The sequence below is a fragment of the Zestomonas ipomoeae genome, from assembly GCF_057128665.1.
On the sequence record NZ_JBSKHQ010000007.1, the window covers coordinates 110,416 to 167,932 of the forward strand.

General features: G+C 65.6%; 49 protein-coding genes (2 of these 49 running past the window's edge). 27 read left to right on the forward strand and 22 right to left on the reverse strand.

All coding sequences use genetic code 11. The annotated features are described in order from the left end of the window. The 8 genes from lptC to ACWKV7_RS10545 form a co-directional block, all read left to right on the forward strand. On the forward strand, window positions 1–203 hold the 3' end of the coding sequence (gene lptC / locus ACWKV7_RS10510) for an LPS export ABC transporter periplasmic protein LptC (RefSeq protein WP_483857608.1). 367 nt of this gene lie to the left of the window's left edge; 203 of the gene's 570 nt are visible here — the last part of the coding sequence; the start codon falls outside the window, past its left edge; its stop codon occupies window positions 201–203. Further along, window positions 190–726, forward strand: a complete 537-nt coding sequence (gene lptA, locus ACWKV7_RS10515) for a lipopolysaccharide transport periplasmic protein LptA (protein ID WP_483857609.1) — start codon at window positions 190–192, stop codon at window positions 724–726. Before lptC ends, lptA begins: the two co-directional genes overlap by 14 nt. Further along, window positions 726–1,451, forward strand: coding sequence for an LPS export ABC transporter ATP-binding protein (gene lptB, locus ACWKV7_RS10520; protein WP_483857610.1), 726 nt, complete (start codon window positions 726–728; stop codon window positions 1,449–1,451). Before lptA ends, lptB begins: the two co-directional genes overlap by 1 nt. Before the next feature lie 127 nt (window positions 1,452–1,578). Beyond that, window positions 1,579–3,087, forward strand: a complete 1,509-nt coding sequence (locus ACWKV7_RS10525; protein ID WP_483857611.1) for an RNA polymerase factor sigma-54 — start codon at window positions 1,579–1,581, stop codon at window positions 3,085–3,087. An 82-nt stretch (window positions 3,088–3,169) separates the two neighbouring features. Then, a complete protein-coding gene (hpf, locus tag ACWKV7_RS10530) occupies window positions 3,170–3,478 on the forward strand; it encodes a ribosome hibernation-promoting factor, HPF/YfiA family (RefSeq protein WP_483857612.1) in 309 nt (102 codons plus the stop codon). A gap of 12 nt (window positions 3,479–3,490) precedes the next feature. Further along, complete coding sequence (gene ptsN / locus ACWKV7_RS10535) at window positions 3,491–3,955, forward strand: PTS IIA-like nitrogen regulatory protein PtsN (protein ID WP_483857613.1); 465 nt, start codon at window positions 3,491–3,493, stop codon at window positions 3,953–3,955. Between the two features lie 9 nt (window positions 3,956–3,964). Beyond that, on the forward strand, window positions 3,965–4,822 hold the full coding sequence (rapZ, locus tag ACWKV7_RS10540; protein ID WP_483857614.1) for an RNase adapter RapZ: 858 nt from the start codon (window positions 3,965–3,967) through the stop codon (window positions 4,820–4,822). A 15-nt stretch (window positions 4,823–4,837) separates the two neighbouring features. Then, the gene (locus ACWKV7_RS10545; RefSeq protein WP_483857615.1) at window positions 4,838–5,110 is read left to right on the forward strand and encodes an HPr family phosphocarrier protein; all 273 of its coding nucleotides are present in this window, start codon (window positions 4,838–4,840) and stop codon (window positions 5,108–5,110) included. 32 nt (window positions 5,111–5,142) lie between these two features. On the opposite strand, the gene pmbA is transcribed toward ACWKV7_RS10545, so the two are convergent. Then, complete coding sequence (gene pmbA, locus ACWKV7_RS10550) at window positions 5,143–6,492, reverse strand: metalloprotease PmbA (protein WP_483857616.1); 1,350 nt, start codon at window positions 6,490–6,492, stop codon at window positions 5,143–5,145. A 114-nt stretch (window positions 6,493–6,606) separates the two neighbouring features. On the opposite strand from pmbA, the gene yjgA reads away from it, so the two are divergent. Continuing rightward, window positions 6,607–7,128: a ribosome biogenesis factor YjgA gene (gene yjgA / locus ACWKV7_RS10555; protein WP_483857617.1), complete on the forward strand. Its 522-nt coding sequence runs from the start codon at window positions 6,607–6,609 to the stop codon at window positions 7,126–7,128. 80 nt (window positions 7,129–7,208) lie between these two features. Here yjgA and tldD read toward each other — a convergent pair whose 3' ends face one another. The 8 genes from tldD to mreB form a co-directional block, all read right to left on the reverse strand. Further along, on the reverse strand, window positions 7,209–8,648 hold the full coding sequence (gene tldD / locus ACWKV7_RS10560; RefSeq protein WP_483857618.1) for a metalloprotease TldD: 1,440 nt from the start codon (window positions 8,646–8,648) through the stop codon (window positions 7,209–7,211). Between the two features lie 2 nt (window positions 8,649–8,650). Further along, window positions 8,651–9,499, reverse strand: a complete 849-nt coding sequence (locus ACWKV7_RS10565; RefSeq protein WP_483857619.1) for a carbon-nitrogen hydrolase family protein — start codon at window positions 9,497–9,499, stop codon at window positions 8,651–8,653. Between the two features lie 43 nt (window positions 9,500–9,542). Next, a complete protein-coding gene (locus tag ACWKV7_RS10570; RefSeq protein ID WP_483857620.1) occupies window positions 9,543–13,370 on the reverse strand; it encodes a YhdP family protein in 3,828 nt (1,275 codons plus the stop codon). Between the two features lie 31 nt (window positions 13,371–13,401). Next, window positions 13,402–14,859 carry a ribonuclease G gene (rng, locus tag ACWKV7_RS10575; protein WP_483857621.1) on the reverse strand — a complete coding sequence of 486 codons (1,458 nt, stop codon included), beginning with the start codon at window positions 14,857–14,859 and terminating at the stop codon, window positions 13,402–13,404. A 52-nt stretch (window positions 14,860–14,911) separates the two neighbouring features. After that, a complete protein-coding gene (locus ACWKV7_RS10580) occupies window positions 14,912–15,496 on the reverse strand; it encodes a Maf family protein (RefSeq protein WP_483857622.1) in 585 nt (194 codons plus the stop codon). Window positions 15,497–15,548: 52 nt separating this feature from the next. Continuing rightward, on the reverse strand, window positions 15,549–16,037 hold the full coding sequence (mreD, locus tag ACWKV7_RS10585; RefSeq protein ID WP_483857623.1) for a rod shape-determining protein MreD: 489 nt from the start codon (window positions 16,035–16,037) through the stop codon (window positions 15,549–15,551). After that, window positions 16,037–16,990: a rod shape-determining protein MreC gene (mreC, locus tag ACWKV7_RS10590; protein ID WP_483857672.1), complete on the reverse strand. Its 954-nt coding sequence runs from the start codon at window positions 16,988–16,990 to the stop codon at window positions 16,037–16,039. Before mreC ends, mreD begins: the two co-directional genes overlap by 1 nt. Window positions 16,991–17,093: 103 nt before the next feature. Beyond that, a complete protein-coding gene (gene mreB / locus ACWKV7_RS10595; RefSeq protein WP_483857624.1) occupies window positions 17,094–18,131 on the reverse strand; it encodes a rod shape-determining protein MreB in 1,038 nt (345 codons plus the stop codon). Between the two features lie 218 nt (window positions 18,132–18,349). Here mreB and gatC point away from each other — a divergent pair, with 218 nt between their 5' ends. From gatC to pbpC, 8 genes are all read left to right on the forward strand, one after another. Beyond that, a complete protein-coding gene (gatC, locus tag ACWKV7_RS10600; protein WP_483857625.1) occupies window positions 18,350–18,637 on the forward strand; it encodes an Asp-tRNA(Asn)/Glu-tRNA(Gln) amidotransferase subunit GatC in 288 nt (95 codons plus the stop codon). 10 nt (window positions 18,638–18,647) lie between these two features. After that, entirely contained in the window at window positions 18,648–20,099 is a 1,452-nt protein-coding gene (gene gatA, locus ACWKV7_RS10605) for an Asp-tRNA(Asn)/Glu-tRNA(Gln) amidotransferase subunit GatA (protein WP_483857626.1), read from the forward strand. Between the two features lie 11 nt (window positions 20,100–20,110). Further along, a complete protein-coding gene (gene gatB, locus ACWKV7_RS10610; RefSeq protein WP_483857627.1) occupies window positions 20,111–21,559 on the forward strand; it encodes an Asp-tRNA(Asn)/Glu-tRNA(Gln) amidotransferase subunit GatB in 1,449 nt (482 codons plus the stop codon). A 64-nt stretch (window positions 21,560–21,623) separates the two neighbouring features. Further along, a complete protein-coding gene (locus tag ACWKV7_RS10615) occupies window positions 21,624–22,037 on the forward strand; it encodes a septal ring lytic transglycosylase RlpA family protein (RefSeq protein ID WP_483857628.1) in 414 nt (137 codons plus the stop codon). Between the two features lie 20 nt (window positions 22,038–22,057). Further along, entirely contained in the window at window positions 22,058–23,155 is a 1,098-nt protein-coding gene (locus ACWKV7_RS10620) for a calcium/sodium antiporter (protein ID WP_483857629.1), read from the forward strand. A 4-nt stretch (window positions 23,156–23,159) separates the two neighbouring features. Then, the gene (locus tag ACWKV7_RS10625; protein ID WP_483857630.1) at window positions 23,160–23,552 is read left to right on the forward strand and encodes a carboxymuconolactone decarboxylase family protein; all 393 of its coding nucleotides are present in this window, start codon (window positions 23,160–23,162) and stop codon (window positions 23,550–23,552) included. Window positions 23,553–23,688: 136 nt separating this feature from the next. Further along, complete coding sequence (locus ACWKV7_RS10630) at window positions 23,689–29,499, forward strand: alpha-2-macroglobulin family protein (protein ID WP_483857631.1); 5,811 nt, start codon at window positions 23,689–23,691, stop codon at window positions 29,497–29,499. A 48-nt stretch (window positions 29,500–29,547) separates the two neighbouring features. After that, window positions 29,548–31,860, forward strand: coding sequence for a penicillin-binding protein 1C (pbpC, locus tag ACWKV7_RS10635; protein WP_483857632.1), 2,313 nt, complete (start codon window positions 29,548–29,550; stop codon window positions 31,858–31,860). On the opposite strand, the gene ACWKV7_RS10640 is transcribed toward pbpC, so the two are convergent. The 3 genes from ACWKV7_RS10640 to ACWKV7_RS10650 all read right to left on the reverse strand — a co-directional run bounded on the left by ACWKV7_RS10640 (window position 31,861) and on the right by ACWKV7_RS10650 (window position 34,944). Next, window positions 31,861–32,802 (reverse strand): AEC family transporter, encoded by a 942-nt coding sequence (locus ACWKV7_RS10640; RefSeq protein WP_483857633.1) that lies wholly within the window; start codon window positions 32,800–32,802, stop codon window positions 31,861–31,863. It abuts the gene before it with no gap. 326 nt (window positions 32,803–33,128) lie between these two features. Further along, a complete protein-coding gene (locus ACWKV7_RS10645) occupies window positions 33,129–33,689 on the reverse strand; it encodes a response regulator transcription factor (RefSeq protein WP_483857634.1) in 561 nt (186 codons plus the stop codon). Next, window positions 33,682–34,944 carry an ATP-binding protein gene (locus ACWKV7_RS10650; protein ID WP_483857635.1) on the reverse strand — a complete coding sequence of 421 codons (1,263 nt, stop codon included), beginning with the start codon at window positions 34,942–34,944 and terminating at the stop codon, window positions 33,682–33,684. Before ACWKV7_RS10650 ends, ACWKV7_RS10645 begins: the two co-directional genes overlap by 8 nt. 236 nt (window positions 34,945–35,180) lie before the next feature. On the opposite strand from ACWKV7_RS10650, the gene ACWKV7_RS10655 reads away from it, so the two are divergent. Both ACWKV7_RS10655 and ACWKV7_RS10660 read left to right on the forward strand, forming a co-directional pair. Next, window positions 35,181–35,894 (forward strand): SIMPL domain-containing protein, encoded by a 714-nt coding sequence (locus ACWKV7_RS10655; RefSeq protein WP_483857636.1) that lies wholly within the window; start codon window positions 35,181–35,183, stop codon window positions 35,892–35,894. Between the two features lie 204 nt (window positions 35,895–36,098). Next, window positions 36,099–37,700, forward strand: coding sequence for an ABC transporter substrate-binding protein (locus ACWKV7_RS10660; RefSeq protein ID WP_483857637.1), 1,602 nt, complete (start codon window positions 36,099–36,101; stop codon window positions 37,698–37,700). Between the two features lie 59 nt (window positions 37,701–37,759). On the opposite strand, the gene ACWKV7_RS10665 is transcribed toward ACWKV7_RS10660, so the two are convergent. The 3 genes from ACWKV7_RS10665 to ACWKV7_RS10675 form a co-directional block, all read right to left on the reverse strand. Then, window positions 37,760–38,098: a hypothetical protein gene (locus tag ACWKV7_RS10665; protein ID WP_483857638.1), complete on the reverse strand. Its 339-nt coding sequence runs from the start codon at window positions 38,096–38,098 to the stop codon at window positions 37,760–37,762. Window positions 38,099–38,262: 164 nt separating this feature from the next. Then, a complete protein-coding gene (locus tag ACWKV7_RS10670) occupies window positions 38,263–38,481 on the reverse strand; it encodes a DUF6500 family protein (RefSeq protein ID WP_483857639.1) in 219 nt (72 codons plus the stop codon). Between the two features lie 177 nt (window positions 38,482–38,658). Then, window positions 38,659–39,876 carry a M24 family metallopeptidase gene (locus ACWKV7_RS10675; RefSeq protein WP_483857640.1) on the reverse strand — a complete coding sequence of 406 codons (1,218 nt, stop codon included), beginning with the start codon at window positions 39,874–39,876 and terminating at the stop codon, window positions 38,659–38,661. A 166-nt stretch (window positions 39,877–40,042) separates the two neighbouring features. Here ACWKV7_RS10675 and ACWKV7_RS10680 point away from each other — a divergent pair, with 166 nt between their 5' ends. The 8 genes from ACWKV7_RS10680 (at window position 40,043) to ACWKV7_RS10715 (ending at window position 49,905) form a co-directional block, all read left to right on the forward strand. After that, window positions 40,043–40,606: a cupin domain-containing protein gene (locus ACWKV7_RS10680; RefSeq protein ID WP_483857641.1), complete on the forward strand. Its 564-nt coding sequence runs from the start codon at window positions 40,043–40,045 to the stop codon at window positions 40,604–40,606. Between the two features lie 247 nt (window positions 40,607–40,853). Beyond that, complete coding sequence (locus ACWKV7_RS10685; RefSeq protein ID WP_483857642.1) at window positions 40,854–42,458, forward strand: ABC transporter substrate-binding protein; 1,605 nt, start codon at window positions 40,854–40,856, stop codon at window positions 42,456–42,458. 226 nt (window positions 42,459–42,684) lie between these two features. Continuing rightward, on the forward strand, window positions 42,685–44,127 hold the full coding sequence (locus ACWKV7_RS10690; RefSeq protein ID WP_483857643.1) for an OprD family outer membrane porin: 1,443 nt from the start codon (window positions 42,685–42,687) through the stop codon (window positions 44,125–44,127). A gap of 11 nt (window positions 44,128–44,138) precedes the next feature. Continuing rightward, the gene (locus ACWKV7_RS10695; RefSeq protein WP_483857673.1) at window positions 44,139–45,728 is read left to right on the forward strand and encodes an ABC transporter substrate-binding protein; all 1,590 of its coding nucleotides are present in this window, start codon (window positions 44,139–44,141) and stop codon (window positions 45,726–45,728) included. A gap of 111 nt (window positions 45,729–45,839) precedes the next feature. Continuing rightward, complete coding sequence (locus ACWKV7_RS10700) at window positions 45,840–46,850, forward strand: ABC transporter permease subunit (protein ID WP_483857644.1); 1,011 nt, start codon at window positions 45,840–45,842, stop codon at window positions 46,848–46,850. Window positions 46,851–46,860: 10 nt separating this feature from the next. Beyond that, window positions 46,861–47,778, forward strand: coding sequence for an ABC transporter permease subunit (locus ACWKV7_RS10705; protein WP_483857645.1), 918 nt, complete (start codon window positions 46,861–46,863; stop codon window positions 47,776–47,778). Window positions 47,779–47,959: 181 nt separating this feature from the next. Beyond that, window positions 47,960–48,934 carry an ABC transporter ATP-binding protein gene (locus tag ACWKV7_RS10710; protein ID WP_483857646.1) on the forward strand — a complete coding sequence of 325 codons (975 nt, stop codon included), beginning with the start codon at window positions 47,960–47,962 and terminating at the stop codon, window positions 48,932–48,934. Continuing rightward, window positions 48,934–49,905 (forward strand): peptide ABC transporter ATP-binding protein, encoded by a 972-nt coding sequence (locus ACWKV7_RS10715; protein WP_483857647.1) that lies wholly within the window; start codon window positions 48,934–48,936, stop codon window positions 49,903–49,905. The genes ACWKV7_RS10710 and ACWKV7_RS10715 overlap by 1 nt, the downstream gene beginning before the upstream one ends. Window positions 49,906–50,049: 144 nt before the next feature. On the opposite strand, the gene ACWKV7_RS10720 is transcribed toward ACWKV7_RS10715, so the two are convergent. From ACWKV7_RS10720 to ACWKV7_RS10750, 7 genes are all read right to left on the reverse strand, one after another. Next, the gene (locus tag ACWKV7_RS10720) at window positions 50,050–51,720 is read right to left on the reverse strand and encodes an ankyrin repeat domain-containing protein (protein WP_483857648.1); all 1,671 of its coding nucleotides are present in this window, start codon (window positions 51,718–51,720) and stop codon (window positions 50,050–50,052) included. Between the two features lie 120 nt (window positions 51,721–51,840). Then, a complete protein-coding gene (locus ACWKV7_RS10725; protein WP_483857649.1) occupies window positions 51,841–52,761 on the reverse strand; it encodes a 5-oxoprolinase subunit C family protein in 921 nt (306 codons plus the stop codon). Beyond that, window positions 52,758–53,435: a 5-oxoprolinase subunit PxpB gene (gene pxpB, locus ACWKV7_RS10730; protein ID WP_483857650.1), complete on the reverse strand. Its 678-nt coding sequence runs from the start codon at window positions 53,433–53,435 to the stop codon at window positions 52,758–52,760. The genes ACWKV7_RS10725 and pxpB overlap by 4 nt, the downstream gene beginning before the upstream one ends. Before the next feature lie 4 nt (window positions 53,436–53,439). Next, window positions 53,440–54,186, reverse strand: a complete 747-nt coding sequence (locus ACWKV7_RS10735) for a 5-oxoprolinase subunit PxpA (RefSeq protein ID WP_483857651.1) — start codon at window positions 54,184–54,186, stop codon at window positions 53,440–53,442. A gap of 56 nt (window positions 54,187–54,242) precedes the next feature. Continuing rightward, on the reverse strand, window positions 54,243–56,594 hold the full coding sequence (locus ACWKV7_RS10740; RefSeq protein WP_483857652.1) for a PepSY domain-containing protein: 2,352 nt from the start codon (window positions 56,592–56,594) through the stop codon (window positions 54,243–54,245). 98 nt (window positions 56,595–56,692) lie between these two features. Further along, window positions 56,693–57,373, reverse strand: coding sequence for a Fe2+-dependent dioxygenase (locus ACWKV7_RS10745; RefSeq protein WP_483857653.1), 681 nt, complete (start codon window positions 57,371–57,373; stop codon window positions 56,693–56,695). 69 nt (window positions 57,374–57,442) lie between these two features. Then, window positions 57,443–57,517, reverse strand: partial view of a TonB-dependent receptor gene (locus ACWKV7_RS10750; RefSeq protein ID WP_483857654.1) — the 3' end only. 2,121 nt of this gene lie beyond the right edge of the window; 75 of the gene's 2,196 nt are visible here — the last part of the coding sequence; the start codon falls outside the window, past its right edge — the gene reads right to left on this strand; its stop codon occupies window positions 57,443–57,445.

The window sequence follows — 57,517 nt, forward strand, 5'->3', positions numbered from 1 at the left end:
GTACCGACGCCAAGGGCCGCCCCACCGTCATCACCAGCAGCCGCATGACCGTATTCCCCGAGAAGGAATATGCGCAAACCCAGCAAGCCGTTAGAATCGAGGCGGCCAACGGGGTGACCACGGCACAGGGAATGAAAGCGTATTTGAACGACGGCCGGATGCTCCTGCTGTCCAACGTAAGAGGCCAACATGAGGTTCGTTAAAACCCTCCCCCTTCTGCTCAGCCTGAGCGCCGCGCTAGGAAGCGCGACAGCCTGGGCACTGCCTAGCGACCGCGATCAACCGATCCGTGTACAGGCCGACAGCGCGGAACTCGACGACAAGCAAGGCGTGGCGGTCTACCGCGGCGACGTGGTGATCACCCAGGGCACCCTGAAGATCACCGGTAACACCGTCACCATCACCCAGAACCAGCAAGGTGATATCGAAGTCTTCACCGCGGTCGGCAAGCCCGCCTACTACGAGCAACTGCCAGCCGAGGACAAGCAGATCGTCAAGGCCTATGGCCTGACCATCCAGTACTTCGCCGACAAGGAGCGCGTGGTATTGATCGACCAGGCCAAGGTGATCCAGGAAGGCAACACCTTCGAGGGCGAGAAGATCGTCTATGACACCCGCCGTCAGATCGTCAACGCCGGCCGTGCCACCGGTACGCCGCTGACCACGCCGCGCCCGCGCATCGATATGATCATCCAGCCGAAGAAAAAAGAAGGCCAAGCCCAGTAATGGCGACCCTCAAAGCCCAACACCTGGCCAAGAGCTACAAAGGCCGCCAGGTGGTTCGCGACGTCAGCCTGTCCATCGACAGCGGCCAGATCGTCGGCCTGCTCGGCCCCAACGGCGCCGGCAAGACCACCTGCTTCTACATGATCGTCGGCCTGGTCGGCGCCGACCAAGGTCGGGTGCTGATCGACCAGCAGGACGTCACTCACCTGCCAATGCATGGCCGTGCCCGTGCCGGGATCGGTTACCTGCCACAGGAAGCCTCGATCTTTCGCAAGCTCAGCGTGGCCGACAACATCATGGCCATCTTGGAAACCCGCAAGGATCTGGACCGCGCCGGCCGTCGCCAGGCACTGGAAAGCCTGTTGCAGGAATTCCACATCAGCCACATCCGCGACAACCTCGGCATGAGCCTTTCCGGCGGCGAGCGTCGCCGTGCGGAAATCGCCCGCGCCCTGGCCACCGAGCCGAAATTCATTCTGCTCGACGAACCCTTCGCGGGCGTCGACCCGATCTCGGTGGGCGACATCAAGCAGATCATCCACCATCTCAAGGCCAAGGGCATCGGCGTGTTGATCACCGATCACAACGTGCGCGAAACCTTGGACATCTGCGAAACCGCCTATATTGTCAATGACGGCCAACTGATCGCCGAAGGCGACGCCGACACCATCCTGGCCAACCAGTTGGTCAAGGAAGTCTACCTGGGTCACGAGTTCCGCCTGTAATGGCGCAACTTTTCCTCACGAAGTTGTAGGCAAACCCCGAGAGGTCAGGCATATAATTTGCTTCCTGGTGGCGCTTGTCTGGCGCCCTGTTGTGGAAAGGCGCTGAGCGCCGGCAAACAAGGTGCGTATGAAACCTTCGCTAGTCCTTAAAATGGGCCAGCAGCTGACGATGACCCCGCAGCTGCAACAGGCCATCCGCCTCCTCCAACTGTCCACCCTGGATTTGCAGCAGGAAATTCAGGAGGCCCTGGAATCCAACCCGATGCTCGAGCGGCAGGAGGAAGGCGACGACTTCGACAACTCCGACCCGCTGGCCGATAGCGCCGAACAGACCCCACCGAACGGCCAGGACAACAGCAGCAGCCAGGAAACCAGCTTCCAGGAATCCAGCAGCGACGTGGAGAGCCTGGAGGATGGCGAATGGCATGACCGCATTCCCAACGAGCTGCCGGTCGATACCGCCTGGGAAGACATCTACCAGACCAGCGCCAGCAGCCTACCGAGCAGTGACGACGACGAGTGGGACTTCACCACTCGCACCTCCGCCGGCGAAAGCCTGCAAAGCCACCTGCTCTGGCAGCTGAACGTGGCGCCGATGTCCGACAAGGACCGATTGATCGCCGTCACCCTGATCGACTGCATCAATAACCAGGGCTATCTCGAAGAAACCCTCGAGGAGGTCGTCGAAGCCTTCGATCCGGAACTCGACATCGAACTCGACGAGGTCGAAGCCGTCCTGCACCGTATCCAGCAATTCGAGCCGGCCGGCATCGGCGCGCGCGACCTGCGCGAGTGCCTGTTGCTGCAATTGCGCCAGCTGCCGGCCAGCACCCCCTGGCTGAGCGAGGCCCAGCGCCTGGCGGGGGACTTCCTCGAACTGCTCGGCAGCCGCGACTACAGCCAGTTGATGCGCCGTATGAAGCTCAAGGAGGACGAGCTGCGGCAGGTGATCGAGCTGATCCAGAGCCTCAACCCGCGGCCAGGCTCGCAGATCGAAGCCAGCGAACCCGAATACGTAGTACCCGATGTAATCGTGCGCAAGCACAACGAGCGCTGGCTGGTGGAACTCAATCAGGAGGCGGTGCCGCGCCTGCGGGTCAACCCGCACTACGCAGGCTTCGTCAAACGCGCCGACTCCAGTACCGACAACACCTTCATGCGCAATCAGCTGCAGGAGGCCCGCTGGTTCATCAAGAGCCTGCAGAGCCGCAACGAAACCCTGATGAAGGTCGCCACGCAGATCGTCGAGCACCAACGCGGCTTCCTGGAGTACGGGGACGAAGCGATGAAGCCGCTCGTACTGCACGACATCGCCGAGGCCGTGGGCATGCACGAGTCGACCATTTCCCGCGTTACCACACAGAAATTCATGCACACTCCCCGCGGCATATACGAGTTGAAATACTTCTTCTCGAGCCACGTCAGCACCGCCGAGGGCGGCGAATGCTCGTCCACGGCGATCCGCGCCATCCTGAAAAAACTGGTCGCCGCGGAAAATCCGAAAAAGCCGTTGAGCGACAGCAAGATCGCTGGTTTACTGGAAGCACAGGGCATTCAAGTAGCCCGTCGCACAGTCGCCAAATACCGTGAATCCCTCGGTATAGCGCCTTCCAGCGAACGCAAGCGACTAATGTGATGCGAACTTGATCCACGCCAAAGTGTTCCGGTGGCAAGCCCGTTAGCTTGTCTCTACACACACGGCAACAAGGAGAAGCGGTATGCAAGTCAACATCAGTGGACATCAGCTGGATGTGACCGACGCCCTGCGCGACTATGTCGACGAGAAACTCGGCCGACTGGAGCGCCACTTCGACCGGATCACCAACGTGCAGGTGATCATGACGGTCGAAAAACTCAGACAGAAGATCGAAGCCACCCTGCACGTTTCAGGCGCCGAGGTCGTCGCCAATGCCGAGCATGAGGACATGTACGCGGCCATCGACCTGCTCACCGACAAGCTCGACCGACAACTGATCAAGCACAAGGAAAAGCAGCTCGACCGCCAGCAGGGCGCCATGGCCCGCTGACCTCCCCTTCCTATGATCCGACTTGAAAATATCCTGACCCCCGGCCGTTCCCTGGTGAACGTGCCGGGCGGCAGCAAGAAGCGCGTTCTCGAACAGATCGCCAATTTGGTTGCCCGCGAGCTACCGGACCTCGATGCGCAGGACATCTTCGAGAGCCTGATCGCCCGCGAGAAACTCGGCTCGACCGGCTTCGGCAATGGCATCGCCATCCCCCACTGCCGCCTACCCGGCTGTGCCGCACCGATCAGTGCGTTGCTGCGTCTGGATCGACCGGTGGACTTCGACGCCATCGACGGCGCCCCGGTGGACCTGCTGTTCGTTCTGCTGGTTCCGGAGGCCGCCACCGACGCGCACCTGGAACTGCTTCGCCAGATCGCCAGCATGCTCGACCGCAGCGAGGTGCGCGAGCGACTGCGCCAGGCACCGAGCAGTGAAGACCTGTATCAGGTGGTAGTGGACGTGCAGAACAACTCGTAAGGGTCCGACATGCGCTTGATCATCGTCAGCGGCCGCTCCGGCTCGGGCAAGAGCACCGCCCTCGATGTGCTGGAGGATAACGGCTTTTACTGCATCGACAATCTGCCGGCCGGCCTGCTCCCGGAGTTGGCCGAACGGGCCCTGCTGCATACCGAACTATTGCAACCCCAGGTCGCCGTTTCCATCGATGCGCGCAACCTGCCCAGCCACCTGCAGCGCTTTCCCGAGTTGCTCGACGAGGTGCGCGCCCGCCATATCCAGTGCGACGTACTCTATCTGGACGCCGATGACGAAGCCCTGCTCAAGCGCTTCTCGGAAACCCGCCGACGCCATCCGCTGACCGATGAGAACCGCTCGCTGGCCGAAGCCATCCAGGATGAGGCGCAGCTGCTGGGTCCGATTTCGGACCTGGCCGACCTGAAGATCGACACCACCCATCTGAATCTCTATCAGCTGCGCGATAGCATCAAGGTCCGCCTGCTGAACAAGCCGGAACCGGGCACCGCCTTTCTGGTCGAATCGTTCGGCTTCAAGCGCGGCATGCCGATCGATGCCGACCTGGTATTCGATGTCCGCTGTCTACCCAATCCCTACTGGAAACCCGACCTGCGTGATTTCTCGGGGCTGGATCAGCCGGTCATCGATTATCTGGCGGCCCAGCCCGACGTAGAGGAGATGTTCCAGGATATCCAAGCCTACCTGCATAAGTGGCTGCCACGCTTCGCGGCCAGCAACCGTGCGTATGTGACCATTGCCATTGGCTGCACCGGCGGCCACCACCGCTCGGTGTACCTGGCCGAACGTCTCGGCCGCGCGCTCAAACAACCATTGAAGAACGTTCAGGTCCGACACCGCGACCTTAGTTAGAAGGATTCAAGCGCGATGCCCGCCTGCGAGATAACCATCATCAACAAGCTGGGCCTGCATGCGCGAGCGGCCGCCAAATTCGTTGGCGTCGCCGGGCGCTTTCCCTGCCACGTACGGATTGGTCGGAACCCGCAGAGCCTGGTGGACGGCAAGAGCATCATGTCGGTGATGATGCTCGCCGCCGGCAAGGGCACCGACATCTACCTGCACACTGAAGGCGAGCAGGAGGAAGAAGCGCTGAGCGCGCTGATCGAGCTGATCAATAACCGCTTCGAAGAAGAGGAATAGGGCAGCACGCATCGCTGCCGCCCGGCCCGCCGCTAACTGCCTGCCACCGTCATCTTCTCGATCAGCACTGACCCTGTGCGGATGTTGCTGCGCAGCTCCAGGTCGCTGCCCACCGCCAGGATCTGGCGGAACATATCGCGCAGGTTGCCGGCGATGGTCACCTCCTGGACGGGGAACTGGATTTCGCCGTTTTCCACCCAATAACCACCGGCTCCCCGCGAATAGTCGCCGGTGACCATATTCAGCCCCTGCCCCATCAGCTCGGTCACCAGCAGACCCCGACCCATGCGGCGGATCAGCGCGGCCTGGCCCTCGTCGCCGTGGCTGACGAACAGGTTGTGCACGCCGCCGGCATTGGCCGTGCTGGGTAGGTTCAGCTTGCGCCCGGAATAGGTGCCGAGCACGTAGGAAACCAGTTCGCCGTCCTGTACGAAGGGCTTGGCGTAGGTGGCCAGGCCATCGCTATCGAATGCCGCGCTGCCCAGCGCGCGGGGGATGTGCGGACGTTCGTCCAGGCTCAGCCATTCGGGGAACAGCCGCTGCCCCAGCGCGCCTTCGAGGAACGACGATTTGCGATACAGGTTGCCGCCCGAAATAGCGGCGAGAAAATGACCGAACAGACCAGTGGCGGCTTCCGCGGCAAACAGCACCGGAACCTCGCAGGTGGCCACCGGACGGGCACCGAGACGACAGACCGCGCGCTCGGCGGCACGGCGGCCAATCTGGGTAGCATCGGCCAGGGCCTCGCCCTGGCGGCTGACGTCGTACCAGTAGTCGCGCTGCATCTGTCCTTCGCCCTCGGCGATCATCACGCAGCTCAGGCTGTGGCGGGTACTGGCATAACCGCCGATGAACCCATGGCTGTTGCCATAGACCCGGCAGCCACGATGGGTATTGAGGGTGGTGCCGTCGGCATTCTTGATGCGCGAATCGGTATCGAAAGCAGCCGCTTCGCAGGACAACGCCCTTTCGATGGCCTGTTCGGGGGTGATCGACCAGGGATGGAACAGGTCCAGTTCGGGCAGCTCGCGTGCCATCAGGTCCGCGTCCGCCAGCCCCGAGCATTCGTCTTCGGACGCATGCTGGGCGATCGCCAGGGCGGCGGCAACGGTTTCACGAATGGCCTCCTCGCCGGTCGCCGACGTGCTTGCCGAGCCCTTGCGCTTGCCGCTGTAGAGCGTGATGCCGAACCCCTGGTCACGATTGAATTCGACGGTTTCCACTTCGCGCTGGCGCACGGTGGTGGACAGCCCCTGCTCCACCGAGACCGAAACCTCGCAGGCACTGGCGCCCTGGCGCCGGGCCTCGGCGATGATGCGTTCGACCTTGGCCTGCAATTGCGCCAGGTCCTGCGGACCGACTGTTGACTCTGCTGCGCTCATAAAACACTCCTGAAGCGGTAGATCGTAGCGAACGGTACGGCCCTGACCATCGGCCTGGCACCTTGGCTTTACCGCTGCTGTTATCATGGCGGCGTTTCCCACTGGATCGCCCCCATGTCTGAATTTCACGACGACGCCTTCTCCGAGGAGAAGAGCAAATCCCAGGTCAAACGCGAGCTGCATGCCCTGCAGGAACTCGGTGAACGTCTGACCACTCTCAAGCCCGAGCTGCTCGACCGCCTGCCGCTCACCGAGCCGCTGCGCAAGGCGCTGGCCGATGCCTCCAAGCACACTGCGCACATCGCGCGCAAACGCCATATCCAGTACATCGGCAAACTGATGCGCGACCAGGACGTCGAGGCGATCCTCGCCCTGGTCGACCAACTGGATGCCTCGACCCGCCAGTACAACGAGCGCTTCCACGCGCTCGAGCGCTGGCGCGATCGCCTGGTGACCGATGGCGACGCCGCCCTTGAGAGCTTCGTCGCCGACTACCCGGAGGCTGACCGCCAGCACCTGCGCGGCCTGATCCGCCATGCCCAGCATGAAGCGGCGCGGAACAAACCGCCGGCCGCCAGCCGAAAGATTTTCAAATATATCCGCGAGCTGGACGAGACCAAGCGCGGACTGCGCTAGAGCAGCTACAAGCTGCGAGCCTCAGGCTGCAACAGAAACGCCTGCAGCTTGCAACCCATAGCTCGTAGCTTGCCCCTGCCTTACCCCGTACCTCCCACGGTAATGGCATCGAGCTTCAGGGTCGGCTGGCCAACGCCGACGGGCACCGATTGGCCGTCCTTGCCGCAGGTGCCGATGCCGCTATCCAGCGACAGGTCGTTGCCGACCATCGATACCCGCGTCATCACTTCCGGGCCGTTGCCGATCAGGGTGGCGCCCTTCACCGGCGCGCCCAGCTTGCCGTCCTCGATCAGATAAACCTCGCTGGTGGAAAAGACGAACTTGCCGCTGGTGATATCCACCTGGCCGCCACCAAGGTTGGCGCAGTAGATGCCCTTCTTCACCGAGGCGATGATTTCCGCCGGATCGCTCTGCCCGGCCAGCATGTAGGTATTGGTCATGCGCGGCATGGTCAGGTGCGAATAGGACTCGCGGCGCCCGTTGCCGGTCGGCGTCACGCCCATCAGGCGGGCATTCAGCTTGTCCTGCATGTAGCCCTTGAGCACGCCATTCTCGATCAGCGTGGTGCACTGGGTCGGGGTGCCCTCGTCGTCCATGCTCAGGGAGCCGCGTCGCCCCTCCAGGGTGCCGTCGTCGACGATGGTGCACAGGCTCGACGCGACCTTCTCGCCGACCCGGCCGCTGTAGGCGGAGCTGCCCTTGCGATTGAAATCCCCTTCCAGGCCATGACCGACCGCCTCATGCAGCAGCACGCCGGACCAGCCCGGCCCGAGCACCACCGGCAAGGTGCCGGCCGGCGCCGGCACCGCCTCCAGGTTGACCAGCGCCTGGCGCAGCGCTTCGCGCGCATAGCCCATGGCCCGGTCGTCCGCGAGGAAATAGCGATAGTCGGTGCGCCCGCCGCCACCATGGCCACCGCGTTCGCGGCGGCCGTTCTGCTCGACGATGACGCTGACATTGAAGCGCACCAGGGGCCGCACGTCGGCGCCCAGGCTGCCGTCGGCGGCTGCCACCAGCACACGCTCCCAGACGCCGGCAAGGCTCACGGTCACCTGCCTGATGCGCGGGTCGAGCGCACGGGTGGCAAGGTCGACGCGCTGCAGCAGTTCGACCTTCTCCGCTCGGCTGAGCACCTCCAGTGGGTTGTCCGGCCCATAAAGGCGGGCCACCTCGCGACTGGCGAAAGCCTGCACGCGGCCCTCCTGACCGGCGCGGGCGATCGAACGCGCGGCGCGCGCCGCCAGGCTCAGCGCCTCGGGGGTGATCGCGTTGCTGTAGGCGAAGCCGGTCTTCTCGCCGGACAGCGCCCGCACGCCGACACCCTGGTCGAGGTGGAAACTGCCTTCCTTGACGATGCCGTCCTCCAACACCCAGGTTTCCGAGACCTGGCCGTGGAAGTAGAGGTCGGCGGCGTCGATGCCGGGTCCGGACAGCTCGCCGAGGATCGGCTGCAGCCGCTCGATGTCCAGGCCACCGGGGGCCAGCAGGTGGTCACTAACGGATAACAACAACTCGCTCATATTCACTCCGAGGCTATCGGCCGTTGCACGGTCGACACTGAAAAACGTCGGTGCTGCTGCACCGGCATGCGCTGACGGATCGCCGTCTGTTCCTGGACATCGCGACGGGCCAGCAGAAGCGCTTCCCCCTGCTCCCGCTCAGCGAGCACCCGGCCCCAGGGATCGACGATGGTCGAGTGGCCGAAGGTCTCCCGGGGCCCGGGATGCACGCCGCCCTGATTGGCCGCGAGCAGGTAACACTGGGTCTCGATGGCCCTCGCCCGCACCAGCACCTGCCAATGCGCCGCGCCGGTCACCGCGGTGAAGGCCGACGGCGCGCTGATCAACTCCGCTCCCGCCTCACGCAGCGCGCTGTACAGCTCGGGAAAGCGCAGGTCGTAGCAGACCGTCAGCCCCAGGCGCCCGACCGGCGTGTCCGCCACCACCAGGTCGGCGCCATGGGCATAGTCATCGGACTCCCGGTAGCGGCCGCGGCTGTCGGCGATATCGACGTCGAACAGGTGCAGCTTGTCGTAGCGCGCGACCTGCTGGCCCTGGTCGTCGACCAGCAGCGAGCAGGCATGTGACTTGGCGTCCGGTCGCCCTTGGGGCGGCAGCGGCAAGGTCCCGGCGACTATCCATAACCTTAGGTCGCGAGCCGTGCGTTGCAACCATGGCAGGATCGGCCCTTCCCCCAGTGCCTCGGCGCGGCCGAGCGCGGCCAGGTCGCGACGCCCCATGGCGGCAAAGTTTTCCGGCAGCACGGCAAGCCGCGCTCCCGCTTCGGCTGCCTGCTCCAGCAGGCGACGAGCGGTGGCCAGGTTAACTGGTACGTCTTCCTGGCTGACCATCTGGATGACGGCGAAGTTCATGATCTGCAGTCCCTGGCGAGCGCGCCCTCGCGCTCGTCGTCGGCTATTGGGGTTTCTCGAACGGCTTGTCGAAGGTGATCTTCGGGTCCTGCCAGGCGCCCTGGACCTTGTATTGCACGCTGGCGAACCGCGCCACCCGGTCGCCGAGCAGCTTGTCGACCACGAACAGCGCGCCACCGATGGCCGGCGCACCGACGATCAGCGCCGCCAGCGGCAGGTTGTTGGTGACCGGCAGGGTCACCAGCAGCTTGGCATCCACCTGATCGTTGGCCAGATCGAGGGTACCGTCCAGTTCGAGGTTGCTCGAGGGGCCGGTCAGAGTGATCGGCGTGCGCGTCACGTAAACCCCATCGTTGCCCTCCAGCGTACCCTTGACCCGGTCGTAGCTGAGTCCCTTGCCGAGCAGGTCGGAGAAGTCCAGGCGCAGCCGCCGGCCAATCGAGTTGAAATTGAGCAGGCCGAACACGCGCAGGGCCTGGGCGCCGCCCTCGACCTCGACGAACTGTCCTTTACGCAGGCTGGCATCCAGCGTGCCGGTGAAATGTTTGACACCGACCTGCGCTGGCGAGCCCGGCCAGCGGCCATCCGCATCGAGACGAAAGCGCTCGCTGGTGGCGCTCGGCGCGAAATTCCAGGCCCGCAGCACATCGGCCAGGTTCTGTCCCTCCAGACGGCCCTTGAACCAACTGCTGGTATTGCCCGCAGTGCCTTGCCAGCCGGCCGTGCCGCTGATGTCGAGCCCCTTGAGTCCCAGTTGCAGCTCGTCGAAGCGCACGCCGTCGCTCACCGGCCGAGCCTTCAGCGACCAGGCGCCGAGCAGGCTGTCGCCCTGGAACAGCTGGCCGATGCGTACATCCAGCGCCGGAATCTGGCGGGGGTCCACCGCCGCCAGGGGGTCGGCACGCTCCGCGCTTGCCGCTGGCGAGAGGTCGCTGGCCGGCAGGCGCAGGTAGTCGAGGTCGACGTCGATGGGCGCAGCGGCGGCCTCTGGCAAGCCGACCCGTCCCTTGAGCCGCTGACTGTCCAACGCCAGTTGCCAGCCGGCGTCGCCGCGCGACAGGTTGACGTCCAGCCCCTCGAGCGTGGTACCGAAGCCCTGGAAGCGCTGGATATGCAAGTCGGCGCCCCGCAGCAACTGCTTGGCATCGGCATCCGGCTTGGCCACGAACGGCGCCAGCGCCGCCTGCCAGGCCGACCAGTCCAGCTCTTCCAGGCTGCCGCGGATACGCAGACCGGCGTCGGTCGGCAGGCTTGCCGCCGCGCCGAGGCGCAGCTCGCCGCGGGCACCGGCCAGTTGCCCGGGCGCCGCGGCCAGGCTGAGGCTGGCCAAGTCGCCATAGTCGAACCAGTAGCGCCGCTCGGCGCCGGCCAGGGTCATGCGCAGCTGGCTTTCGCGGGAGGCCTGCGCGGGCTTGGCGAACGGCTCCGGCAGATCGACGGCCAGGCCCTGGAGGCTGGACTGCACGCGCAACTGGCTATCGACGCCATCCAGGATCAATTGCAGTCGGTAGGGCAGCTCACCGGCCAGCGGCAGGGGTTGCCGCACGCCCAGCCAGTTGCCCAGCGCGGTCCAGGCCACCCGGCCATCGGCTTCGATGCGAGTGCGGACATGCCCCTCGCTGCCCTCGGCGAAGGCCTTGCCGCGCACCGCGTGGCCCAGCGCCTGGGCACGGATGTCCGACGCGCTGAGCCCGCTGGCGTTGTCGAAGCGGAACGCGCCGGCCAGTTTCGTGAGTTCCAGTGCCGGCTGGCTCAGGCGCAGGGTCGCGCCCTCGGTGGCGAAGTCGACCTGCACGCGGGCCGGTCGTGCCTCTTTGCGCAGAGGAATATCCAGCTTCAACCTGCCGGCCAGGGGCCCCTCTCCGTGCCAGCCGGCAAACGTCTCGGCGGTTCCCAGCGGCGCGTCCTTGAGTATGCGCAGGGCGTCGCCCAGGCTGCTGTCCAGCTCGCCGTCCAGCGCCAGGCGCGGCGCCTGGCCACCACTGGCATGGGGAATGTCCACCGCGACGTCGCGCACCCGGCTGTCCAGCAGGCGGCCCTCGGGTACCCGCACGCGCACACCGCTGTCTTCGATGAACACGTCGCCACGGGCTTCGCGCAGGGCCGGCCAACCGGGCTGGAAGGCCAGTTCGGCATCGCGCACCTTGAAGAACAGGCTGAGGCTGCGCGCTTCGTCGGCCGCGCCTTTGTTCAATGAGCCCTGGTACTGGAAGTAGCCTTCGTCCACGGTGCCGCCGCGAATCGCCTGCTTCAGCCAGTCGGCCAGAGCCGGGCTGAGGCCCGGGGACAGCGTCGGCAGGTATTTCTCCGTATAGCGGGCGTCGCCTTCACGCAGGCCGACCCGCAGGTCCATGTAGTCCTCGGTGTCCGGCGGCAGGGTAATGCGGATCAGGAAATCGCCGGCGATGCGGCCCTCCTCGCCAAGCACTTGCAGGTAGGGGCTGCGCAGGGTGAACGCCTGCTCGTCCAGGTGCCAGGTAAGCAGTGCGTTGGCCTGCTGGTAGCGCCAGGGGGTCGGAAACAGGTGATCCAGATGCAGGGCGAAGTTCTCGGTGGCCAGGCGCAGCTCGCCCTGGGTGAGGTCGCCAGTGATGCTGCCGCTGACGTTTTCCGCCGCTGGCGCGCCGTGGTAGGCGCCAAAGCCGAGCTGGTCGAGGTTGGCGGCGAATCGGACCCGCTCGCCGCGGCTTGCCTGCGGACGATACTGCACATCCAGGTTCTCCGCGGCGCCACGCGGCCGCAGGGCCTCGAGCGCTTGTGCCGCGGTGTCGGGCAGCGGCGCCAGGGCTTGGATCAGCGGCGTCAGCGGCGCCAGGTCGATGCGATCGGCGCGCAGGTGCCACACTTCGTCCACCTGCGCCGAGCCCTCGCGTCGATCCAGGGCCAGCCGCGCCTCGCCCCAGCGGGTATCGCCCATGCTCAGGGCCAGCGAATCGAGCAGCAGGTCGAAGCCATCGCCATCGCGCTGGAAATAGGCGGCCAGCGCCAGATCCTGAACCTGCGCGGCCTTGCGCTTGCCATAGGCGCCCGCTAATTCCGGTGCGTGCAACCGCGCCACTGCGCGCTGCGCGCTGCCCTGCGTCCAGTCGAGCCACAGCTCCCCGCCCGCACGCAGCCGCTCGACCCGCCAGTCGCGGGTCAGCCGCCTGGGCAGCCAGCGCGCCCAGTCGCTCTGCGGCAGGCTGAGGTAGAGCTGCGCAGCGCTGTCCTGCCAGCGCCGGGCGTCGAGACGGGTGCGCAGGCTCCAGCTGAGCGGCTGGCCATCCGGCAGGACCAGGCGCCCATCCAGCCGCTGGGCATCGGCGCCGCCCTGCAGGGTGAAGCCGAAATAAGTCAGGCTGAGCGGTTCCGCCCCCTGTGGTTCGAGTACGACCTGGCTGTCGAGCAGCGTCAGCGAGCCGATCTGTCGCAGTGTCGCGAACAGCGGCGCCGGGTCGAATGGTTGGGTATCCTGGCGCGTCGGCAAGCCTTCCAGGCGCCACCGCCCGTCTTCGTCCTCGCTGAGGTTGAGCTGCAGCCCTTCCAGCTCCAGCGCGGCCAGGCGCGGCTGGCGTGCCAGCACGCTGGCCGGCACGTCGGGCACCAGGCGCAGCTGTTCCAGGCGCACGGCGCCGTCACCGTCGCCGAGTTGCACATCATGGGCGATCAGCAGCGGCGACAGGCGTTGCCAGCGCCCCTCCAGGCGGCCGATGTGCACCGGCATGCCGGCGACAGCCTGCAGCTTGTCCTGCACCTCATCGCGATACTCCGCCACCATCGGCACCAGCTCGCGGCCGAGACTGACATAGAGTGCCGCCAGTACCAGCACCAGCGCGCAGAAGCCGAGCAGGCCACGCAGCAGGGAAACCAACCAGTCGAGCAGTCGCGTCATTGCCTACCGCCCGCCGCCCGGGACGCGCCGTTCAGAGCAGCACCACATCGTACTGTTCCTGGGAATACATGCTCTCGACCTGGAACTTGATGGTACGGCCGATGAAGGCCTCCAGGTCGGCGACGTTGCCCGATTCCTCGTCGAGCAGCCGGTCGACCACCTTCTGGTTGGCCAGCACCAGGTAGCCTTCGGCTTGGTAGGCGCGGGCTTCGCGCAGGATCTCGCGGAAGATTTCGTAGCAGATGGTTTCCGGGGTTTTCAGCTTGCCGCGCCCCTGGCAGCTCTCGCAGGGCTCGCAAAGCACCTGCTCGAGGCTCTCGCGGGTCCGCTTGCGGGTCATCTGCACCAGGCCCAGCTCGGTGATGCCGATGATGTTGGTCTTGGCGTGATCGCGTTCCAGTTGCTTTTCCAGCGTGCGCAGCACCTGGCGCTGGTGCTCTTCGTCTTCCATGTCGATGAAGTCAATGATGATGATGCCGCCGATGTTGCGCAGCCGCAGCTGCCGGGCGATGGCGATGGCCGATTCGAGGTTGGTCTTGAAGATGGTTTCCTCGAGGGTGCGGTGGCCGACGAAGGCGCCGGTATTGACGTCGATGGTGGTCATCGCCTCGGCCGGATCGATGATCAAGTAGCCGCCGGACTTGAGCATCACCTTGCGCTCCAGGGCCTTCTGGATCTCGTCCTCGACCCCGTAGAGATCGAAGATCGGCCGCTCGCCGGGGTAGTGCTCGATGCGGTCGGAGATTTCCGGCATCAGCTCGGCGACGAACTGGTTGACCTTCTGGAAGGTTTCGCGGGAATCGATGCGGATTTTCTCGATCTTCGGGTGCACCAGGTCGCGCAGCGTGCGCAGGGCCAGGGACAGGTCTTCGTAGATCACCGATGGCGCGCTGGCGGTTTGCATCTGCGCGGCGATCTGGTCCCAGAGCCGGCGCAGGTAGCGGATGTCCACCAGGATCTCGTCGGCGCCGGCGCCGTCGGCGGCGGTACGCAGGATGAAGCCGCCGGCCTCCTCGATGCCCTCGGCCGCCACGCAGTCGGCGACCACCTGCTTGAGTCGGTCGCGTTCGCCCTCGTCCTCGATCTTCAGCGAGATGCCGACATGGCTGGTGCGCGGCATGTATACCAGGTAGCGCGAGGGAATCGACAGCTGGGTGGTCAGCCGCGCGCCCTTGGTACCGATGGGGTCCTTGGTCACCTGGACAACCAGGCTCTGGCCGTCATGCACCAGCGCGCTGATGCTCTCCACCGCGCTGCCTTCGCGGCTGGAAATCTCCGAGGCATGGATGAAAGCTGCGCGCTCCAGGCCAATGTCGACGAAGGCCGCCTGCATGCCCGGCAGCACGCGCACCACCTTGCCCTTGTAGATATTGCCGACGATGCCGCGGCGCTGCGTGCGCTCCACGTGCACTTCCTGCAGCACACCGTTTTCCACCACCGCCACGCGCGATTCCATCGGCGTGATATTGATCAGGATCTCTTCGCTCATGCTGATTCTCTGAGGGCCGTTGCATGCCGCTTGAAAGACTCGCCGCGCGCGGCTAGACAGTCCAGCAGGGAATACCGAAGTCGGCGAGCAGCTGCGCGGTTTCGCACAGTGGCAGGCCGACCACGCCCGAATAACTGCCTTCGATTCGGCTGACGAATACCGCCGCCAGCCCCTGGATAGCATAGCCACCCGCCTTGTCCGCCGGCTCGCCGGTAGCCCAGTAGGCCGTGGCCTCGTGTTCGTCGATGGCCCGCATGCTCACCCGGCTGGTCACCAGCCGCGCCTCGCAACGCTGCGCATTGGCGAGTGCCACGGCGGTAAGTACCTGGTGCTCGCGTCCGGACAACGCCCGCAACATGGCCAGCGCCTGCTCGCGGTTCTCCGGCTTGCCGAGGATCTGTCCATCGAGCACCACCGAGGTATCGGCACCGAGCACCACGGCGTCGTCGGCGTCCTGCAGCGCGGCCAAGCCCGCCACCGCCTTGGCGCGCGCCAGACGCTCCACATAGGCCTCGGCCGGCTCGTTCGGCAAGGGAGTCTCATCGATGCTGGCGCCAAGTGTGACGAAGGGCACGGCGATCTGCGCCAGCAGTTCGCGCCGGCGCGGCGAGGCGGAGGCCAGGTAGAGCATGGCCATGCAGACTTCTCCCTGTCGCGGCGTGAAGGGCGGCGAACCGGCCGCAGGCCGCTTAGTTGAGGTTGAGGCGCAGGTGCAGGCTGCGCAGCGCGGAGAATACCCAGGGCCAGAGCAACGCACTGACCACCGCCGGCAGCACGAAGGCCAAGGTCGGCGGGCGATTGCCGGTCAGCGCATTGAGCCACAGCTGTACCAACTGGGCGAGCCCGAACACCACCAGCAGGACCAGGCTCTGCTGCCAGACCGGGAACATGCGCAGGCGCTGATGCAGCGACAGCACCAGGAACACGATAAAGGTGAGGATCAGCGCGTTCTGTCCGAGCAGCGTGCCGTACAGCACGTCCTCGGCGAGGCCGAGCAGCCAGGCGGTGGTCATGCCGACCCGATGCGGCAGCGCCAGGGTCCAGTAGGTGATGAACAGCGCCAGCCAAAGCGGCCGACCGATCTCCATGAAACTCGGCAGCGGCGCCACGCTGAGCAGCAGCGCCAGCGCAAGGCTCAGCCAGATCACCCAGCCATTCGCGGCACGCGCAGCGGCCATCAGTGTGCCTCCTCGGTGGGCGCGGTCGGCCCCGGTGCTGGCGCCGACGCCGGTTCATCGGCCTTGTCGGCGGCCTCGCGATCGGCTGCCTCCTGGGCCACCGCGGCGTCGTTGGCCCGCTGTTCCGGTGTACGGGTATCGGTGAACACCAGCAGCACGTAGCGGCTGCGATTGAGCATCGCCGTAGGCACGCCGCGCACGATGGCGAACGGTTGGCCGGAGTCGTGGATTACCTCCTTCACCGTGGCCACCGGATAGCCGGCCGGGAAGCGTTGGCCGAGCCCGGAACTGACCAGCAGGTCGCCTTCCTTGATGTCGGCGGTATCGGCCACATGGCGCAACTCCAGGCGCTCCGGATTGCCGGTACCGACGGCGATGGCGCGCAGTCCGTTGCGATTGACCTGTACCGGAATGCTGTGGGTGGTGTCGGTGAGCAGCAGCACGCGGGCGGTATAGGGCATGACCTCGACTACCTGCCCCATCAGGCCGGTGGCATCGAGCACCGGTTGACCGAGGAAGACGCCGTCCTCGCTGCCCTTGTCGATCAGGATGCGGTGGGTGAAGGGGTTGGGATCGACGCCGATCAGCTCGCCGACCAGCACCTTCTCGTCCACCAGCGCGGCGGAGTTGAGCAACTCGCGCAGCCGCACGTTCTGCTCGGTCAGGGTCGCCAGCTTCTGCAAGCGACGCTGCATCAACAGGGCCTCGGCCTTGAGCTTCTGGTTCTCGGCGAGCAACTCGCTGCGGCTGGTGAACTGCTGGCTGATGCCATCCCACAGACGTACCGGCAGGTCGCTCAGCCAATACAGCGGGGTCAGCACCATGCCCATCTGGCTGCGCACCGGCTTGAGCGTATCGAAACGGGCATCCACCACCATCAGCGCAGCCGAAAGCACAGCCAGCACCAACAGGCGCGTACCGAGCGAAGGACCTTTGGTGAAAAGCGGTTTGATGGCGAGTTCCTCACAGCCGCAAAGCTTCAAGCGCTATGCGGCAAGCTGAAAAGCAGCGTCGGGCCGGAGTCCAGCTTGCAGCTTGAAGCTTGCCGCGCGTGGCTTACTCGGTGGACAGCAGATCCATCGCGTGCCGGTCGATCATTTCCAGGGCACGACCGCCGCCACGAGCCACGCAGGTCAGCGGGTCCTCGGCGACGATCACCGGCAGGCCGGTTTCCTGGGACAGCAGCTTGTCCAGGTCGCGCAGCAGCGCGCCGCCGCCGGTCAACACCAGGCCGCGCTCGGCGATATCAGAGGCGAGCTCCGGCGGGGATTGCTCCAAGGCGCTCTTGACCGCCTGGACGATGGTCGCCAGGGATTCCTGCAGCGCTTCGAGCACTTCGTTGGAATTGAGGGTGAAGCTGCGCGGCACGCCCTCGGCGAGGTTGCGGCCGCGCACATCGATCTCGCGCAGCTCGGCGCCGGGGAAGGCGGTGCCGATTTCCTGCTTGATACGTTCGGCGGTGGATTCGCCGATCAGGCTGCCGTAGTTGCGGCGCACATAGGTGACGATGGACTCGTCGAAGCGGTCGCCGCCAACCCGCACGGACTCGGCGTAGACCACGCCGTTGAGGGAAATCAGCGCAATCTCGGTGGTGCCGCCGCCGATATCGACGACCATCGAGCCGCGGGCTTCTTCCACCGGCAGGCCGGCACCGATGGCGGCGGCCATGGGTTCTTCGATCAGGAACACTTCACGGGCGCCGGCGCCGAGGGCCGACTCGCGAATGGCGCGGCGCTCCACCTGGGTGGACTTGCACGGCACGCAGATCAGCACGCGCGGCGACGGCTGCAGGAAGCTGTTTTCATGAACCTTGTTGATGAAGTACTGCAGCATCTTCTCGCAGACGCTGAAGTCGGCGATCACGCCGTCCTTCATCGGGCGAATGGCGGAAATATTGCCGGGAGTACGGCCGAGCATGCGCTTGGCTTCGGTACCGACCGCCACCACGCTCTTCTGATTGCCATGGGTGCGGATGGCGACAACCGACGGTTCGTTGAGAACGATACCGCGTTCGCGCACATAAATAAGGGTATTGGCAGTGCCCAGGTCGATCGACAGATCGCTGGAAAACATGCCACGCAGTTTCTTGAACATGGGAGAGGGACCCTAGGCAACGCGTGGGTAAAAAAGTGCGGCAAACTCTATCAACGGGCGGCCTTTTGGGCAAGGCGCCGTCTGTGCTAAATTGCCGGTTTTTCTGGGCCTCGCTGCCCATCATGGCGGCTTTTGACCGCACGCTTGCGCAATCCGTTCCGCGCAATACCTCGCATGCTCACCCGCCCGTTTCCGCTGGTTTTAGTTGGAGAACCCCGATGGCGCTTGAACGCTCCGACGTGGAAAAGATCGCTCACCTGGCCCGACTGGGCCTGAACGACGCCGATGTCCCACGTACCACCGAGACCCTCAATAACATTCTCGGCCTCATCGACCGCATGCAGGCGGTGGACACCACCGGCATCGAGCCCCTGGCCCACCCGCTGGAAGCTACCCAGCGCCTGCGTCCCGACCAGGTCACCGAGGAAAACCGCCGCGACGCCTACCAGGCCATCGCGCCGGCCGTGGAAGACGGCCTCTACCTGGTGCCCAAGGTGATCGACTAAGGAAACGGACATGCATCAATTGACCCTGGCCGGGATCGCCCGCGGGCTCGCCGGCAAAGAATTCTCCGCCGAGGAGCTGACCCGCGCCCTGCTCGCGCGCATCCAGCAGCTCGACCCGCAGCTGAACAGCTTCATCAGCGTCACCGAGGACCTGGCCCTGCAACAGGCCCAGGCCGCCGACGCCCGCCGCGCCGCCGGCGAGAGCGGCGCCCTGCTCGGTGCGCCCATCGCCCACAAGGACCTGTTCTGCACCCAAGGCATTCGCACCAGTTGCGGATCGCGCATGCTCGACAATTTCCAGGCTCCCTATGACGCCACCGTGGTGGCCAAGCTGGCCGCCGCCGGCGCGGTGTGCCTGGGCAAGACCAACCTCGACGAGTTCGCCATGGGTTCGGCCAACGAATCCAGTCACTACGGTGCGGTGAAGAACCCCTGGAACCTCGCCCATGTGCCCGGCGGCTCCTCCGGCGGTTCCGCCGCTGCGGTGGCGGCCCGCCTGATTCCGGCCGCGACCGGCACCGACACCGGCGGCTCGATTCGCCAGCCGGCGGCCTTCACCAACCTCACCGGTATCAAGCCCACCTACGGCCGCGTTTCGCGCTGGGGCATGATCGCCTACGCCTCCAGCCTCGACCAGGGCGGCCCACTGGCCCGCACCGCTGAGGACTGCGCGCTGATGCTCGGCGCCATGGCGGGCTTCGACACCAAGGATTCCACCAGCGTCGACCAGCCGCTGGACGACTACCTGGCCAGCCTGAACCAGCCGCTGGCCGGCCTGCGCATCGGACTGCCGAAGGAATACTTCGGCGCTGGCCTCGACAGCCGCATCGCCGACGCGGTGATGGCCTGCGTCGCGCAGCTGAAGAAGCTCGGCGCCACGGTCAAGGACATCAGCCTGCCGAACATGCAGCACGCGATTCCGGCCTACTACGTGATCGCCCCCGCCGAAGCCAGCTCCAACCTGTCGCGATTCGACGGTGTGCGCTTCGGCTACCGCTGCGACAACCCCAGCGACCTCACCGACCTGTACAAGCGCTCCCGCGCCGAGGGCTTCGGCGCCGAAGTCAAGCGCCGCATCATGGTCGGTACCTACGCGCTGTCGGCCGGCTACTACGACGCCTACTACCTGAAGGCGCAGAAGATCCGCCGCCTGATCAAGAACGACTTCGTCGCCGCCTTCCACGAGGTGGACGTGATTCTCGGCCCGACCACCCCGAGCCCGGCCTGGAAGCTCGGCGAGAACAGCAACGACCCGGTCGCCGAGTACCTGCAGGACATCTACACCATCACCGCCAACCTCGCCGGCATACCGGGGCTTTCCATGCCCGCCGGCTTCGTCGACGGCCTGCCGGTGGGCGTGCAACTGCTCGGCAACTACTTCCAGGAAGGTCGCCTGCTCAACGTGGCGCACCAGTACCAGCAAGTCAGCGACTGGCACACTCGCGCTCCGGCCGGATTCTGAGGAACACGCACATGCAATGGGAAATCGTGATCGGGCTGGAAATCCATGCCCAGCTCAGCACCCAATCGAAGATTTTTTCCGGCAGCGCCACGGCCTTCGGCGCCGAGCCCAACACCCAGGCCAGCCTGGTCGACCTTGGCATGCCCGGCGTGCTGCCGGTGCTCAATGAAGAAGCGGTGCGCATGGCCTGCAAGTTCGGCCTGGCGATCGATGCCGAGATCGGCCGCAGCAATGTCTTCGCCCGCAAGAACTACTTCTACCCGGACCTGCCAAAGGGCTACCAGATCAGCCAGATGGACCTGCCCATCGTTGGCAAGGGCCACCTGGACATCACCCTGGAAGACGGCACCGTCAAGCGCGTCGGCATCACCCGCGCGCATCTGGAGGAAGACGCCGGCAAGAGCCTGCACGAAGACTTCCACGGCATGAGCGGCATCGACCTGAACCGTGCCGGCACCCCGCTGCTGGAGATCGTCTCCGAGCCGGACATGCGCAGCGCCAAGGAAGCCGTGGCCTATGCCAAGGCCATCCATGCCCTGGTGCGCTACCTCGGCATCTGCGACGGCAACATGGCCGAAGGCTCGCTGCGCTGCGACTGCAACGTCTCGGTGCGGCCCAAGGGCCAGGCCGAGTTCGGCACCCGCTGCGAGATCAAGAACGTCAACTCGTTCCGCTTCATCGAGAAGGCCATCAACCATGAGGTGCAACGGCAGATCGAGCTGATCGAGGACGGCGGCCAGGTGGTGCAGGAAACCCGCCTGTACGACCCGAACAAGGACCAGACCCGCTCCATGCGCAGCAAGGAGGAAGCCAACGACTACCGTTACTTCCCCGACCCCGACCTGCTGCCGGTAGTGATCGAGCAGGACTTCCTCGACGCCGTGCGCGCCACCCTGCCGGAACTGCCGACACAAAAGCGCGAACGCTTCCAGAGCCAGTTCGGCCTGTCCGCCTACGACGCCAGCGTGCTCTCCGCCAGCCGTGAGATGGCCGACTACTTCGAGCAGGTCGAGAAAATCTGCGGTGATGCCAAGCTGGCCGCCAACTGGGTAATGGGCGAACTGTCCAGTCTGTTGAACAAAGACAACCTGGAAATCGAGCAGTCGCCGGTAACCGCCGAGCAGTTGGGCGGCATGATCCTGCGCATCAAGGACAACACCATCAGCGGCAAGATCGCCAAGATGGTATTCGAGGCTCTGGCTGCCGGCGAAGGCGCCAGCGCCGACGAGATCATCGAGAAGAAGGGACTCAAGCAGGTCACCGACTCGGGCGCCATCGAAGCCATGCTCGACGAGGTACTGGCCGCCAATGCCGCGCAGGTCGAGCAGTACCGCGCCAGCGACGAAGCCAAGCGCGGCAAGATGTTCGGTTTCTTCGTCGGCCAGGCGATGAAGGCCTCCAAGGGCAAGGCCAACCCCGGCCAAGTGAACGAACTGCTGAAGAAAAAACTCGAAGGCTGATCGACCGGTGCCAGGTGCGATCTCCGCGCCGGGCACCGCCAACCGGCCAACAAGGAGTCGAGAGGTGTCCGTTCCCGCTGCGCGCACCTTCACTTTCCCTCGGGCACCGCTGCTGGTGCTGGCGCTGCTGCTGGGCGGCTGTGCCGGCACGCCGCCGAGCAGCGAAACACCCACCACCGACGACTATGTCGCCGAGGGCAAGGCGTCCTACTACGGGGCCCGGCACCACGGCAAACGCACCGCCAGTGGCGAGCTGTACGACCAGAACGCCTTGACCGCCGCCCACCGCAACCTGCCATTCGGCAGCCGGGTGCGGGTAACCAACCTGAACAACCGCAAGAGCGTGGTGGTGCGCATCAACGACCGCGGCCCCTATGCGCGCGGTCGCATCATCGACCTGTCCCGAAAAGCCGCGCAACAGATTGACATGCTCGAAGCCGGCGTCGTGCCGGTACGATTGCAGGCCATCAGCGAATGACCGCTATTTTGGAGTTTTAAATGACCGCAATGACCTTCGTCTACCTGATCGCTGGCCTGGTGCTGCTGGTCGCCGGCGCCGAAGTGCTGGTACGGGGCGCCGCCAAGCTGGCAGCACAGTTCGGCATTCCGCCGCTGGTGATCGGTCTCACGGTGGTGGCCTTCGGCACCAGCGCACCGGAAACCGCAGTCAGCGTGCAGTCCGCCCTGAACGGCAGCGGCGACCTGGCCATCGGCAATGTGGTCGGCAGTAATATTGCCAACGTGCTGCTGATCCTCGGCCTGACCGCCCTGATCGCGCCGCTGATCGTCTCGCGCCAGCTGATCCGCCTCGACGTGCCGATCATGATCGGTGCCAGCCTGGTGGTCTTCGCCCTCGCCTGGGATGGCGCCCTGAGCAAGCTCGACGGCGCGCTGCTGTTCGCCGGCGTGCTGGCCTACACCGCTTTCCTGATCGTCAGCAGCCGCAAGGAAAAGGCCGCCAGCGCCGACGACGAGTTCGCCAAGGAATTCGGCCTCGAAGCAGCGCCCAAGCCCTATGCCTGGCTGCTCAACCTGGGGTTGATCATCGTCGGCCTGGCTCTGCTGGTGGGCGGCTCCAACCTGCTGGTCGAAGGCGCGGTGAGCCTGGCGCGTGCCCTGGGCCTGTCGGAGCTGGTGATCGGCCTGACCGTGATCGCCATCGGCACCTCGCTGCCGGAGCTGGCCACCTCGATCCTCGCCGCCTTCAAAGGCGAGCGGGACATTGCCGTGGGCAACATCGTCGGTAGCAACATCTTCAACCTGCTCTGCGTGCTGGGCCTGGCATCGCTGGTGTCGCCGCTGCCCATCTCGGTGTCGCCCAACGCACTGGCTTTCGATTTCCCGGTGATGATCGCGGTAGCGGTGGCCTGCCTGCCGATCTTCTTCTCCAGCTACTGCATCAACCGCTGGGAAGGCCTGCTGTTCTTCGGCTACTACCTGGCCTACACCCTCTACCTGGTGCTGTTCGCTACCGGCGCCTCGGCGCTCGACGAATTCCGCCACGGCATGGCCGTATTCGTCCTGCCGCTGACCGCCGTGACCCTGCTGGTGGTCGGTGCCCGCGCCTGGCACAAGCAACGCGATGCCAAGGCCTGACGCCATGAACGACAATCACGAACGCGGCCTGCAAGCGCGCCGCGAAGTCATGGGCGACACCTTCGTCGAGCGCGCCCTCGGTAACGCCACCGCGTTCAGCCAGCCGCTGCAGCACTTCGTCAACGAGCACGCCTGGGGCGCGGTGTGGACCCGCGAGGGCCTGGACCGCAGGACGCGAAGCCTTATCACCCTCGCCGCGCTCACCGCGCTGAAGTGCCCGCAGGAACTCAAGGGCCATGTGCGCGGCGCATTGAACAACGGCTGTACCCTCGAGGAAATCCGCGAAACCCTGCTGCATTGCGCCGTCTATGCCGGCACACCGGCAGCCATCGACGCCTTCCGTGCCGCGCAGGAAGCGATCGATGGCTGGCATGGAGAGCAGCCCGAAGCGGAGTGACCCAGCTCACAGTTCGGCGCAATGCCTTGCATTTCGCCGAACCGCCATGATGGCCAAATGGGCATAATTAGCCACCTCGGTTTTCCATTCCACCCGGTTCGCGGGCGCAACGCCCGCACCTACAGCAGGGATGCTCATGTTCGCCTCGATCAAACGGATCAGCCGCCGCGTGTTGTCGGCCTTCGCCCTGGTTTTCCTCGTCGTCTTCCGCCTGCTGCGCTGGCTGCTGGCCGGCCTGGTCGGCCACTGGCAGCCGCCGTTCTGGCTACGCAAACTCTGGCAAGGCTTCTGCGCGGTGGGCCGCTGGCTACGCGCGCGACCGAAACAGACGGCAATGACCCTCGCCTGCCTGGCCGTACTCGGCGGCGCCGGCGGCTATGCCTGGCACTGGTACCAGAACCTGCCAGTCCCTCACACGGTGGCGTATTCGGTGCATCAGCCCAACCTCACCGTGTACGGTCATGCCGAGCCCCGCATCGACACGCTGAGGGTGAACTTCGCCGAATCCAGCGCGCCGCTGGAAGCCATCGGCCAGGCGGTCACGACTGGCATCGACATGACGCCGGAGCTGGAAGGCACCTGGCACTGGGCCAATGATCGCAGCCTGACCTTCACGCCGGCCGGCGACTGGCCGATCGACCAGACCTACCACGTCGTGCTCGATCAAGAGCGACTGCTGGCCGATGGGGTGCTGCTCAAGCAGTATGAATTCGACTTCCGCACTCAGCCGTTCAGCGCCACCCTCGCCCAGCGCGAGCTTTACCAGGACCCGGTGGTGCCGAGCCTGAAGAAGCTGGTGGCAACCTTCCGCTTCTCTCACCCGGTGGATGAAGAATCCTTCCGCACCCGCGTCGCGGTGGAACTGGAGCGCGGCCTGGAATACCGCGACAAGGACCAGCCGCCGACCCCGAGCGTCAGTTTCAGCAAGGACAAGCTGAGCGCCTACGTGCACTCGGCGCCGCTGGCGACCCCACTGGAAAGTGCCACCGTGAGCCTTGGCGTGGAAAAGGGCATCAAGGCCCGCGACGGCGGCAACGAAACCAGCCAGGGCCTCTATACCTCGGTCACCGTGCCCGGGCGCTACCGCCTGAGCTTTGGCGGCAGCGGCATCCAGTTCGTCGACGACGAGCGCGGCGATCCCGAGCCGGTGCTGATGTTCAGCAGTTCCAGCGCGGTGAGCGACGAGGCCATCGCCGATCAAGTGCAAGCCTGGCTGCTGCCCGCGCGTAACCCGAACAACGGCGACTATTGGGGAGAGGATCTGGTCACCGAGGAAATCCTCGCGACGTCCGAACGCCTTAAGCTGACCCATATTCCTAGTGTCGAGCCGCTGAACAGTCTGCACGCCTTCAAGTTCAAGGCCGCTCCCGGCCGCTATCTATACGTGAAAGTGGCGGCCAAGGTCGAAGCGGTCGGCGGCTACTTGGCCAAGGACCCGACCTACAGCCTGCTGCGCATGCCGGCCTACCCGCGGGCACTGCGTTTTCTTTCCGATGGTGCGCTGCTCAGCCTCGGCGGCGAACAGCAGCTCGGTTTCATGGCCCGCGGCGTGGCCGGCGCCCAGGTGGAAATCGCCCGCCTGCTGCCCAACCAGCTGCATCACCTGATCGACCAGAACAGCGGCAGCTTCGCCCGGCCGAGTTTCTCCAACGACTACTTCGACCGCCTGGTCGAACGCATGGACCTGACCCTGCCGCTGAACGCCGACGACCCGGCGAAGACCCAGTATGGCCATGTCGACCTCACGCCCTACCTGACCGCCAAGGGCGGCCGCCACGGCATCTTCGTGATCAAGCTCAGCGCCCAGGACAACCCGAGCCGGCAGACCTTCGATTACTACTACGACGACAACCCGACCAACGACCTGCGCTTCGTGGTGGTGACCGACCTCGGCATCATCGCCAAGCGCAGCAGCGACGGCAGCCATGACCTGTTCGTGCAATCGCTGAGCAACAGCGGGCCGGTGGTCGGCGCCACGGTCGAAGTGATCGGCCGCAACGGCTTGCCGGTGATCAGCGGACAGACCGATGAGAACGGCCAGGCCCACTTCGCCAAGCTCGACGAACTGCAGCGCGAGAAGACTCCGCTGATGTACGTCGTCAGTTACGGCAACGACCAATCCTTCCTGCCGGTGGCACGCAACCAGCACCGCCTCAACCTGTCGCGCTTCGACATCGGCGGCGAATACGACGGCGGCGTGCCGGATCGCCTCAGTGCCTATCTGTTCAGCGATCGCGGCCTGTATCGCCCCGGCGAGACCGCGCACCTGGGCATGATCGTGCGCAGCGCCGACTGGAAGGCGCAACTGCGCGGCCTGCCGGTGGAATTGGATATTCGCGATCCGCGCGGCCAGAGCGTGCTGCGCCAGTCGCTGAAGCTTTCCGCCAGCGGTTTTGAAAGCCTCGATTTCACCAGCAGCGAAGCGGCACCGGCCGGCACCTACAGCGCCACCCTGCGCCTGATCGACGACAACGGCCGCCGCAGCGAGTTGGGCAGCACCGAATTCAAGGTGCGCGACTTTGAACCGGACCGCATGAAGGTCAAGGTCAGCCTGGCCGAGAAGCCGGTGAAGGGCTGGATCGCCCCCACCGCCGTGCAGGCCCGACTCAAGGCCATGCATCTGTTCGGCGCGCCGGCTGCCGATCGCCGAGTGACCGCCGAAATGACCCTGTCGCCGGCCTACGCGGCGTTCGATGGCTACGGCGACTATCGCTTCCGCATCAACAACTCGCTCGGCGAACACAGCACCGAAGAATTGGAAGAAAGCCAGACCGACGCCGAGGGCGCGACCCGCTTCGACCTGCGCCTGAATCGCTTCGCCTCCAGTACCTACCGCCTCACCCTGCTGGCGCGGGTGTTCGAGGCCGAGGGGGGGCGCAACGTCGCCGCCCAGAGCAGCCTGATGGTCTCCTCAGCGCCCTGGTTGGTGGGCGTCAAGAGCGTCGACTCGCTGAGCTACGTGAGCAAGGGCGCCAAGCGCGAGGTGCACTGGCTGGCCATCGGTCCCGACCTGCAGCCGCTGGCGGTCGACGGCCTGACCACCGAGCTGATCGAGCATCGCTACGTGTCGGTGCTGGTCAAACAATCCAACGGCACCTACAAGTACGAGTCGCGCATCAAGGACCTGCCGCTGGGCAGCCAACCACTTAATGTCGCCGCTGGCGGCACCCTGCAGACGCTGGTCACCAGCGAGCCGGGCGATTTCACCCTGACCCTCAAGACTGCCGACGGCACGCCGCTGAACCAGGTGCACTACAGCGTCGCCGGCCGCGGCAACGCCAGCCGCTCGCTGGAGCGCAACGCCGAGTTGCAACTGCGCCTGAACCAAAGCAGCTACGCCCAGGGCGACGAGATCGAAATCAGCATCCGCGCGCCCTACACCGGTGCCGGGCTGATCACCATCGAACGCGACAAGGTCTACGCCCACCAGTGGTTCCGCGCCGACAGCACCAGCAGCGTGCAGCGCATTCGCCTGCCCGAGGGACTGGAAGGCAATGCCTACGTCAACGTGCAGTTCGTCCGTGACAGCGCTTCGCCCGAGGTCTACATGAGCCCACTGTCCTATGGCGTGGCGGCGTTCGGCATCGATCTCGATCGACGCCGCATTCCGCTGCGTATCGAGGCGGCCGAGCACATCGAGCCGGGCCAGACCCTGCAGATGACCGTACACAGCGACCGCCCCGGCCGCGCGGTGGTCTACGCGGTTGACGAGGGCATCCTGCAGGTCGCCCGCTACCAGGCGCCGGACCCGCTCAAGCAGTTCTTCCGCAAGCGCGCCCTGGAAGTGCAGACCAGCCAGATCCTCGACCTGCTGCTGCCGGAATTCAGCCGCCTGCTGCAAGCCGCGGCACCCGGAGGCGACGGCGAGGACCTGCTCGCCGCGCACCTCAATCCGTTCAAGCGCAAACGCAAACTGCCGGTGGCCTGGTGGTCCGGGCTGATCGACCTGCCCGAAGGCGAAACCACGCTGAGTTACGAGGTGCCGGACAGTTTCAATGGCAAGCTGCACCTGTTCGCCGTGGCGGTGGACGACAGCCGCATCGGCGTCGCCGAGGCGAGCAGTGACGTACGCGGCCCGCTGGTGATCACCCCCAACGTACCGGCCTTCGTCGCGCCGGGCGATGTGTTCAAGGTCAGCGCCGGGGTGTTCAACAACCTGCCGCAGGTCGCCACGGTCAGGTTCTCGCTGGAAACCAGCGCCGGCCTGAAGGTGGAGAGCATCGACCGCCCCGAACTGGAACTCGCGCCGAGGCGCGAAGGCGTGGTCGAAGTCAGCCTGCGTGCCTTGGAAGCCCTCGGCTCGGCGGATATGCGCTTCGTCGCCACCCTGGCCGACGGCAAGCGCGTGCAGATCGCCGAAACCACCTCGGTACGGCCGCTGGTCGAGCGCCGTGTAGCCCTGCAGCTGGGCCGTTTCACCAGCTCCAGCCACGAGGTGCCGGTCAGCCGCGACCTTTATCCCGAGCTGCGCGACGTGCAGTTCGGTGCCGGCGGCTCGCCGCTGGTATGGGCCAGCGGCCTGCAAAGCTACCTGGACAACTACGGCTACAGCTGCACCGAGCAACTGGTTTCCAAGGCCATGCCGGCTCTGGTTTGGGGCAGCTCTGCCGAAGGCGTCACCCCCGAGGCACTGCCGGCCTTCGACAGCGCCGTGCGTATCCTGCGCCAGCGGCAGAACTCGAGCGGCGGTTTCGGCCTCTGGGCGGCCAACCCGGAAGTGGTGCCGTTCGCCAGCCTGTACGCCACCGATTTCCTGATCGAGGCCAAGGAGCGCAACTATCCGGTACCGGGCGATCTGCTCAACCGCGCCAACAGCTACCTCTCGGAGCAGGCCAACGGCCCCAGCGAAGGCCTCGCCGAACTGCGCGAACGTGCCTACGCCGCCTACCTGCTGACCCGCCAGGGCGTGGTCACCAGCGGCGCACTGGCGGACATCCGCGAGCGCTACGAGACCTACTACAGCCGCAACTGGCAGCAGGACATCGGCGCGGCCTACCTCGCCGCCAGCTACAAGTTGCTGAAGCAGGACAAGCAGGCGGACAAGCTGTTCGAGCAGCAGGCCTGGCGCACCGTCGAGAAGAGCTGGACCCGCTACGGGCTGTACTACGACCCGCTGGTACACGACGCCGAGCACCTGCGCCTGCTGGCCAAGCACTTCCCGGAACGCCTCGACGAGGTACCGCTGGAGCTGCTCGACAGCCTCGGCGAACGGCTCAGCGAACAGCGCTACAACTCGCTGTCCGCCGCCCTGCTGCTGCGCGCCCTGGACAGCTACGGCGAGCGCGCCGAGCAAGACCTCGACCTGCGCACCAGTGCCTGGCTCGGAAAACAGAACGAACAGCCGCTGGAGCTGAGTGGCAAACCACCGCGCGCCCCGGTATTGGCCGCAACCAAGATGCTGCTGTTGCGCAAGAGCGGCGACGCCCCGGCGTTCTACATGCTCAGCGAAGCCGGCTACGACCGCGGCACGCCGGACAAGGTGATCAGCGATGGCCTGGAAGCGGTGCACGAGTACCTCGACCTGGACGGCCAGCCGGTCCGGCAGGTCAAGGTCGGCGACGAGTTCTTGGTGCGCCTGCGCCTGCGCGCCAAGGAACATGACCAGGTGCGCCAGGTGGCGGTGGTCGACCTGCTGCCAGGCGGCGTCGAACCGGTCTACAAGCAGCCGGCACTCAGCGACGAAGAAAGCCAAGACGAGGCACCGAGCTGGCAGCCGCCAGTAGGTGAACCGGGCATGAGCGACTGGCATCCGGACTTCGCCGACGTGCGCGACGACCGCGTGGTGCTCTACGGCACCGTCTACCGCAACGCCGCGACCTTTACCTACCGCGTACGCGCCACCAACGCCGGCACCTTCGGCACGCCGCCGGCCTACGCCGAAGGCATGTACGACAGCCGCCTGCAGGCCCGCAGCAAGGCCGGCACACTGGAAATCGTCAAACCCTGAAGTGCTGGCCGGATGCGCGCATCCGGCCAGCGATGAGCACCCGAGCCCATGGCCTTATCTCGACTGAAACCCTGGCTGTACGGGCTCGGCGCCATCGCAACGCTGCTGGTAGCCTTACGCCTGTGGCCCCACGCCCCGCTGCGCGAGGCGGCGCCGCTGTCGCGCATGGTGCTGGCGGAGAATGGCGAGCTGTTGCGCCTGACCCTCGCCGAGGATGGGCAGTACCGCCTGTGGACACCGCTGGAGCAAATAGCCCCGGCGATGATCGATGCCCTGCTGCTCAAGGAAGACCGCAATTTCCACTATCACCCCGGCGTCAACCCCGCAGCGCTGTTACGCGCGGCCGCCGCCACCTACAGCGGCGGCCTGCGCCAGGGCGGCTCGACGCTGAGCATGCAGTTGGCCCGGCGCCTGTACGGCCTGAACTCGCGACGCATTCCCGGCAAGCTGCAACAGATCGCCCTGGCCCTGTGGCTCGAGGCCCGGCACAGCAAGCACGACATTCTCGAGGCCTATCTCAACCTGGCGCCGATGGGCGGCAATATAGATGGGGTGGCGGCGGCCAGCCGCATCTATTTTGGCAAGCCGGCGGACCGGCTGTCCCTCAGCGAGGCCCTGGCCCTGGCGGTGATTCCGCAGCAGCCGGGGCGCCGGGGGCACTTCGGTCCCTCGCTGCAGAAGGCCCGTGCACGCCTGCAGGCGAGCTGGCTCGCCGAATATCCGGACGACCCGCGCAATGCCGGACTGCTGGACTTGCCGCTGAGCGCCAGGACCCGCCAGCAACTGCCGTTTCGCGCACCGCACCTCGCCGAACAGCTGCTCGCCAGCCACCCGGGTGCCGAACTGCACAGTACGCTCGACCTGCCGCTACAGGGGCTGCTGGAGCGTCTGGTCACGCAGTACCTCGACGAACACCACCGCGAGGGCCTGCACAACGCAGTGGTCATGCTGGTGGACAGCCGCGACCAGGCGGTGAAGGCGCTGATAGGCTCGGCCGACTATTCTTCGCTGTCGATCCACGGCCAGGTAAACGGCACCCAGGCTCGCCGTTCTCCGGGCTCGACGCTCAAGCCGTTTCTCTATGGCCTGGCCCTGGACCAGGGGCTGATCCATCCGCTGAGCATCCTCAAGGACGCCCCCAGCGCCTTCGGCGCCTTCCAGCCGGAGAACTTCGACGGCAAGTTCGCCGGCCCGCTGAGCGCCCAGGACGCGCTGGTGCGCAGCCGCAACGTGCCGGCGGTCTGGCTGGCCAGCCGCCTCGCCGAGCCTTCGCTGTACGGGTTGCTGAAGCAGGCCGGTGTACGGCGTCTGCGCGAGCGCAGCCACTACGGCCTGGCGCTGGCCCTCGGCGGCGGCGAGCTGACCCCGGCCGAACTGGCCCGGCTCTACCTGATGCTAGCCGGCGACGGCCGCCTGCGCGCGCTGCGCTACACCCGCGACGATCCCGCGGATGCCGGCCCGCAGCTGCTCTCCCCGCAGGCCGCCTTCATGGTGCGCGACATGCTGCGGCACAACCCGCGCCCGGATGGCCTGCCGCCGGACGCGCGCGGCCGCGACTGGCCGGTGGCGTGGAAGACCGGCACCTCCTGGGGCTTCCACGACGCCTGGAGCGCCGGCCTGGTAGGCCCCTATGTGCTGGTGGTCTGGGTCGGCAATTTCGATGGCCAGCCCAACCCGGCCTTCGTCGGCCTGAAGACCGCCGCGCCGCTGTTCTTCCGCATCGCCGATGCGCTGCCGCTGGCATTGCCGAAGGTGTCGATCACCGCGGACAAGCCGCCGCCGGGCCTGACTCGCGTCGAAATCTGCAGCGCCTCGGGCGAGCTGCCCAACCGCTGGTGCCCACAGACACGCAAGACCTGGTACCGGCCCGGCGTCTCGCCGATCCGCGTATCCACCCTGCATCGCCCGGTGATGGTCGACCGGCGCACCGGCCAGGCCGCCTGCCCGCCCTACGACCCCCTCAGCAGCGAACTGCAGGTCTTCGAGTTCTGGCCGACCGATCTGCAACGCCTGTTCGCCGCCGCCGGCCTGCCGCGGCGCACGCCACCGGAGCTGCCGCGCGATTGCCACGCGGCAACAGCCGTCGACGACCGCGATGCGCCGCGCTTCACCTCGCCGCTGACCCAGGTGACCTACAGCCTGCGCCTGTCTCAGCCGGACGAGCGCATTTCCCTGAGCGCCACCGCCGCCAGCGATGCGCGCACGCTCTACTGGTTCGCCGACCAGACCCTGCTCGGCCAGAGCACACCGCAAGCTGGGCTGAGCTGGCGACCGCCGCGGGCCGGGCAATACCGCTTACGCGTCAGCGACGACCAAGGCCGCGGCAGCAGCCGCAGGCTGCGGGTCGAGTTCTTGCCCTGATCAGCTCCAACCGAGCCACTGCAGCAGGAACAATCCCAGGTTGATGCTGAGCACCGAGCCCAGGGTGGTCACCACGATGATGGCCGAGGCCAACTGGTGGTTGGCACCCACCGCCTTGGCCATGACGAAGCTGGCCGCCGCGGTGGGGCTGGCGAAGTAGAGGAACAGGATGCCCAGCTCGGCACCGGAGAAGCCGAGCGCCCAGGCGCCGACGGTTCCCAGCAGGGGCAGCCAGACCAGTTTCATCAGGCTTGCGCTGATGGCCAAGGCACCGCTTTCCCGCAGCGCCGCCAGGGACAGGCTGCCGCCGATGCAGATCAGCGCCAGCGGCAGGGTCATCTGTGCGAAGTAGGCCCCCGAGGTGAGCAGCCATTCAGGCAGGGGGATGCGCCAGTAGGAAAACGGCAGCGCCGCGACCACACCGATGATCAACGGATTGCTGAGAATGCTCTTGGCGATGCTCCAGGGGTCGGACTTCGCGTGGGGGCTGTAGAGCGCGAGGATCAGCGCCGCCAGGCTGTTGTAGGACAGGATCACGACCCCGGCCAGTACCCCGCCCAGCGACAGGCCATGGTTGCCGTACAGGCTGGTGGCCAGGGCCAGCCCGACGATGCCGTTGTTGCCGCGAAACGCGCCCTGCACGTAGACGCCGCGCTCGCCATGGGGGCAACGCCAGATCGCCCAGCCCCAGACGAGCAGGAAGCCCAGCAGCGTGGCCAGCAGGAAATATCCGAGCAGCGCCGGTTGCAGCGCCGTGTCCAGGTCCGCCTTGAGAATGGCGAGGAACAGCATGGCCGGCATGGTGCCCTTGAATACCAGCGCCGAAGCGGTGTTGATGAAGGTGGTGTCGATCCAGTGCAACCGCTTGAGCGCCACGCCGAGGAACAGCATGGCGAATACCGGAGCAGTGACTGCGAGGGTTTGCAGGACAAGAGCGAGCATGGCGGGGCCTGACAGCGTGACGCCGGCATCTTAGCAAGCATGGCTGTCGCCAGGCTTTCAGCGGATGGTCGTAACAGCTACCCGGGCGAAACCCGGCAGGCCCTGCGGCCTCTCGCGGGCATGGCCCGCTCGGCCGCGCAATCAAGAACGATGGCCCCGAATCGCGTCCCCCTCTAACGGGCCACCCGCGAACAGCCTGGAGCCTGCGCAAGGCCGTCTTGCTACCGAGCACCTGACGCCTGCCGGAAACGGGGAGCCGCCGTTCGTCGCAGCCCGCAAGCGTCTTCGCGGGCGCGGCTCCTACCCTAGGGGGGTTCGCCGGTACTTCAGCGCCGCACCGGGCGCTTCTGCAACTTGCGCTGCAGGGTGCGCCGGTGCATGCCCAGGGCTCGGGCGGTGGCGGAGATGTTGCCGTCGTGCTCGGCCAGCACGCGCTGGATGTGTTCCCACTGCAGGCGGTCCACCGACATGGGGTTTTCCGGCACCAGGCTGTCCAGGTCGGCATGTTCGGAAAGCAGCGCGGTGAGCACATCGTCGGCGTCCGCCGGCTTGCACAGGTAGTTGCAGGCACCGCGCTTAATCGCCTCCACGGCGGTGGCGATGCTGGAATAGCCGGTGAGGATCACCACGCGCATTTCCGGGTCCAGCGCCAGCAGCTTGGGCAGCAGCACCAGGCCGGAGTCGCCGTCCATCTTCAGGTCGAGCACGGCATAGTCGGGCAGGTCCTGCTCGGCCAGGGCCAGGCCCTCTTCGGCGGAGCCGGCGGTGGACACGCGCAGGCCGCGACGGCTCATGGCCCGGGCCATCACGCGGGTGAAGGTGGGATCGTCGTCCACCAGCAGCAGATGCGGATGCTCTTCGCCGTCGATCGGGTTCTCGTCACTCATGCTCATCTCCCGGGGCCAGTCTGGGCAGGCGCAGCTCGGTCAGCGTGCCGCCCTCTTCATGGTTGTAGAGTTTCACCGAACCGCCGGCGCGCGTCACGCTCGCTTGGCTGAGGAACAGGCCGAGGCCGAAGCCCTTGCCCTTGGTGGTGAAGAAGGGTTTGCCGATCTGCTCGGCGATGGCCAGCGGCACGCCGACGCCATGGTCGCGAATGCTGATGCACAGCTCGTGGGCACTCCACTCCAGGCGAATGTCGAGATCGTCCGGGCAGGCGTCGGCGGCGTTGTTCAACAGGTTGAGCAGGGCCTGGGTCAGGTCCGGCGGCGGGGCCAGGCGCGGCACGCTGCCGCTCCCCAGGCACTGGTAGCGATAGCTGGCCTCGGGACGCATCAGGTGCCAGCGGTTCAGGGCTGCTTCCAGCCAGGCGGCGGCGCTCTGCTCCTCCACCGCCTGCCGGCGTTCGGCCTCGGCGGCGCGTACCAGTTGCTGCAGGGTGTCCTTGCACAGCTTGACCTGCTCCTGCAGCAGCGCCAGGTCCTCCTGCAGCAGGGGATTCTGGTGTTCCTGGCGCAATTCCTTGAGCAGCACGCTCATGGTCGCCAGCGGCGTGCCCAGTTCGTGGGCGGCGCCGGCAGCCTGAGTGGCCACCGCCAGCAGTTGCTGGTCACGCAGGCCGGCTTCGCGGCGCTCGGCTTGCAGGCGCTCCTGCCGGCGCAGCTCGCCAGCCATCTTGGCGACGAAGAAGGTGATCAGCGCCGCAGCCATGGCGAAGCTCAGCCACATGCCGTAGATCAGCAGGGTCTCGCGCTGCATGACCGGCAGCGCCAGCGGGTGCGACCAGATCAGCAGCAATGTGTAGCCAGTCAGCGCCAGGCCGCTCAGGGCCATCGAATAGACCCAGGGCAGGGTCGCCGCGGCAATGGTCAGCGGCACCAGATAGTAGGAAACGAAGGGGTTGGTCGAACCGCCGGAAAAGAACAGCAGCACGCTGTGGATGATCAGGTCGAACGCCAGCTGTACCGCATACTCCAGCTCGGTGACCGGCCACGGGCCGCGCAGGCGCAACGCCGTGGCCACACAGAGCACCGCGGATACGCCGAGGGTGATGCCCAGCTCCAACCAGGGCAGCGCCAGCGCGCCGGACAGGTAGGCGAAGCCCACCGAGCCGGCCTGCGCGGCCAATACCAGGCTGCGGATCAGGATCAGGCGCCAGAGATTCTGCCGGCTCGCCGACAGCAGTTGAACGGGTGCGAGCATCAGATCTCCTATCTCGACGAAAATGGCCGACGTATGCGGCGCCCTGCGGCGCGAGTATAACCAAAGCCTTCCATCCGCCCCGGCAAATGCGGCAACGCGCCGCAGCCTGTGCCTGGATGTGCGGGGGCCTCACCCGTCCGACTTTTTTCAACGACCGTTAACCCGCGCGGTCGAAGAGCAACGTCCAACCCTGGCAGACGCCGTCTCCGGCGCCCGTCATTCACAAGGAGCAGTCCATGCACAGCCTTACCCGTCTCGCCGCCACCCTCGCCCTGGTCGCTGGCGCACTCGCCAGCCAGCCGAGCTTTGCCGACGAAACCCGCTACAACCAGGTGGCGCTGCGCGCCGAAGTCAGCCAGGAGGTCGCCCACGACCTGATGCACGTGACCCTCTACAGCGAATCGCAGGACAGCGACCCGGCCAAGCTCGCCGCGGACATCACCCGCACCCTCAACGCCGCGGTGGAAAAGGCCCGCAAGGTGGAAGGCGTGAAGATCGGCCTGGGCAGCCGCAACAGCTACCCGGTGTACGACGACAAGGGACAGAAGATCACCGCCTGGCGCGAGCGCGCCGAGCTGCGCCTGGAAAGCACCGAGTTCGCCGTACTGTCCCAGCTCAGCGCCGAGTTGATGGGCAGCCTGAAGATGGCCGGCATGGACTTCACCATCGCCGACGGCACGCGCAAGCAACATGAAGATGCGCTGCTCGAGGAAGCCGTCGCCGCCTTCAAGGCCCGCGCCCAGCTGGCCACCGAGGCGCTGGGTGGCAGCAGCTACAAGCTGGTCAGCCTGAGCCTGAACAGCGCCGGTTTCCCGCAGCCGATGCCGCGCATGGGGGCGATGAAGGGCATGGCGATGATGGAGTCGAGCATGCCATCGCAGGAGATCGAAGCAGGTACCAGCCAGGTCTCGCTCAATGCCGATGGTGTGATCGAAGTGCTGATGCCCTGATGCGGGGCGGACGCTGCCCCATGGTTTCGCCGCCATGGGGCAAGTTCCGCGACCTTTTTATATAAAAGCGACATTCCCTGACGATCTTTCCACAGCTTCTACACTGAATGCGCCGTAGCGCTTGCAGCAGGCATATGCCCTGCATAGGTTCATTCGGTGCCCAAAAAGCACCTCAAGGACAATGACAACAAACTGAGGCCATACATGCGCAAAAACGCCGTCATTCCGTTTCTGTTCAGCGCCGGGTTGATCACCTGTGCCCCCTTCGCCCACGCCGCCAGCAACCTGGTGTTCTGCTCCGAGGGCAGTCCCGCCGGTTTCGATCCGGGGCAGTACACCACCGGAACCGACTTCGACGCCACGGCGGAGACCATCTTCAATCGCCTGACGCAGTTCGAGCGCGGCGGTACCGCGGTGGTCCCGGGGCTGGCCGAGAGCTGGGAGGTGTCCGACGATGGCCTGACCTACACCTTCAAGCTGCGCGACGGGGTCGAGTTCCACAACACCGACTACTTCAAGCCGACCCGTGACTTCAACGCCGACGACGTGATGTTCACCTTCCAGCGCATGCTCGATAAGGACCATCCGTTCCGCAAGGCCTACCCCACCGAGTTTCCCTACTTCACCGACATGGGCATGGACACCAATATCACCAAGGTGGAGAAGCTCGACGACCATACCGTGCGCTTCACCCTGGCCAACGTCGATGCCGCCTTCATCCAGAACCTGGCGATGAGCTTCGCCTCGGTGCAGTCGGCCGAGTACGCCGACCAGTTGCTGAAGAAGGGCCACCCGGAGGACATCAACCAGAAGCCGATCGGCACCGGCCCGTTCGTCTTCAAGCGCTATCAGAAGGATTCGCAGATCCGCTTCACCGGCAACAAGGACTACTGGAAGCCGGATGAGGTGAAGGTCGACAACCTGATCTTCGCCATCAATACCGACGCCTCGGTGCGCGCGCAGAAGCTCAAGGCCGGCGAATGCCACATCACCCTCAACCCGCGCCCGGCCGATCTCGCCGGACTGAAGGCCGATCCGAAGATCGACGTCGCCGAGCAGGCCGGCTTCAACCTCGGCTACATCGCCTACAACGTCACCCACAAGCCGCTCGACCAGCTCGAAGTGCGCCAGGCGCTGGACATGGCGGTGAACAAGAAGGCCATCATCGAAGCGGTCTACCAGGGCGCCGGCCAACTGGCGAAGAACGCCCTGCCACCGACCCAGTGGTCCTACGACGACAGCATCCAGGACACCGAGTACAACCCGGAGAAGGCCAAGGAGCTGCTGAAGAAGGCCGGTATCCCCGAAGGCACCGAGATCACCCTCTGGGCCATGCCGGTGCAGCGTCCGTACAACCCCAACGCCAAGCTGATGGCCGAGATGATCCAGAACGACTGGGCCAAGGTCGGCATCAAGGCGAAGATCGTGACCTACGAGTGGGGCGAGTACCTCAAGCGCTCCAAGGCCGGCGAACACGACACCATGCTGATCGGCTGGACCGGCGACAATGGCGACCCGGACAACTGGCTGGGCACGCTGTACGGCTGCGATGCAGTGGACGGCAACAACTTCTCCAAGTGGTGCTATCCGGAGTACGACAAGCTGATCAAGGAAGGCAAGCGCATAACCGACCGTGACAAGCGCAGCGCGCTCTACCAGCAGGCCCAGCACGTGCTCAAGGGCCAGGTGCCGATCACCCCGATCGCCCACTCCACCGTCAACCAACCGATGCGCAAGGAAGTGCAGGACTTCAAGGTCAGCCCCTTCGGCCTGAACTCCTTCTACGGCGTCGGCGTTTCCAAGTAAGCCCGCCTACGCCCGGCCGCCACGCGGCCGGGCGTTCTCCATGGCCTGCAGGGGCGAATTCATTCGTCTGGCGAGAAGGAGTTTGCAGGACCAGACCCAGGCTCGGGGCGGAATCCGCAGTATTTGCAAACGCTGGTAAAGACATTCGTCCCCGGCTTATCAATGTCTTCATCCTGAGGTCCGCAGAACAACTCGCCACAACGCGGGCATCGAATAGATGCAAGGAAGGGCAGAGCCAGGAAAAGAAAAAGGAACCCGGCGACGATCAACAGCCACTCCACCTCGGTATACGTGCCTGTCACCGACCCCATCGCCAGCAGTGCAAACCCGAGGACGATGCCGGCCATGGCTGAACCGGTGATCCACTGCAGCATTCTGATCCGCTTTTGCAAGCTCACTGCGCTCTCCAGGAAACGGGACCGGTAATCCAAGCTAAACGCGGGAAGTGTAGCGCGCAGCGCCTCGGCATGGGTGAAGCGAAGCCGGCCAGGCAGCAGAAGCCGCCCCTGCGGTGTCAGGTATTCCGCCTACGCGCCAGGTTCAACCAGGCCGGAGACAGCGTTCACCTCCCCGCTTCCACCATCTCGATTATCTTTCTCGCCTTCTCGAAGTGGTCCAACCGGTGGCGCTCGATCCACCAGGTCGCGGCTTCCATCAGCAAGGCCGGGTCATCGTTCCGGTTGGCGAAAAAGGCATAGAAGGACACGCCGACGCCTTCGCCCTTCTGCTCGATCTTCTTCTTGCACACCTGGATGATTTTGCTTCTCAGCGAATCGCGCACGCCGCCCTCTGCTTGCTGGAAAAACGACGCGCATGATCGCACAGGACGCAGCCAGGGAAGGTCTTCAGGGCCGGCGGCCGGGCTAGCGCAACGAGGGCGGGCGAAATGGCTCGTACGTAGATCGCAGAAATCGCGACGGCCTGAACGCGCGCCCGGGGCGGCGTGCAGGCCGCCGAATCAGCGCTCCAGCCCGAACGGATCGTCGATCGACGGGCTCGGCTGGGTGAACCAACGCGGACCTTCGGCCGTCATGTAGAAGTGATCTTCCAGGCGAATGCCGAATTCGCCGGGCACGCAGATCATCGGCTCGTTGCTGAAGCACATGCCCTCGGCCAGCGGCGTTTCGTCGCCGCGCACCAGGTATGGCCCTTCATGGATGTCCAGGCCGATACCGTGGCCGGTGCGATGCGGCAAACCCGGCAGGCGGTAGTCCGGGCCCAGGCCGTTGGCCTCCAGCGAGCGGCGGGCTGCGGCGTCCACCGCCTGGCACGGCTGGCCGAGGCGCGCGGCGTCGAAGGCAGCGAGCTGGGCGGCTTTCTCCATGTTCCAGAACACCCGCTGGCGTGCGCTGGCCGTGCCGAACACGTAGCTACGGGTGATATCCGACTGGTAGCCGTGCAGTTGGCAGCCGGTGTCGATCAGCACCATGTCGCCCTGTTTCAGCGTCTGCGCGTGCTTGACCCCATGGGGGAAGGCGCTGGCCGGGCCGAACAGCACGATGCAGAAGGTCGAACCGGAAGCCCCCACCCGGCGATGGGCCTGGTGAATGAACTCGGCGACCTCGGTGGTGGTGATGCCTTCCCGCAGCAGGCTGGCGGCAGCCTTGTGCACTTCCAGGGTCATGTCCTTGGCGCGCTGCATCAGCGCCAGTTCGGCTGGCGACTTGCACTGTCGGCAGAGCCCGGTAATCAGCGAGGCGTCGATGAAGTCGAAGCCAATGCCGTTCCGGCGCAAGCGCTCGTACATGGTGAAGGGCAAGGTCGGGCACAGCCCTACCCGGCTGCCGGGTTCGGCGCCAAGTCGCGCCAGCACACCCAGCAACAAACGATAGGGGTCCTCGTGCTCCTCCCAGGTGCTGATGGCCCCGGGTACCACTTGGAAGTCGCGGATCGTGCCTTCTTCGAATGCCGGGGCGATGTACTCCAGCGCGCCCTCGGCCGGCAGAACCGCACCCACCAGGCGCTCGCTGGCATACCACTGCACGCCGCTGAAGTAGCGAAGGTTGCTGCCGGCGTTGAGGAAGATCGCCGCGATGCCCTGCTCGCGCATGCGCAACTGGGCGCTGGCAATGCGTGCCTGGTATTCAGCCAGGTCGATGGGTTCGGCGCCCTCGGTCATCTTCCGCAGGCCGGCCAGGGCCTGCTCCGGCGTGTTGCCTCCTACCCCGAGTGTCATGCTCGCTCCTCAATCTGGTTGCGCTTGGGTCTGCGCAGAATTTAAGTGCAGCTTAAAAGATGGTCAAAGACAATTTTCAGTGTCACTTAATTTTTCTCCCCCGGGTGCGACTTTCCAGCGCAGCGTCGGTGGGTATACTGACCGCTTCCTCCCATGAGCCGCACCCATGACCGTAGATCGCATCGGAGAACGCTTGCGCCGCTATCGGCGGGCCGCCAAGAAGACCCTCAACGAAGTCGCCTCCGAGTCCGGGCTGACGGCCAGCTTCCTGTCCCAGGCCGAGCGCAATCTCACCGGCATTTCCATCTCCTCGCTGGCGAACATCGCCAAATCCCTCGGCGTGCCGATGAATGCGCTGTTCGACCAGCCGATGCAACCGCAGCCGGACTCCCACCAGGGCGAACGCGTGCGCTATGCCATCGAGGGCCAGCCGCTGGCCTACGAGCGGCTGTCCAGCAGCTTCCCCGGCAACCTGATCAACGCGGTGAAGATGAACATGCCGGTGGGCTATCAGTCGGAGCTGATTTCCCACGAGGGCGCGGAGTTCGCCTACGTGCTGTCCGGCAAGATCATCTACACCATCGAGGGCCGCGACTACCCGCTGGGCGTCGGCGACTCGGTGCACTTCGATGCCGGCAAGCCCCACCGCCTGGCCAACGTCGGCGACGACCTGGCCGAAGTATTGACGGTGACCACCATGGCGCTGTTCGACGACCACACCAACCCCTGACGGCGACGCGGCGCTACCGGAAAACCGTGACAGCCGAATGTTAGCCACGCTTAATTTTTGTTGACCACAATTTCAGCATGACTTAATTTCGACCGCAGCTGGCTGCCGCGTCGATCCGTCATGCGCAGCCGCTACCGCAGCTCAGGGCCGGGCCGTCCGATCCAGGCGACCGGAATGCAGCGGGCGTTGATCCAGGTCCACAAGACCGCCCCTGGTGAGCCCTAGAAAAAGAACAAAAGAGGTTTGCATGCGTAAGAATTCTCGACTCCAGGCGTGGCTAGCAGCCGGAATGTTGTTCGGCGCCCCGATTGCCGCTTCCGCCAGCAGTAGCCTGGTGTTCTGCTCCGAAGGCAGTCCCGCCGGCTTCGATCCCGGCCAGTACACCACCGGCACCGATTTCGATGCGACCTCCGAGACCATCTTCAACCGCCTGGCGCAGTTCGAGCGCGGTGGTACCCGCGCAATTCCGGCACTGGCGAAAAGCTGGGATGTCAGCGAAGACGGCCTGACCTACACCTTCCATCTGCGCCAGGGCGTGAAGTTCCACAGCACCGATTACTTTAAGCCAAGCCGCGAGTTCAACGCCGACGACGTGCTGTTCACTTTCCAGCGCATGCTCGACAAGAACCATCCATTCCGTAAGGCCTACCCCAGCGAGTTTCCCTACTTCACCGACATGGGCCTGGACAAGACCATCGCCAAGGTCGAGAAGCGCGACGACCACACCGTGGTCTTCACCCTCAACAACGTCGATGCCGCGTTCATCCAAAACCTGGCGATGAACTTCGCCGCCGTGCACTCGGCCGAGTACGCCGACCAGCTGCTCAAGAGCGGCCATCCGGAAGACATCAACCAGAAGCCGATCGGCACCGGTCCGTTCGTCTTCAAGCGCTACCAGAAGGACGCGCAGGTTCGTTTCACCGGCAACAAGCAGTACTGGCAGCCGGACCAGGTGAAGATCGACAACCTGATCTTCTCCATCAATACCGACGCCTCGGTGCGCGCGCAGAAGCTCAAGGCCGGCGAATGCCAGATCACCCTCAACCCACGTCCGGCCGACCTCAAGGCCCTGCAGGAGGACCCGAAGCTGAGCGTGCCCAGCCAGCCGGGCTACAACCTCGGCTACATCGCCTACAACGTCACCCGCGCGCCGTTCGACAAGCTCGAAGTGCGCCAGGCGCTGGATATGGCGGTGGACAAGAAAGCCATCGTCGAGGCCGTCTACCAGGGCGCCGGCCAACTGGCGGTGAACGCCATGCCGCCGACCCAGTGGTCCTACGACGAGACCATCGAGGGCAGCGAGTACAACCCGGAGAAGGCCAAGGCGCTGCTGAAGCAGGCCGGCGTCGCCGAGGGCACCGAGATCACCCTCTGGGCCATGCCGGTGCAGCGCCCGTACAACCCCAACGCCAAGCTGATGGCCGCGATGCTGCAAGCCGACTGGGCGAAGATCGGCATCAAGGCGCGCATCGTCAGCTATGAGTGGGGCGAATACATCAAGCGCGCCCACAACGGCGAGCACGACGCCATGCTGATCGGCTGGACCGGCGACAATGGCGATCCGGACAACTGGCTGGGCACCCTCTACGGCTGCGATTCGGTGGATGGCAACAACTTCTCCAAATGGTGCGACCCGGCCTACGACACACTGGTGAAGCAGGCCAAGGCGGTGACCGATGTCGCCCAGCGCACCGAGCTGTACAAGCAGGCCCAGCAGTTCCTGCACCAGCAGGTACCGATTACCCCCATCGCGCATTCCACGGTGTACCAGCCGATGCGCACCAGCGTTCAGGACTTCCAGATCAGTCCCTTCGGACGCAACTCCTTCTACGGCGTGAGTAACGCGCCGTAGCCCTCGGCACCCGGCGGCTCGGCCGCCGGGTGCTCGCTTCGGCTCGACCGTTCCAACATCCGGCGACAGACCGGAGTAGCGAGTGTTTTTTTCATAACTGCCCAAAAAAGTTCGCAAGGATGCTGCTCCCGCGTGCGTCGCTTCGGCCCTGGGTCACGAGCAACGGGTAGTTCGCATGAGTGCTCCTTGTCCTGATGAAGAGCTACAAAAAACAGGAGCGACTGCTATGAAAACAACAACGTACCGATACGCCGGCCTCGGCCTCGCCTTGCTCGCACTCGGCGCACCGGCCCTGGCGGAAGAAGAGATCACCGAGCCGGCGACGGAGAACCCCGCCTATGCCGTCGAGGTGGAGGGCATCAACGATGTCGGCCAGCCACCCCGGGGCCAGGCCGGCGCCAGCGGTTTCTTCGAGGGCCAGAGCCTGACCCTGACCACGCGCAACTTCGCCGCACGCGAGCAACTGCAGGACAGCTTCACCTTCACCATTCCCAAGGACGGTGGCGGCGAATCCACCCATTCGCGCACCACCTGGGTCCAGGGCACCATCCTCAAATACAGTTCCGGCTACACCCAGGGCACCGTCGGCTTCGGCCTCGATGCCGCACTGTTCAACGCCATCAACCTGGAGCGCGGCAAGGGCCGTATCGCCGGCGGCGGCAACCGCACCCTGGCCGACAGCAACGGCCACGGCGTCGAAGAGTGGACCAAGATGGGCATCGCCGACGTGCGCATGCGCATCTCCAACACCGAGCTGAAGGCAGGCCGCTTCCAGGTCGACACGCCGGTCTTCGGCCTGATCGACAACCGCGCCCTGCCCTCCAGCTTCAACGGCGTGGCGATGACCAGCGACGAGCTGGACAACCTCGCCCTGCAGGCCGGCAGCTTCACCAAGGCCAGCCCGCGCACCGGTGCCGGCGACGAAGACTTCACCACCGAGTACGGTACCCGCGCAGTCAACGCCGACCGCTTCAGCTACCTCGGCGGCACCTACAAGGCCATGGACAACCTCGAGATCTCCGCCTACGGCGGTCACTTCGAGGATGTCTGGAACCAGTACTACCTGAGCGTCAGCCACGATCTGGGCGACCGCGAAGCGCTGGCCCTGCGCACCGTGGTCAATGGCTACGTCACCCGCGACAACGGCGAGCGCAAGGCCGGCTACATCGACAACAACACCTGGAGCCTGGCGCTCACTCTCGCCCACCAGGCCCATGCGCTGACCTTCGGCTGGCAGCAGGTCGATGGCGACGAATACTTCGACTACGTGCACGAAACCGCCGCCATCTACCTGGCCAACTCGCTGCTCTCCGACTACAACGGCCCCAACGAGAAATCCGCCCAGCTGCGCTATGAAACCGACTGGAGCTACTTCGGCGTGCCCGGCCTGAGCACCACGATCTGGTATGCCAAAGGCTGGGACATCGACGGCACCCACTACGACGGCGACCGCAACGGCGAATACGGCAACTACGCCGAAGTGCGCGCCATGGACGGGGAAAAACACCACGAATACGGCCTGGTCGGGGTCTACAAAGTGCAGAGTGGCGCGATCAAGGACAGCACTTTCAAGGTCAGCTACATGTCCCACCGCTCGACCCGTAACCAGATCGACGGCGGCGACGACGAGCTGCGCATCGTCAGCACCTTCCCCTTCGACCTGTTGTGATAAGGAGATCCATCATGCATCCGACCCTACGCTGCCTGCCGCTGGTCCTGGCGCTCGGCGCCGCCCCGGCCCTGGCCAAGAACCTGGTGGTCTGCACCGAAGCTGCTCCCGAAGGCTTCGACCTCGTGCAATACACCGGCGCGGTGACCAACGACGCCGCTGGCGAAGCCATCTTCAACCGCCTGCTGGCCTTCAAGCCGGGCACCACCGAGCTGATGCCGAGCCTGGCCAAGAGCTGGGAGATCAGCGACGACGGCCTCACCTACACCCTGCAACTGCGCCCAGGGGTGAAATTCCATACCACCGACTACTTCAAGCCGACCCGCGACATGAACGCCGACGATGTGCTCTGGAGCTTTCGTCGCCAGCTCGACCCCAAGCACCCCTGGCACGAGTCCTCGCCACGCGGCTACGGCTACTTCGAGTCGATGGGCATGGGCGACCTGATCAAGTCGGTGGACAAGCTCGACGACCTCACCGTGCGCTTCACCCTGACCCACCCCGAGGCGCCGTTCCTCGCCGACCTGGCGATGGGCTTCACCTCCATCTACTCCGCCGAGTACGGCGACCAGTTGCTGGCCGCCGGCAAGACCAACGACCTCAACAACCTGCCGATCGGCACCGGCCCATTCGTCTTCTCCCGCTATGCCAAGGACGCCCAGGTTCGCTATAAGGCCAACCCGGACTACTTCGCCGGCAAGCCGGAAGTGGACAACCTGATCTTCGCCATCACCACCGACCCCAATGTGCGGGTGCAGAAGGTACGCGCCGGCGAATGCCAGCTGGCGCTGTATCCGAAACCGGAGGACGTGGTCGGCCTGAAGAGCGACGAGCGCCTGGCGGTCGACGAGATGGAAGCGCTGCTGACCACCTATGTGGCCATCAACACCCAGCACAAGCCGCTGGACGATGCCCGCGTGCGCCAGGCGATCAACCTGGCGATCGACAAGGAGGCACTGCTGGCCAGCGTGTTCGGCCCCGGTGCGGCGAGCCCGGCGACCTTGCCGTATCCGCCTACACTGCTGGGATACAACCACGACGTGAAGCCCTGGCCGCACGATCCGGAAAAGGCCAAGGCGCTGCTCAAGGAGGCCGGTGTGGAAGGTCTGAAGGTGACCCTGTTCATCCGCAACGGCACCTCGATCACCATTCCCAACCCGGCATTGGCGGCACAGATCATGCAGGCTGACCTGGCCAAGGTGGGCATCGAGCTGAACATTCGCTCGCTGGAATGGGGCGAGCTGCTCAAGCGCTCCAAGGCCGGCGAGCACGACATGGTCATTCTCGGCTGGGCCGGCGACAACGGCGACCCGGACAATTTCGTCAGCCCGAACCTGAGCTGTGCGGCGGCGGAATCCGGCGAGAACCAGGCACGCTGGTGCGATCAGCAGTATGAACAGCTGATTCAGAAGGCCCGGACCGTCACCGACACCGCCGAGCGCGCCAAGCTCTATGAGCAATCCCACGAGGTGTTCCACGAACAGTCGCCGTGGATTCCGCTGGCGCATCCCAAGCTGTTCAACGTGCGCTGGAAGAAGGTGCAGGGCTATGTCATCAACCCGATGACCAACAACAACTTCGCCACGACCAGGGTGGAGTAAAGAGGGCGGCGCCGGCGGTCTAGCACCCTCGGCGCCAACCCATATAAGAAAGAGCGCCTTTGCCGCCACCCTGCCGGCAGGGGCGTTCGATGACGAGGAGTAACCCGCAAGATGTTTAGTTTCATCGCTCGCCGAATGGGGCTGTTGATCCCCACCTTCTTCGGCATCACCTTGCTGACCTTCGCCCTGATCCGGTTGATCCCCGGCGACCCGGTGGAAGTCATGATGGGCGAACGCCGGGTCGACCCCGAAATGCACGCCCAGGCCATGCACCGCCTGGGGCTCGACAAGCCGCTCTACGCCCAGTACCTGGATTACATCGGCAAGCTGGCCCAGGGCGATCTCGGCGAGTCGCTGCGCACCCGCGAGAGCGTCTGGAACGAATTCCTCACCCTGTTCCCCGCCACCCTCGAACTGTCCCTGGCCGCCCTGCTGTTCGCCGGCACCTTCGGCCTGATCGCCGGGGTGATCGCCGCGCTCAAGCGCGGCTCGCTGTTCGACCACGGGGTGATGGGCATCTCCCTCGCCGGCTACTCCATGCCGATCTTCTGGTGGGGATTGCTGCTGATCATGTTCTTTTCCGTGTGGCTGGGCTGGACGCCGGTGTCCGGACGCATCGACCTGCTCTACGACATCGAGCCGGTGACCGGCTTCATGCTCATCGACACCCTGCTCTCCGACGAGGAGGGCGCCTTCCTCGACGCCCTGCACCACATGATCCTGCCGGCCATCGTGCTCGGCACCATCCCGCTGGCGGTATTCGCCCGCATGACCCGCTCGGCGATGCTCGAAGTGCTGCGCGAGGACTACGTGCGCACCGCGCGGGCCAAGGGCCTGTCGCCGGCACGGGTGGTCTTCGTGCACGGCCTGCGCAACGCGCTGATCCCGGTGCTGACGGTGTTCGGCCTGCAGATCGGCACCCTGCTGGCCGGCGCAGTGCTCACCGAGACCATCTTCTCCTGGCCGGGCATCGGCAAGTGGCTGATCGAGTCCATCGGCGCCCGCGACTACCCGGTGGTGCAGAACGGCATCCTGCTGATCGCCTGCCTGGTGATCCTGGTCAACTTCGTCGTGGACATCCTCTACGGCCTGGCCAATCCGCGTATCCGCCATCAGCGCTGAGGAGCCCGACATGAATACCCAAGCTACCCTGAGCACGCCGCTGGTCGAACCGGCCACGCTCTACCCGTCCCCGGTCAAGGAATTCTGGCAAGCCTTCTCGCGCAACAAGGGTGCGCTGGGCGGCCTGCTGTTCATGATCCTGATCGTGATCTGCGCCCTGTTCGCGCCCTGGATCGCGCCGCACAACCCCAGCGAGCAATACCGCGAGTTCCTGCTCAACCCGCCGGTGTGGCTCGAAGGCGGCCGCTGGGAGTTCATCCTCGGCACCGACGAACTGGGCCGCGACCTGCTCTCGCGGCTGATCCACGGCTCGCGCCTGTCGCTGCTGATCGGCCTGGCCTCGGTGGTGATGTCGCTGCTGCCGGGCATCCTGCTGGGCCTCACCGCCGGCTTCTTCCCGCGCATGATCGGCTCCACCATCATGCGCCTGATGGATGTGATGATGGCGTTGCCGTCCCTGCTGCTGGCGGTGGCCATCGTCGCCATCCTCGGCCCAGGGCTGATCAACACGGTGATCGCCATCGCCATCGTCTCGCTGCCGGCCTATGTGCGCCTGACCCGCGCCGCGGTCATGGGCGAGGTCAACCGCGACTACGTCACCGCCGCGCGTCTGGCCGGCGCCACCCTGCCTCGGCTGATGTTCATCACCGTGCTGCCCAACTGCATGGCGCCGCTGATCGTGCAGGCCACCCTGAGTTTCTCCTCGGCGATTCTCGATGCCGCCGCCCTGGGCTTCCTCGGCCTCGGGGTACAACCGCCGACCCCCGAATGGGGCACCATGCTCGCCTCCGCCCGCGACTACATCGAGCGCGCCTGGTGGGTGGTATCGCTGCCCGGCCTGACCATCCTGCTCAGCGTGCTGGCGATCAACCTGATGGGCGACGGCCTGCGCGACGCGCTGGACCCGAAGCTGAAGAACGCGCAGTGAGGAAGACCATGGCCCAAACCGTACCTGTAGGAGCCGAACGCCTGATGGGTATCGCTGCGCTCACCCCATCCTACGAATCCACAACTGCTTTCCCTGTAGGGGCGAATTCATTCGCCCAACGGGGTCATGCCCGGCGAATAAATCCGCCCCTACAACCCATACCCCGCCAGGAGACCGCCGCATGAGCCTGCTGGAAATCAAGAATCTCAGCGTGCGCTTCGGCGACGCCAATGCCGTACCGGTGGTGGACGGCCTCGACCTGACCGTGGACAAGGGCGAGGTGCTGGCCATCGTCGGCGAGTCCGGCTCCGGCAAATCGGTAACCATGATGGCGCTGATGGGCCTGATCGACGCCCCCGGCATCGTTCGCGCCGACAGCCTGCGCTTCGACGGCACCGACATGCTCAAGCTCAAGGGCCGCCAGCGCCGGCACATCGTCGGCAAGGACCTGGCGATGGTGTTCCAGGATCCGATGACCGCGCTGAATCCCAGCTACACCGTCGGCTTCCAGATCGAGGAGGTGCTGCGCCAGCATCTGGGCATGGACCGCCGCGCCGCGCGCAAGCGCGCCCAGGAACTGCTCGAACGGGTGGAAATCCCCGGCGCCGCCAGCCGCCTGGACGCCTACCCGCACCAGCTTTCCGGCGGCATGAGCCAGCGCGTGGCAATCGCCATGGCCATCGCCGGCGAGCCCAAGCTGCTGATCGCCGACGAGCCGACCACCGCGCTCGATGTGACCATCCAGGCGCAGATCATGGACCTGCTGCTGGACCTGCAGCGCGACCAGAACATGGGCCTGGTGCTGATCACCCACGACCTCGCCGTGGTGGCGGAAACCGCCCAGCGCGTCTGCGTGATGTACGCCGGCCAAGCCGTGGAGGTCGGCCGGGTGCCGCACCTGTTCGACGCCCCCACCCATCCCTACACCGAAGCGTTGCTGGCGGCGATTCCCGAGCACAGCCAGGGCGCGCGCCGGCTCTCGACTCTGCCAGGCATCGTGCCCGGTCGCTACGACCGTCCGCAGGGCTGCCTGCTGTCGCCGCGCTGCCCCTACGCCCAGGCCCAGTGCCGTGAACGCCGGCCCGGCCTGGATGCCCACGCCAATGGCGCGGTGCGCTGTTTCTACCCGCTCAACCTGTCCATGGAGGTTGCTTGATGTCCGCCGTCCTGAGCACCAGCGACCTGACCCGTCACTACGAGATATCCCGCGGCCTGTTCAAGCCCAACGCCACCGTGCGCGCCTTGAACGGCGTGTCGTTCGAGCTGGAGGCCGGCAAGACGCTGGCGGTGGTCGGCGAGTCCGGCTGCGGCAAGTCGACCCTGGCCCGCGCGCTGACCCTGATCGAGGAACCCTCCTCCGGCTCGCTGCGCATCGCCGGCAAGGAAGTCGCCGGCGCCAGCAAGGCCGAACGCCAGCAATTGCGCCGCGATGTGCAGATGGTCTTCCAGAGTCCCTACGCCTCGCTCAACCCGCGGCAGAAGATCGGCGACCAGTTGGCCGAACCGCTGTTGATCAACACCCGCCTCTCCCGTGCCGAACGCCGCGAGCAGGTGCAGAACATGATGCAGCAGGTCGGCTTGCGCCCCGAGCACTACCAGCGCTACCCGCACATGTTCTCCGGCGGCCAGCGCCAGCGCATCGCGATTGCTCGGGCGATGATGCTCAATCCGAAGATCGTCGTCGCCGACGAGCCGACTTCGGCGCTCGACGTGTCCATCCAGGCCCAGGTGCTCAACCTGTTCATGGACCTGCAGGAAGAGTTCAACACCGCCTACGTGTTCATCTCCCACAACCTCTCGGTGGTGCAGCACGTCGCCGACCAGGTGCTGGTGATGTACCTCGGCCGCCCGGCGGAAATGGGCCCCAGCGAGCTAATCTACGAACGCCCGCTGCATCCCTACACCAAGGCCCTGCTGTCGGCCACACCGAGCATCCACCCGGACCCGGCCAAGCCGAAGATCAAGATCGCCGGCGAACTGCCCAACCCGCTCGACCCGCCGAGCGGCTGCGCCTTCCACAAACGCTGCCCCTACGCCACCGAGCGTTGTGCCATCGAAGAACCGCAACTGCGCCTGCTCGACGCCCGCCAGGTCGCTTGCCACCACGCCGAGGTGATCAACGCGTAGGCCGGTTGCGGCGCAGCCCAGCGACGATGTCTCGCAGAGGAGAGCCGAGGCCAGGCCGAACGCCTTGGCCCGGCAGAGCATTGTCGTTGGGCTTCGGGGACTGCGTCCCTCAACCGCAACCTACGCAGCCTGGCGAGCGCGCGGTCAGGAAATACCCCCCATACCTTCCTTCGACCAGGACTGAGTCGATAGATCGAGACGCCAGCATCGCTCATTGGGCACACCTGCTTCGCCAATAGCCAAAACCTGCATTCCGCCCGTGATACGTATTACGCCATCCCCGATTAATTCCGCTTTATGTTCGTAAATCCAGCCTGGACAATTTCCCTCAGTAAAAACAGGCTCAATCACGAACGTATGGCAATGCAGTCGGTAGACTGGCGTGAACCCAAGCCGCCTGTCCTCTCGGTAACCGAGGCAACCGATGATATAGATGTAATCCCCCACCAACGTAGCCGAATGAAAATCGGTAGGCGGAAATACTCCCCGTGGGTAGCCATATATCCGGATGCCTCCACTACCATCGTGTACGACTACATCGTTGTAGATGCAAAAGTTGGGGTCGTAAAAGTCTTCATGTTCGCCACCGATTTCGACAAATCGTCCATCGGGCAAAGCGGTAACCGAACAGCCAAAACGCTCGAAGCACCAGATTGGGTTTCCGGGTTCCACACGCTGCTGGACGGCGAACGCAACCTCCGCCGCCCACGCGCTCGCTCGGCAATCAACCATATCTAGCCAATAGGCAAAGTCTTGCCGCTCCGGATTAGTAGCTCCGAAACGGCGGTGTCCGGCCATGTGAAATTCAGCCTCGCTCGCCCGTAGTATTCCGTCACCTCGGCAGCCGATGATCTGGCTGCGCATGGAAAACTCGAACTCCTCCAGCCTGACACCATGGCGCGTCAGCAATCTGGCCATGTCGACATCGTCGACACTCTCAACAACTCTAGAGTTGATCGACGCCCCAGCCGCCAACAAGATCTGCGCCGCGGGCAAACACGCCTGACTCACGGCTTCGACGAGGGCCGTATTGCCAAATTCATCAGCACTCTCCAAATCAACTCCCAGTGAAATCAACCAACGCAACATGCGCACGTCTTCTTTCACGGCATACATCAGCGGAGGTTGACCGCAATGTCCGCGCGCAGTTATATCCGCACCGGCGTCCATCACCAGTTTCGCCTTTGGGATGTCTCCCACTTCCACCGCCAGCAACCACGGCGTACGACCCCAGGCATCTTGAGCCGAGAGGTCGACCTCATCCAGCAACGACGCTCCGACGCCGGCCAGCGTACCCACAGCGACGGACCGCAGAAGCGGCGTCCAGCGCAACCGCAGGTCATCCGCACCAGCCTTCAACAGCAAGTGGATAACATCAAAACGCCCATTCCTAGATGCTGCCAACATAGGAGAGGGGCCATTGGTCCGCTGATAGATCGCCTCCAGTCGAGCACCATGAGTCAGCAAAAACGCGACCATGTCCAATGAAACCCGAGGGTGTGCCACTGCTTTCGATAACGCCAATGTGCCATCCGGATCTGCACCCGCGCCGATCAAAAGCCCAACTTTGGCAGTATCCCAGGAGCAGACAGCCAGACTCAGGGCCGATGTCGCCCATCGTCCGCCTTGATGGCATATATCCGCTCCTTGTTCGAGCAGAAAGCGCAAAACTTCCGTACCGGCATCTGGCGACGCTGCCGCCAGCATCAGAGCCGTATTGCCAGAATTGTCCAGCGCATCAACGGCCACTCCAGACTCCAGCTCGCACACCATGCCAGGGATATCACCCGCCACAGCACAATCATGCAACTTCATTCGGTGGCCGTCCTCATGGGAAAAATTTTCTACAGGGTAGATACATACGGTGGAATACATCCGCGCGTTCCCACATTAGCAACCGGGTCGTCATGCGTCCCTAGAAGACTGAGCCACCCTCTACCGCCCGAAGAACCGATAGAACTCCCGCACCTCGGTCTGGGCGTCGCTCAGGCTGACGGCGGTGAAACGCAGGGTGGCGTGGGCCGGTTGCTGGGCCAGGCGGGACAGGTCCAGCGGATGCAGCCAGCCGAGAATGGGATAGCCGCCCATGGTCTGGCGGTCGGCCATGAGGATGATCGGCTGGCCGTCGGGCGGCACCTGGATGGCACCGCTGGCGATGCCCAGCGACCACTGGCGTGCCGGTACCCGCAGCGCCTCGCCCTGCAGGCGCGCGCCCATGCGGTCGGAACGGGCGCTGAGCTGCCAGGGCTGGGCGAAGAACGCCTGCAACTGGTCTTCATGGAAGCTCGCCGCGTCGCCGCCGGTGATCACCCGCAGCAGCGGCGTCTGCCGGTAATCGGGCACATACGGCCAGGGCACGCGGGCGCAGCGTTCCCGCTCGGCGGCGGTACATGGCAGGCAATCGCCCGCCTGCAACGGCCGACCATCGCCATGCAGGCCGCCGAGGCCCTCGCGGCCATGGCTGGCGACGCTGCCCAATACCGCCGACGCGCGAACCCCGCCGGCCACCGCCAGGTAGGCGCGCTGGCCGCCGCGGGCGAAACCCAGTTTCAGGCGTTGCCCGCTGCGCAACGGGAAGCGCGACCAAGCCGGTCGCGGATAGCCGTCCACCTCGATGGGCAAGTCCGCGCCGCACAGTGCCACCCAGGTGTCGACCTGGCTTTCCAGCTCGACGCCACCGAGGGCGACCTCCACCAGCGGCGTGCCCCATCGGTTGCCCAGCAGGCGATTGGCCCAGGCCGCGGCATGCGCGTCCAGCGGACCGCCCGGCGACACGCCGAGATGTTGCCAGCCCTGCCGGCCAGCATCCTGCAACAGGCTCAGGGCGCCCGGCTTGATCACCCGCAGCCCACTCATGGCACGCCGCCTTCGCGGCGATAGGTCGCCTCGTCGATGATGACGAAGCGCACCCGGTCTCCCAGGGTCAACGGGCATGGTGGCTCGGCGGACGGGTCGAATAAGCGCCAGGGACAACGCCCCAGCAGGTGCCAGCCGCCAGGGGAAGCCTGTGGATAGATCGCCGTCTGCCGCTCGGCGATGGCCAGGCTGCCGGCCGGCACCCTGGTGCGCGGGGTGGCCAGACGCGGCAACGCGAGGCGCGCATCGAGCCCGCCCAGGTAGGCGAAGCCGGGCGCGAAGCCGATGGCGCCGACGCGGTATTCGCCGGCGCTGTGCAAGGCGATGACCTGGTCGATATCGAGCCCGCAGGCGGCCGCCACCTCCGGCAGGTCCTCGCCGGCATACCAGACGGGGATCTCATGCAGGCGGCCGCTGTGCTCGGGCGCCGGCTCGGTCAACCAGGCTTCCAGCAACGGTGCCAGTTGCGTGGCCAGTTGCAGGTGGTCGGTCAGCCGCAGGTCGTAGTGCAGCAGCAGCGTGGTCCAACCCGGCACCAGGTCGGTCAGGCGGTCGCCGAGGGCCTGGCGGATGTGTTCGGCAAGTAGCGCAATGCGCACCGGCAACTGTTCGTCCGGCTGCTCTGCCAGCACCAACAGCAAAGCCTCGGCGCCGGCCGGTTCGATGCGCAGCATGGCCTCAGGACGCGTCCAGCATGGCCCGCAGCCGGCGCAGCACGGCCAGCGACTCGGGGTTGTCGCCATGCACGCAAAGGCTGTCGGCCTGCAGCTGCAGCGGCTTGCCGTCGAGATCGGGAAAGGCTTCGCCCTGGGCGATGGCCAGGGCCTGGGTGAGAATGCGCTCGGGCTCCCGGTGCACGGCTTCGGTCAGGCGTCGCGGGGCCAGGCGGCCATCGGACTGGTAGGCACGGTCGGCGAAGGCTTCGAACAGCAGCGGCACGCCGATGGCCTCGGCCATGCGTCGCTCGCGACCGTTGTCGGCCAGCGCCAGCACCATCAGCGGTAGGCCGGGGCGGTAAGCGGCGCAGGCTTCGAGCACGGCAGTGAACAATGCATCGTCGCGCAGCAGGTCGTTGTACAGCGCGCCGTGGGGCTTGACGTAGTCGACCTGGGTATTGGCCGCACGGCAGAAGGCTTCAAGGGCACCGAGCTGGTAGAGCAGCAGGGCGAACACCTCTTCCGGCGAGCAGGCCATCTGCCGGCGGCCGAAGCCGACCAGGTCCGGATAGGCCGGGTGCGCGCCGATACTCACGCCGTGCTGCACGGCCATGGCCACGGTGCGCTGCATGGTCAACGGGTCGGAGGCGTGAAAGCCGCAGGCCAGGTTGGCCTGGTCCACCAGCGGCATGGCATGGGCATCGTCACCCATGGTCCAGACCCCGAAGCTTTCACCCATGTCGCAATTGAGCAGGATTCGTCTTTTCATGGGGCAAGCTTAGAGCCCCACGCGGCCAGCGGGAAGTTCGGCTTCCCGCCAGCGTTTCAGTAGACGTCGCGCCGGTACCGTCCGTCTTCGCGTAAGCGCTGTACCGCCGCCGCACCCAGTCGCTCGACCAGCACCTGTTCGACGCCCTCGGCCATGCCCTGCAAGCTACCGCAGACGTAGATCGCCGCACCCTCGGCCAGCCACGGCTCGAGCGCCGGGGCTTCGCGCAGCAGGTCCTGCACGTAGCGCTTGGCCGGCTGGTCGCGGGAGAACGCCAAGTCCAGGTTGGCCAGCCAACCGTCGGCACGCCAGCCGTCCAGTTCGTCTCGACAGTAGAAGTCATGGGCGGCATGGCGTTCGCCGAAGATCAACCAGTTGCGCCGTCGACCGGCGGCGATGCGCGCCTTGAGGAGGCTGCGCAAGCCGGCCAGACCGGTACCGTTGCCGATCAGGATCACCGGGCGGTCGTCCTCCGGGGCGTGGAAGGCGCTGTTGCGCCGGACCCGCGCCAGCAGCATGCCGCCCTGCTCCAGCCGTTCGCTGAGCCAGCCGGAGCCCAGGCCGAGGCTGCCGTCGCCGCGGCACTCCTGGCGCACGATCAGTTCCAGCACGCCGTCTTCGGGCAGCGAGGCGATGGAATAGTCCCGCGCCGGCAAGGCCGGGTCGTTCTCCGGCAGCACTTCGAGAATATCGCCGGCCTGCCAGTCGGCCACGCCCAACGGGCGCAGCCGCAGGAGGAAGGTCGGCCCGCCGTGGCTGCCGGGATTAAGGCGTTCGCGGCCGACCAGCGTCCATTCGGCGAAGCCGCTGTCGGCGACAGCCTCTGCGCCACTCAGTTCGGCCAGGCGCTGGCGCCAGGCGACCAGGGCGCCAGCCTCGCCGTTATCCACCTCGATGGGGGCGAACAGGCTGCGCGCCCCCTGCCCCGCCAGCCAGCCGTTCAGACGCTGGGCGAAGCCGCAGAACTGCCGGTACTGGCGGTCGCCGAGGGCAAGCACGGCGTAGCTCAACTGCTCCAGGCCCAGGGCCCGGCCGAGCACCCGGCGCTCGAAGGCGCGCGCACTGTCCGGCGCCTCGCCGTCACCGAAGGTGCTGACCACGAACAGCGCCCGCCGTGCCTGGCGCAAGGCCGCTTCGTCAAGGCGGGCCAGCGGTCGCACCTGTACCGGCAGGCCGGCGGCCTGCAGTTGCCCGGCGGTCTGCCAAGCCAGTTGCTCGGCGAAACCACTCTGGCTGGCGAAGCCGATCAACCAAGGCTCGCCTGCGCCCTCGCCCGCCAGTTCGACGCGCGCCAGGCGGGCGGCGCGACGCTTGCGCCGGCGGTCGAGATAGAGCAACCAGCCGGTGACGAAGAACAGCGGCATGGCGGCGCTGGCCAACAACACCAGGATGCGCCCCGGCAGGCCGAAGTATTCGCCCACGTGCAGGGCATAGACGCTGGCGAACAATTGCGCTGTGAAGCGCTTCTCGGCATAACGCTCATGGCGCAGTACCCGGCCGCTCGCCGGATCGAGCTGCAACTGGTCGAACGCCTTCACATGGGGCGAGTCCTCCCGCAGGTAGAACACCTTCGCCGGCTGCCCCGCCCGCGGTGGCAGCAGCAGGCTGTAGGTGCTGAGCCGCGGGCCGGCTTCGCGCTCGAGGCTGCTCCACAGCGCCGCATAGTCGATCACCGGTGGCGCCCCCGCAGGTGACTCGCCGCGCCGCCCCTGCGGCTTCTCGCGCTGCTCCAACGGCCCGGCGCCGAGCAACCGGGAGGCGCCTTCGCGATACCAGTCGTAGGACCAGTAGAGCCCGGTCAGCGCCGCCAGCAGATAGAACGCCAGGCACCAGGTGCCGGCCACTGCGTGCAGGTCCCAGTTGAAGGCGCGGCCTTTCTTCGCCCAGTCCAGTGTCAGCCAGGCGCGCCAGTTGGCCATCTGTCGGGGACAGCGCAGGTACAGGCCGGACAGGCAGAAGAAGACCAAGACCAGCGTACAGGCGGCGGTGATCTGCTTGCCGAAATCGCCCATGGCGAGAAAGCGATGCAGTTGCAGCGTCAACTGGAAAAAACCCTGGCCGCGCACTTCGCCATGCAGCTCGCCGGTATAGGGGTCGAAGTAGCGCATCGGCCCGCGCCGCTCTCCGGGCGCAGGGCTGAAGGTCACCCGCGAGGCACGGTCGGAGCGCAGTTCCACCCACAGCCCGACGACCGTCTTATCCTGCGCGGCCTCTATCCGGCGTACCAGCTCGGCGGGCGGCAACACGCCGCTGTCGCGTACCTCGACCCTGAGTACCTCGGGGTTGAGCAGGCGCAGGATCTCGTCCTGGAAGGAGTAGGCAGCGCCGGTCACGCCCATCAGCGCCAACACCAGGCCGGCGCTGATGCCGAACAGCCAGTGCAACTGGAACAGGATTTTCTTCAGCACAGCGAATCACCTGGAAGCGGCGGGCCGGTTGGCCCGTCAAACGGGAAATGGATCTATCGAGCGCGACCGGCAGCGCGTGGCGCCTGCCGCCCGGCGCTTCATGGGTTGGCCCAGCGGCGCAGCAGGTTGTGATAGACGCCGGTGAGCTGCACGCTGCTGGCGTGGCCGGGCCCCAGCTCGCGGTTGATCTGCTGGATGCTGCTGTCCAGGTCGAACAGCAGTGTGCGCTGGCCGTCGTCGCGCACCATGCTCTGGATCCAGAAGAACGAGCAGACCCGCGCCCCGCGGGTCACCGGATTGACCCGGTGCAGGCTGGTGGAGGGATAGAGGATCAGATCGCCGGCCGGCAGCTTGACGTTGTGGGCACCATAGGTGTCCTCCACCACCAGTTCGCCGCCGTCGTACTCGTCCGGATTGGTGAAGAACAGCGTGGCTGACAGATCGGTGCGCAGATAATCGCCGCCGCGCGGCTGGCGCATGGCATTGTCCACATGCAGCCCGAACGACTGCCCGCCCTGGTAGCAATTGAACAACGGTGGGTACACCCGGGCCGGCAACGCGGCCGAAACGAACAGTGGGTGGCGGCCGAGGGCCTGGATAATCAGCTCGCCCATCTGCTGTGCCTCGGGCGAATCCTCCGGCAGCTGCAGGTTGTCCTTGGCCATGGCGGACTGGAAGCCGGCCGTGGCCTTGCCGTCGATCCACTGCGCCTGTTGTAGCAGCCGGCGGCAGTCGGCAACCTGCTCGGCGGTCAATACCTGGGGGATGCGTAGCATCATCGGCGTGTTCTCCTGACGCAGCGAAGCCCCGCCGGATCGGCGGGGCTTCGCTAACGCGGCTCTGGCGGGTTAGAACGTGTAGCTGGCGGTCAGGGTGGCGGAGCGACCGTCACCGGGAATCAAGCCGCCGGAGGTCGCGTCGGT

Excerpts from the sequence above, each read along its gene's own strand:
- yjgA (WP_483857617.1), top strand. The coding sequence starts at position 6,607 with ATGTCTGAATTTCACGACGACGCCTTCTCCGAGGAGAAGAGCAAATCC.
- ACWKV7_RS10725 (WP_483857649.1), bottom strand. The coding sequence starts at position 52,761 with ATGAGTGGGCTGCGGGTGATCAAGCCGGGCGCCCTGAGCCTGTTGCAG.
- ACWKV7_RS10705 (WP_483857645.1), top strand. The coding sequence starts at position 46,861 with ATGAATACCCAAGCTACCCTGAGCACGCCGCTGGTCGAACCGGCCACG.
- ACWKV7_RS10565 (WP_483857619.1), bottom strand. The coding sequence starts at position 9,499 with ATGAACTTCGCCGTCATCCAGATGGTCAGCCAGGAAGACGTACCAGTT.
- ACWKV7_RS10655 (WP_483857636.1), top strand. The coding sequence starts at position 35,181 with ATGCACAGCCTTACCCGTCTCGCCGCCACCCTCGCCCTGGTCGCTGGC.
- ACWKV7_RS10685 (WP_483857642.1), top strand. The coding sequence starts at position 40,854 with ATGCGTAAGAATTCTCGACTCCAGGCGTGGCTAGCAGCCGGAATGTTG.
- rapZ (WP_483857614.1), top strand. The coding sequence starts at position 3,965 with ATGCGCTTGATCATCGTCAGCGGCCGCTCCGGCTCGGGCAAGAGCACC.
- gatC (WP_483857625.1), top strand. The coding sequence starts at position 18,350 with ATGGCGCTTGAACGCTCCGACGTGGAAAAGATCGCTCACCTGGCCCGA.
- ACWKV7_RS10745 (WP_483857653.1), bottom strand. The coding sequence starts at position 57,373 with ATGATGCTACGCATCCCCCAGGTATTGACCGCCGAGCAGGTTGCCGAC.
- ACWKV7_RS10710 (WP_483857646.1), top strand. The coding sequence starts at position 47,960 with ATGAGCCTGCTGGAAATCAAGAATCTCAGCGTGCGCTTCGGCGACGCC.
- mreB (WP_483857624.1), bottom strand. The coding sequence starts at position 18,131 with ATGTTCAAGAAACTGCGTGGCATGTTTTCCAGCGATCTGTCGATCGAC.
- ptsN (WP_483857613.1), top strand. The coding sequence starts at position 3,491 with ATGATCCGACTTGAAAATATCCTGACCCCCGGCCGTTCCCTGGTGAAC.
- ACWKV7_RS10620 (WP_483857629.1), top strand. The coding sequence starts at position 22,058 with ATGACCGCAATGACCTTCGTCTACCTGATCGCTGGCCTGGTGCTGCTG.
- gatA (WP_483857626.1), top strand. The coding sequence starts at position 18,648 with ATGCATCAATTGACCCTGGCCGGGATCGCCCGCGGGCTCGCCGGCAAA.
- ACWKV7_RS10675 (WP_483857640.1), bottom strand. The coding sequence starts at position 39,876 with ATGACACTCGGGGTAGGAGGCAACACGCCGGAGCAGGCCCTGGCCGGC.
- gatB (WP_483857627.1), top strand. The coding sequence starts at position 20,111 with ATGCAATGGGAAATCGTGATCGGGCTGGAAATCCATGCCCAGCTCAGC.
- hpf (WP_483857612.1), top strand. The coding sequence starts at position 3,170 with ATGCAAGTCAACATCAGTGGACATCAGCTGGATGTGACCGACGCCCTG.
- ACWKV7_RS10640 (WP_483857633.1), bottom strand. The coding sequence starts at position 32,802 with ATGCTCGCTCTTGTCCTGCAAACCCTCGCAGTCACTGCTCCGGTATTC.
- lptB (WP_483857610.1), top strand. The coding sequence starts at position 726 with ATGGCGACCCTCAAAGCCCAACACCTGGCCAAGAGCTACAAAGGCCGC.
- pxpB (WP_483857650.1), bottom strand. The coding sequence starts at position 53,435 with ATGCTGCGCATCGAACCGGCCGGCGCCGAGGCTTTGCTGTTGGTGCTG.
- mreD (WP_483857623.1), bottom strand. The coding sequence starts at position 16,037 with ATGGCCGCTGCGCGTGCCGCGAATGGCTGGGTGATCTGGCTGAGCCTT.
- ACWKV7_RS10660 (WP_483857637.1), top strand. The coding sequence starts at position 36,099 with ATGCGCAAAAACGCCGTCATTCCGTTTCTGTTCAGCGCCGGGTTGATC.
- tldD (WP_483857618.1), bottom strand. The coding sequence starts at position 8,648 with ATGAGCGAGTTGTTGTTATCCGTTAGTGACCACCTGCTGGCCCCCGGT.
- lptA (WP_483857609.1), top strand. The coding sequence starts at position 190 with ATGAGGTTCGTTAAAACCCTCCCCCTTCTGCTCAGCCTGAGCGCCGCG.
- ACWKV7_RS10735 (WP_483857651.1), bottom strand. The coding sequence starts at position 54,186 with ATGAAAAGACGAATCCTGCTCAATTGCGACATGGGTGAAAGCTTCGGG.
- ACWKV7_RS10570 (WP_483857620.1), bottom strand. The coding sequence starts at position 13,370 with ATGACGCGACTGCTCGACTGGTTGGTTTCCCTGCTGCGTGGCCTGCTC.
- ACWKV7_RS10580 (WP_483857622.1), bottom strand. The coding sequence starts at position 15,496 with ATGGCCATGCTCTACCTGGCCTCCGCCTCGCCGCGCCGGCGCGAACTG.
- ACWKV7_RS10525 (WP_483857611.1), top strand. The coding sequence starts at position 1,579 with ATGAAACCTTCGCTAGTCCTTAAAATGGGCCAGCAGCTGACGATGACC.
- pmbA (WP_483857616.1), bottom strand. The coding sequence starts at position 6,492 with ATGAGCGCAGCAGAGTCAACAGTCGGTCCGCAGGACCTGGCGCAATTG.
- ACWKV7_RS10625 (WP_483857630.1), top strand. The coding sequence starts at position 23,160 with ATGAACGACAATCACGAACGCGGCCTGCAAGCGCGCCGCGAAGTCATG.
- ACWKV7_RS10715 (WP_483857647.1), top strand. The coding sequence starts at position 48,934 with ATGTCCGCCGTCCTGAGCACCAGCGACCTGACCCGTCACTACGAGATA.
- rng (WP_483857621.1), bottom strand. The coding sequence starts at position 14,859 with ATGAGCGAAGAGATCCTGATCAATATCACGCCGATGGAATCGCGCGTG.
- ACWKV7_RS10545 (WP_483857615.1), top strand. The coding sequence starts at position 4,838 with ATGCCCGCCTGCGAGATAACCATCATCAACAAGCTGGGCCTGCATGCG.
- ACWKV7_RS10680 (WP_483857641.1), top strand. The coding sequence starts at position 40,043 with ATGACCGTAGATCGCATCGGAGAACGCTTGCGCCGCTATCGGCGGGCC.
- ACWKV7_RS10645 (WP_483857634.1), bottom strand. The coding sequence starts at position 33,689 with ATGAGTGACGAGAACCCGATCGACGGCGAAGAGCATCCGCATCTGCTG.
- ACWKV7_RS10720 (WP_483857648.1), bottom strand. The coding sequence starts at position 51,720 with ATGAAGTTGCATGATTGTGCTGTGGCGGGTGATATCCCTGGCATGGTG.
- ACWKV7_RS10650 (WP_483857635.1), bottom strand. The coding sequence starts at position 34,944 with ATGCTCGCACCCGTTCAACTGCTGTCGGCGAGCCGGCAGAATCTCTGG.
- ACWKV7_RS10690 (WP_483857643.1), top strand. The coding sequence starts at position 42,685 with ATGAAAACAACAACGTACCGATACGCCGGCCTCGGCCTCGCCTTGCTC.
- pbpC (WP_483857632.1), top strand. The coding sequence starts at position 29,548 with ATGGCCTTATCTCGACTGAAACCCTGGCTGTACGGGCTCGGCGCCATC.
- ACWKV7_RS10700 (WP_483857644.1), top strand. The coding sequence starts at position 45,840 with ATGTTTAGTTTCATCGCTCGCCGAATGGGGCTGTTGATCCCCACCTTC.
- ACWKV7_RS10630 (WP_483857631.1), top strand. The coding sequence starts at position 23,689 with ATGTTCGCCTCGATCAAACGGATCAGCCGCCGCGTGTTGTCGGCCTTC.